This is a genomic window from Mesorhizobium sp. B3-1-7, assembly GCF_006439385.1.
GTDB lineage: Bacteria > Pseudomonadota > Alphaproteobacteria > Rhizobiales > Rhizobiaceae > Mesorhizobium.
The window spans coordinates 1-53791 of record NZ_VFTL01000043.1 but is presented as its reverse complement, the minus strand read 5'-3'; the positions used below and the strand labels follow the sequence as shown (position 1 = coordinate 53791).

Annotated in this window: 44 protein-coding genes; 30 read left to right on the top strand and 14 right to left on the bottom strand. The window is 64.6% G+C overall.

Going from position 1 to position 53791, the window contains the following annotated elements; translation table 11 throughout:
- Nucleotides 1–5 precede the first annotated feature (5 nt).
- The 3 genes from FJ417_RS28400 to FJ417_RS28390 are packed head-to-tail and all read left to right on the top strand — an operon-like array spanning nucleotide 6 to nucleotide 2097.
- Nucleotides 6–812, top strand: coding sequence for an ABC transporter ATP-binding protein (locus tag FJ417_RS28400; RefSeq protein ID WP_246687573.1), 807 nt, complete (start codon nucleotides 6–8; stop codon nucleotides 810–812).
- Nucleotides 809–1594 carry an ATP-binding cassette domain-containing protein gene (locus FJ417_RS28395; RefSeq protein ID WP_140785727.1) on the top strand — a complete coding sequence of 262 codons (786 nt, stop codon included), beginning with the start codon at nucleotides 809–811 and terminating at the stop codon, nucleotides 1592–1594. Before FJ417_RS28400 ends, FJ417_RS28395 begins: the two co-directional genes overlap by 4 nt.
- A complete protein-coding gene (locus FJ417_RS28390; RefSeq protein WP_140785726.1) occupies nucleotides 1591–2097 on the top strand; it encodes an L-2-amino-thiazoline-4-carboxylic acid hydrolase in 507 nt (168 codons plus the stop codon). The genes FJ417_RS28395 and FJ417_RS28390 overlap by 4 nt, the downstream gene beginning before the upstream one ends.
- Before the next feature lie 112 nt (nucleotides 2098–2209).
- Here the strand turns inward: FJ417_RS28390 and FJ417_RS28385 are convergent, their stop codons facing one another.
- The 9 genes from FJ417_RS28385 to FJ417_RS28350 form a co-directional block, all read right to left on the bottom strand.
- Complete coding sequence (locus FJ417_RS28385) at nucleotides 2210–2998, bottom strand: DeoR/GlpR family DNA-binding transcription regulator (RefSeq protein WP_246687572.1); 789 nt, start codon at nucleotides 2996–2998, stop codon at nucleotides 2210–2212.
- Between the two features lie 65 nt (nucleotides 2999–3063).
- Nucleotides 3064–4362 carry an FAD-binding oxidoreductase gene (locus FJ417_RS28380; protein WP_140785725.1) on the bottom strand — a complete coding sequence of 433 codons (1299 nt, stop codon included), beginning with the start codon at nucleotides 4360–4362 and terminating at the stop codon, nucleotides 3064–3066.
- Between the two features lie 2 nt (nucleotides 4363–4364).
- Complete coding sequence (locus tag FJ417_RS28375) at nucleotides 4365–5735, bottom strand: glutamine synthetase family protein (protein ID WP_140785724.1); 1371 nt, start codon at nucleotides 5733–5735, stop codon at nucleotides 4365–4367.
- A 74-nt stretch (nucleotides 5736–5809) separates the two neighbouring features.
- Nucleotides 5810–5959, bottom strand: a complete 150-nt coding sequence (locus tag FJ417_RS33270; protein ID WP_181183322.1) for a hypothetical protein — start codon at nucleotides 5957–5959, stop codon at nucleotides 5810–5812.
- A gap of 159 nt (nucleotides 5960–6118) precedes the next feature.
- Nucleotides 6119–6880: a glucose 1-dehydrogenase gene (locus FJ417_RS28370; RefSeq protein WP_140785723.1), complete on the bottom strand. Its 762-nt coding sequence runs from the start codon at nucleotides 6878–6880 to the stop codon at nucleotides 6119–6121.
- Nucleotides 6881–6891: 11 nt separating this feature from the next.
- Nucleotides 6892–7704, bottom strand: coding sequence for an ABC transporter permease (locus FJ417_RS28365; RefSeq protein ID WP_140785722.1), 813 nt, complete (start codon nucleotides 7702–7704; stop codon nucleotides 6892–6894).
- Nucleotides 7704–8597, bottom strand: a complete 894-nt coding sequence (locus FJ417_RS28360) for an ABC transporter permease (protein ID WP_181175545.1) — start codon at nucleotides 8595–8597, stop codon at nucleotides 7704–7706. The genes FJ417_RS28365 and FJ417_RS28360 overlap by 1 nt, the downstream gene beginning before the upstream one ends.
- A 47-nt stretch (nucleotides 8598–8644) precedes the next feature.
- On the bottom strand, nucleotides 8645–9808 hold the full coding sequence (locus FJ417_RS28355; protein WP_140785721.1) for a spermidine/putrescine ABC transporter substrate-binding protein: 1164 nt from the start codon (nucleotides 9806–9808) through the stop codon (nucleotides 8645–8647).
- On the bottom strand, nucleotides 9789–10925 hold the full coding sequence (locus tag FJ417_RS28350; RefSeq protein ID WP_140785720.1) for an ABC transporter ATP-binding protein: 1137 nt from the start codon (nucleotides 10923–10925) through the stop codon (nucleotides 9789–9791). Before FJ417_RS28350 ends, FJ417_RS28355 begins: the two co-directional genes overlap by 20 nt.
- A gap of 118 nt (nucleotides 10926–11043) precedes the next feature.
- Here FJ417_RS28350 and FJ417_RS28345 point away from each other — a divergent pair, with 118 nt between their 5' ends.
- From FJ417_RS28345 to FJ417_RS28335, 3 genes are all read left to right on the top strand, one after another.
- Nucleotides 11044–11856: a LuxR C-terminal-related transcriptional regulator gene (locus tag FJ417_RS28345; protein WP_140785719.1), complete on the top strand. Its 813-nt coding sequence runs from the start codon at nucleotides 11044–11046 to the stop codon at nucleotides 11854–11856.
- 129 nt (nucleotides 11857–11985) lie between these two features.
- Nucleotides 11986–12684, top strand: a complete 699-nt coding sequence (locus FJ417_RS28340; RefSeq protein ID WP_140644663.1) for a GntR family transcriptional regulator — start codon at nucleotides 11986–11988, stop codon at nucleotides 12682–12684.
- A 229-nt stretch (nucleotides 12685–12913) separates the two neighbouring features.
- Entirely contained in the window at nucleotides 12914–14269 is a 1356-nt protein-coding gene (locus FJ417_RS28335) for a glutamine synthetase family protein (protein WP_140785718.1), read from the top strand.
- A 180-nt stretch (nucleotides 14270–14449) separates the two neighbouring features.
- Here FJ417_RS28335 and FJ417_RS28330 read toward each other — a convergent pair whose 3' ends face one another.
- On the bottom strand, nucleotides 14450–15667 hold the full coding sequence (locus tag FJ417_RS28330; RefSeq protein ID WP_140785717.1) for an FAD-dependent oxidoreductase: 1218 nt from the start codon (nucleotides 15665–15667) through the stop codon (nucleotides 14450–14452).
- A gap of 8 nt (nucleotides 15668–15675) precedes the next feature.
- Nucleotides 15676–16440 (bottom strand): aldolase/citrate lyase family protein, encoded by a 765-nt coding sequence (locus tag FJ417_RS28325; protein WP_140785716.1) that lies wholly within the window; start codon nucleotides 16438–16440, stop codon nucleotides 15676–15678.
- Nucleotides 16441–16550: 110 nt separating this feature from the next.
- Between FJ417_RS28325 and FJ417_RS28320 the strand changes: the two genes are divergently transcribed.
- The 18 genes from FJ417_RS28320 (at nucleotide 16551) to FJ417_RS28235 (ending at nucleotide 36373) form a co-directional block, all read left to right on the top strand.
- Nucleotides 16551–17441 (top strand): 2-hydroxy-3-oxopropionate reductase, encoded by an 891-nt coding sequence (locus tag FJ417_RS28320; protein ID WP_140785715.1) that lies wholly within the window; start codon nucleotides 16551–16553, stop codon nucleotides 17439–17441.
- Complete coding sequence (locus tag FJ417_RS28315; RefSeq protein ID WP_246687571.1) at nucleotides 17441–18256, top strand: shikimate dehydrogenase; 816 nt, start codon at nucleotides 17441–17443, stop codon at nucleotides 18254–18256. Before FJ417_RS28320 ends, FJ417_RS28315 begins: the two co-directional genes overlap by 1 nt.
- Complete coding sequence (locus tag FJ417_RS28310; protein ID WP_140785714.1) at nucleotides 18249–19055, top strand: SDR family oxidoreductase; 807 nt, start codon at nucleotides 18249–18251, stop codon at nucleotides 19053–19055. Before FJ417_RS28315 ends, FJ417_RS28310 begins: the two co-directional genes overlap by 8 nt.
- 10 nt (nucleotides 19056–19065) lie before the next feature.
- Nucleotides 19066–19413 (top strand): RidA family protein, encoded by a 348-nt coding sequence (locus tag FJ417_RS28305; protein ID WP_140696701.1) that lies wholly within the window; start codon nucleotides 19066–19068, stop codon nucleotides 19411–19413.
- Between the two features lie 152 nt (nucleotides 19414–19565).
- Nucleotides 19566–20354 (top strand): FadR/GntR family transcriptional regulator, encoded by a 789-nt coding sequence (locus tag FJ417_RS28300; protein WP_140654353.1) that lies wholly within the window; start codon nucleotides 19566–19568, stop codon nucleotides 20352–20354.
- A 295-nt stretch (nucleotides 20355–20649) separates the two neighbouring features.
- Entirely contained in the window at nucleotides 20650–21360 is a 711-nt protein-coding gene (locus FJ417_RS28295; RefSeq protein ID WP_140654351.1) for an SDR family oxidoreductase, read from the top strand.
- A gap of 11 nt (nucleotides 21361–21371) precedes the next feature.
- On the top strand, nucleotides 21372–22121 hold the full coding sequence (locus FJ417_RS28290; RefSeq protein WP_140654349.1) for an SDR family oxidoreductase: 750 nt from the start codon (nucleotides 21372–21374) through the stop codon (nucleotides 22119–22121).
- Between the two features lie 77 nt (nucleotides 22122–22198).
- The gene (locus tag FJ417_RS28285; protein WP_140654347.1) at nucleotides 22199–23146 is read left to right on the top strand and encodes a LysR substrate-binding domain-containing protein; all 948 of its coding nucleotides are present in this window, start codon (nucleotides 22199–22201) and stop codon (nucleotides 23144–23146) included.
- A gap of 88 nt (nucleotides 23147–23234) precedes the next feature.
- A complete protein-coding gene (locus FJ417_RS28280; protein ID WP_140654345.1) occupies nucleotides 23235–24269 on the top strand; it encodes an amino acid ABC transporter substrate-binding protein in 1035 nt (344 codons plus the stop codon).
- 102 nt (nucleotides 24270–24371) lie between these two features.
- Nucleotides 24372–25535: an ABC transporter permease subunit gene (locus tag FJ417_RS28275; RefSeq protein ID WP_140785713.1), complete on the top strand. Its 1164-nt coding sequence runs from the start codon at nucleotides 24372–24374 to the stop codon at nucleotides 25533–25535.
- Between the two features lie 3 nt (nucleotides 25536–25538).
- Nucleotides 25539–26618 (top strand): amino acid ABC transporter permease, encoded by a 1080-nt coding sequence (locus tag FJ417_RS28270; RefSeq protein ID WP_140785712.1) that lies wholly within the window; start codon nucleotides 25539–25541, stop codon nucleotides 26616–26618.
- A 13-nt stretch (nucleotides 26619–26631) separates the two neighbouring features.
- On the top strand, nucleotides 26632–27387 hold the full coding sequence (locus FJ417_RS28265; RefSeq protein ID WP_140709475.1) for an amino acid ABC transporter ATP-binding protein: 756 nt from the start codon (nucleotides 26632–26634) through the stop codon (nucleotides 27385–27387).
- 52 nt (nucleotides 27388–27439) lie between these two features.
- Nucleotides 27440–28843 carry an FAD-binding oxidoreductase gene (locus FJ417_RS28260; RefSeq protein ID WP_140709473.1) on the top strand — a complete coding sequence of 468 codons (1404 nt, stop codon included), beginning with the start codon at nucleotides 27440–27442 and terminating at the stop codon, nucleotides 28841–28843.
- A 120-nt stretch (nucleotides 28844–28963) separates the two neighbouring features.
- Nucleotides 28964–30634, top strand: a complete 1671-nt coding sequence (locus tag FJ417_RS28255; RefSeq protein WP_140785711.1) for a thiamine pyrophosphate-binding protein — start codon at nucleotides 28964–28966, stop codon at nucleotides 30632–30634.
- Nucleotides 30631–32727, top strand: a complete 2097-nt coding sequence (locus FJ417_RS28250) for a hydantoinase/oxoprolinase family protein (RefSeq protein WP_140785710.1) — start codon at nucleotides 30631–30633, stop codon at nucleotides 32725–32727. The genes FJ417_RS28255 and FJ417_RS28250 overlap by 4 nt, the downstream gene beginning before the upstream one ends.
- 11 nt (nucleotides 32728–32738) lie before the next feature.
- Nucleotides 32739–34355: a hydantoinase B/oxoprolinase family protein gene (locus FJ417_RS28245; protein ID WP_140785730.1), complete on the top strand. Its 1617-nt coding sequence runs from the start codon at nucleotides 32739–32741 to the stop codon at nucleotides 34353–34355.
- On the top strand, nucleotides 34355–35557 hold the full coding sequence (locus tag FJ417_RS28240; protein ID WP_140785709.1) for a pyridoxal phosphate-dependent aminotransferase: 1203 nt from the start codon (nucleotides 34355–34357) through the stop codon (nucleotides 35555–35557). Before FJ417_RS28245 ends, FJ417_RS28240 begins: the two co-directional genes overlap by 1 nt.
- Before the next feature lie 3 nt (nucleotides 35558–35560).
- Nucleotides 35561–36373, top strand: a complete 813-nt coding sequence (locus FJ417_RS28235) for an NAD(P)-dependent oxidoreductase (protein ID WP_140785708.1) — start codon at nucleotides 35561–35563, stop codon at nucleotides 36371–36373.
- Nucleotides 36374–37043: 670 nt separating this feature from the next.
- Here the strand turns inward: FJ417_RS28235 and FJ417_RS28230 are convergent.
- Complete coding sequence (locus FJ417_RS28230; RefSeq protein WP_246672379.1) at nucleotides 37044–37580, bottom strand: invasion associated locus B family protein; 537 nt, start codon at nucleotides 37578–37580, stop codon at nucleotides 37044–37046.
- Nucleotides 37581–37866: 286 nt separating this feature from the next.
- Between FJ417_RS28230 and FJ417_RS28225 the strand changes: the two genes are divergently transcribed.
- The 5 genes from FJ417_RS28225 to FJ417_RS28205 all read left to right on the top strand — a co-directional run bounded on the left by FJ417_RS28225 (nucleotide 37867) and on the right by FJ417_RS28205 (nucleotide 51523).
- Nucleotides 37867–49299 (top strand): hypothetical protein, encoded by an 11433-nt coding sequence (locus tag FJ417_RS28225; RefSeq protein ID WP_140785707.1) that lies wholly within the window; start codon nucleotides 37867–37869, stop codon nucleotides 49297–49299.
- A gap of 155 nt (nucleotides 49300–49454) precedes the next feature.
- Nucleotides 49455–49955, top strand: a complete 501-nt coding sequence (locus FJ417_RS28220; RefSeq protein WP_140644684.1) for a tail fiber protein — start codon at nucleotides 49455–49457, stop codon at nucleotides 49953–49955.
- A gap of 42 nt (nucleotides 49956–49997) precedes the next feature.
- Nucleotides 49998–50471, top strand: a complete 474-nt coding sequence (locus FJ417_RS28215; protein ID WP_246672381.1) for a tail fiber protein — start codon at nucleotides 49998–50000, stop codon at nucleotides 50469–50471.
- A gap of 10 nt (nucleotides 50472–50481) precedes the next feature.
- Nucleotides 50482–51003, top strand: a complete 522-nt coding sequence (locus tag FJ417_RS28210; protein ID WP_140644686.1) for a tail fiber protein — start codon at nucleotides 50482–50484, stop codon at nucleotides 51001–51003.
- A gap of 7 nt (nucleotides 51004–51010) precedes the next feature.
- Nucleotides 51011–51523: a GNAT family N-acetyltransferase gene (locus FJ417_RS28205; RefSeq protein ID WP_140785706.1), complete on the top strand. Its 513-nt coding sequence runs from the start codon at nucleotides 51011–51013 to the stop codon at nucleotides 51521–51523.
- Nucleotides 51524–51535: 12 nt separating this feature from the next.
- Here FJ417_RS28205 and FJ417_RS28200 read toward each other — a convergent pair whose 3' ends face one another.
- Together FJ417_RS28200 and FJ417_RS28195 are read right to left on the bottom strand one after the other, a co-directional pair.
- Complete coding sequence (locus tag FJ417_RS28200; protein WP_140785705.1) at nucleotides 51536–52114, bottom strand: 2OG-Fe(II) oxygenase; 579 nt, start codon at nucleotides 52112–52114, stop codon at nucleotides 51536–51538.
- A 12-nt stretch (nucleotides 52115–52126) separates the two neighbouring features.
- Nucleotides 52127–52402 carry a hypothetical protein gene (locus FJ417_RS28195; RefSeq protein WP_140644689.1) on the bottom strand — a complete coding sequence of 92 codons (276 nt, stop codon included), beginning with the start codon at nucleotides 52400–52402 and terminating at the stop codon, nucleotides 52127–52129.
- Between the two features lie 154 nt (nucleotides 52403–52556).
- Here FJ417_RS28195 and FJ417_RS28190 point away from each other — a divergent pair, with 154 nt between their 5' ends.
- Nucleotides 52557–53357, top strand: a complete 801-nt coding sequence (locus tag FJ417_RS28190; protein WP_140785704.1) for a SapC family protein — start codon at nucleotides 52557–52559, stop codon at nucleotides 53355–53357.
- Nucleotides 53358–53791: the final 434 nt, after the last annotated feature.

Genomic DNA, 53791 nt, shown 5'->3' with positions numbered 1-53791 from the left:
GTTCGATTGAGTGGCAGAAACCTCGATCGTCCCGTTCCTTCGCGCCCCCCTCTGTCCTGCCGGACATCTCCCCCACAAGGGGGGAGATCAGCAGTTCCGTCGCCGGCTCTCCTTTTGCAACGCCGGCCATTGGCGAAAGCAGACGCGACAGTTCAATCTCCCCCCTTGTGGGGGAGATGTCCGGCAGGACAGAGGGGGGCGCGACAGAACGCGACCTATCCACGATTGGCGAAAACCAGGCACGCCGCCTCGGCCGCGACATCGGTTTTGTCTTCCAGGACCCTTCCTCCAGCCTCGACCCGGTTATGACGGTCGGCAGACAAATCGCCGAAGTCGCCCACACCCACCTTAACCTGAACTGGTCGCAGGCCCTCGCAAGGGCCAAAACCCTCCTCGAACGCGTCCGCCTGCCCGACCCTGGCGCCACCCTCCACGCCTACCCTCACCAGCTCTCCGGCGGCCAGAAGCAGCGCGTGGCCATCGCCGCGGCAATTGCCGCCGGCCCCAGACTGTTGATCGCCGACGAAGCGACCAGCGCGCTCGACACCATCGTCCAGGCCGAGATTGCCGCCCTGATCCGCAGGCTGGTGACCGAGGACGGCATGACGCTGCTTTTCATCAGCCACGACATCGCGCTCGCCGCCTCGCTTGCCGATCGTATCGCGGTACTGCGCCACGGCGAACTGATCGAGCTCGGCGAGACGGACCAGATCATCAATGCGCCGCGCCATGCCTATACGCGGTCCCTGCTCGATGCCCATCTCGGCCTCGACGCCAAGCCCTTGCTCGGCCGGCAAGGCGCCTCGGCATGACCGTGCTTGCCGTCTCCAGTCTCGCCAAGCGCTACCATCGTGGCGGCAGGCCTTTCGCGGCGATCGACGACGTGTCCTTCGAGATCGAGGCGGCCGAAACCCTGGCGCTGGCAGGTCCCTCCGGCAGCGGCAAATCGACGATCGCCAGGCTGGTGCTGCGTCTGATCGAGCCCGATGCCGGCCGCATCAAGTTCGAAGGCGTGGACTTCCTCGCTCTGTCGGGCGCCGCGCTGCGCGCGCGCCGCGCCCGCCTGCAAATGGTGTTCCAGGATCCGCTCGCCGCCTTCAATCCGCGCGCCACGGTGGCGCGCGTGCTGGACGATCCCCTGCGCGTTCACAACATCGCCTCGCGCGCGGAGCGCCCGCGCCGGATCGCGGCGCTGCTGGAACGTGTCGGCCTCGACGCCAGCCTCGCCAGCCGCGCCATCCACGAGATTTCCGGCGGCCAGCGCCAGCGCGTGGCGATCGCCCGCGCCATCGCCACGCGGCCGTCGCTGATCGTCCTCGATGAGGCGGTGTCGGCGCTCGACGTATCGGTGCGCGGGCAGATCCTGGAATTGCTGCTCGACCTGCAACGGCAGGAACGGATCGCCTATCTGTTCATTTCCCATGACCTCGGCGTCATCCGTGCCGTGGCGCACCGCGTCATCATCCTCGATGCCGGCAGGGTCGCCGAGAGCGGCGATGCCCGCGCCGTCATCGCCAACCCGCAATCGGCGATCGGCAAGGCGCTGGTGGCGGCGACGCCGAAGCTTGTAAGAACCAATCAGGACTCACCATGACCGATCCCGAATCCGCCAGAGCCGAAAAGTTGTCGGGCGAGCTCGACTCCGCCTTCCGCAACCGCGCCGACCTCTACCGCCTCTTCCTCGAAGAGTTGACCGCCGAGCTCGGCGCCGAGAAGGCCGAGGCGGTGATGATCCGCAGCATCGAGAAGCGCGGCCGGGAGGTCGCGGCGGCGGCCTTCGCCGGCTTCGGCCCCAATGACGCGCCGGCGATCGGCGAAGCGTTTCTCGCCGTCAGCCCGGATGGCGGGCGCATGTATCCCACCGATGTCGAGCGAGGGCAGGACCACATTGCCTTCAAGGTGAAGCGCTGCCCGCTGAAGGATGCCTGGGTCGAGGCCGGCGTCGGCGAGGAGAAACTCGCCACGCTCTGCCGCATCGCCGGCGCCTTCGACCGCGGCCTGTTCGAGGCGACCGGCGTGCGCTTCGCCAATGTCACCTGGACACCGGGCCACGGCTCCGGCTGCTGCCACATCGCGCTGACCAATCGAGACGCTTAGCCACGAAATTAAAGCATGTCTCCCGAAAGTGGGAACCGGTTTCGGGACAAAGACATGCGTAAAATCAAAGCCCTAAAGCGCACGGAGCGGATCTGAAAGATCGCGACGCGCTTTAGCTCTCGGCAAAGACGTGCAGCTCGCCGCCTGCCTCGTCGATCGCGGCGCGCAGTGCCGCCGTCGGCTCGCTGTCGGTGACGACGTCGGAAATCTCGCTCAGCGCGCAGACGCGTTCGAGGCCGCTGCGGCCGAACTTGTCGTTGGTGACGACCAGCATCGTCGACAGCGATCTTCCCATCATCGCGCGCTTCACCGCCGCGGCGCCCGAAATCATGTCGCTCGGGCCTTCGGCATTCAGCGCCGAGGCGCCGATGATGGCGACGTCGGCATTGTAGCGCCGCACGAATTCGACCGTATCCTCGCCGAGCACGGCGGCCTCGCGGCTGTCATAGGTGCCTGGGCAAAGGATGACGCGAAAGGTCGGATTGGCGCCGGCCACCGAGGCGGCGCCGATGGAGTTGGTGATGATTGTCAGGTCCCTGCCAAGCTGCGACAGGCTGCGCGCGACCTCGTAGGTGGTCGATCCGCCATCGATCATCACGATGCGGCCTCGCTCGATCAGTCCGGCGGCGCCGCGTCCGACGCGAGCCCGCTCCTCGACCATGGTAAGGCCGCGTTCGGCGATCACCGGTTCCGAAGTCACCAGCGAAATGGTGGCGCCGCCGTAGGTGCGGTTGATGAGCCCCGCCTCGCCGAGCTCGATCAGGTCGCGGCGGATGGTCTCGCCGGCGACGCCGATCCGGCGCGCAAGCTTCGAGATGCGGATCGAGGCCGAGCGCCGCACCTCCGACAGGATCAGCTCATGGCGCTCCTTCTTCGTCAGCCGGCCCGGCTCGATATTCATCGCTCTTCCCTCTCAAGGCCCCCGGCGCGGAGACATTAGCCACGCCGGGGACAGGAAAGCCAGCGTCAGTGTCTGAGCCGATCGCGCATGGCGTACCACAGCATGCCGAGCACATAGAGCGGGCCGCGCAACGCCGTGCCGCCCGGGAACGGCAGCGGCGTCAGCGTCGAGAACAGGTCGAGCCGCGAGGCATCGCCCGTGATCGCTTCCGCCAGAAGCTTGCCCGACAGCGTCGACAGGATGACGCCCTTGCCGGAATAGCCATGCGCGAAATAGACCTCGCCATAATGCCCGACATGCGGCAGGCGCGACGTCGTCACCGACACCAGCCCGCCCCAGGCATGGTCGATGCGGCAGCCCTGGAGCTGCGGAAAGGTCTTTTCCATATGCGGCCGCACGAAGCCGGCGATGTCGGCCGGCGGCGACGGCGTGTAGCGCTCGCCACCGCCGAACAGCAGGCGGCCATCGGCCGACATGCGGTAGTAGTTGACGACGAACAGCGTATCCGAGACGGCGACATTCGCCGGGATGACATTGCGCTCGCCCAAGGGCTCGGTGGCGACGATGTAATTGCCGACCGGCATGATGCGGCTGTTGACGCGCGGCTCCAATCCTTTCAGCAACGCATCGCCGGCCAGCACCATATGCCTGGCGCGGACTGAACCCTTGTCGGTGAACACCCGGATGGACGGCTCCCGCTCCAGCCGGACGGCAACCGAGTTCTCATGGATGACGACACCGGCGGCGGAAGCGGCGCGGGCGAGCCCCAGCGTGTAGTTCAGCGGATGCATATGGCCGCCGAGCCTTTCGTAGACCGCGCCCTGATAGGGCGTATCCACCATCTGACGCGCCTGCGAAGCCGACAGGATCTCGACATCGGTGAACTTCATCACCTTGGCAAGGCATTCGGCCTCTTGCTCGAAGTCGCGCACATCCGAAGCGCTGACGGCGCCGACCAGATGGCCGGTCTGGCGCAGATCGCAGTCGATGCCGTGACGCTCGATGATGTCGAGCACCAGCCCGCGCGCCTCGAAGGCGAGGTCGAACAGCGCCTTTGCCCGTTCCGGCCCAAAGCTCTTGACCAGGCCCCTGGCGCCCTTGCGCAGGCCCGGGATCATCTGGCCGCCATTGCGGCCCGAGGCGCCCCAGCCGATCTTGCCGCCTTCGAGCAGCACCACTTTAAGACCACGCTCGGCCGCATGCAGCGCCGCCGAAAGGCCGGTGCAGCCACCGCCGACCACAACCAGATCGGCCTCGACATCGCCGGCAAGTGCTGGATGGTCCGGCGCCGGATTGGCGGTGGCGACATAATAGGATTTGCCGATATCGAGACCGGAATTGAAACCTGTCGAACGCGAAGCCATGGTCACACCTTGAGCAGCAGATGGTCGCGTTCCCAGGACGTCACGACGCTCTGGAACAGGTCGAGCTCGACGCTCTTCACGCGCAGATAGGTCTGGAAGAAATCCTCGCCGAGCAACGCCCGCACGGGCTCGCAGGCGGCGAAGCGGTCGAGCGCTTCCTCCATCGTCTTTGGCAGTGTGCTCTTGCTTTTATAGGCATTGCCGAAGGCTTCCGGCGAGCGCGCCAGCTTCTCCTCGATACCGAGATAGCCGGCGATCAGCGAGCCGGCCATGGCAAGGTAGGGATTGGCGTCCGCCCCCGGCAGCCGGTTTTCGATGCGGCGCGCGGCGCGCCCGCCCATCGGCACGCGCAGGCCGCAGGAGCGGTTGTCGTGCGACCATTCGATGTTGGCGGGAGCGCTGTGGTTCGGTCGGATGCGCCGGTAGGAGTTCACGTTGGGCGCGAACAGCGGCATGATTTCGGGGATGTATTTCTGCAGGCCGCCGATGAACTGCGCGAACATCCCGGTGTCCTCGCCGTCTTCGCCGGCAAACAAGGGCTCGCCCGCTTCATCGACGATCGACATGTGCAGATGCATCGAGCTGCCGGCCTGCGCGGCGATCGGCTTGGCCATGAAGGTGGCGTGCATGCCATTCGCCTGCGCCGCCTGGCGCGCCAGGCGTTTGAACAACAGCACCTTGTCGGCAAGCACCAGCGGATCGCCATGCAGGAGATTGATCTCGAGCTGCGCGGTGCCGGATTCGTGGATCAGCGTGTCGAGCGGCAGACCTGTGACGGCGGCATGTTCGTAGATCCGTCGCGTCACCGCTTCGAACTCCTCCATCGCCTGCATGTCGTAAGGGTGCTGCACGCTTTCCGGCCGACCGTTGCGCCCGGTCGGCGCGGTGATCGGGCGATCCGGATCGGGGTTCGGCGCCGTGAGATAGAATTCGAGCTCCGGCGCCATCACCGCGCGCCAGCCACGCCGGCGGTAAAGGTCGAGCACGGCCCTCAGCACATGGCGCGGCGAGGCCATCCACGGCCGGTCGTCCATATGGAAGGTGTCGGCAAAGACATAGGCCTTTCCGGCGCTGCCGGGCGCGACGCACAGCGTGGAAGTGTCCGGCACCATGCGCATGTCGGGGTCCGAATAGGCAAAGCCCTCGTCGATGGAGCCGGAATAGCGGCCGTCGATGGCGACCAGGAAGGCGCTGCTCGGCAGATAGAGCGCGCGGTCCTCGAGCGATTTGAGGAATTTCGCGACCGGCAAGGTCTTGCCGCGCAGCACGCCGTTGACGTCGGGCACGAAGCATTCGACTTCGTTGATCGCGTGCGTCTTCAGCCAGCCTTGCGTGTCCGCGCCCGGGAATGAGGTGTTCAGATTGTCAGGCATTGGTCATGTCCGTACGAAGGAGAGATCGCTTCGGCGGGCATGTCCGTTCCGGGTGGGGCGTTATCTGAGCTGCGTTATCCGAGAACGGACGCCCGCCTGATGACCGGCCGAAAGGCCGGGTCCAGCGCGCCCTGCACGCCTTCGGTCCAGCCGTCGCGAACGACATGCGAGCCGACCTTGGTCTCCTCCGCGCGCTGCAGGTTCTCGTGACGGCAGCAGCGCATGATCAGCGATACCCCGTACGCGCAAACGAGATACCGCAGGCAAAAATCGGATGCCTTTCGCGGTATTGATGTTTTGCTTGCATGACGGGTCTCACTAAAGGTGGAATTATGGTTTGACCGATCATCGCCGCCGGCGCAAGTCCGCTTTGCTGGACCAGATCAGCCGATGCTCTCGCCGCCATCGACGACCAGCGCCTGCCCGGTCATGAAAGACGAGCGGTCGGAGACGAGGAACAGGATCGCTTCGGCGATCTCCTCCGCGTTCGCCCAGCGCCCCATCGGGATCTTGGTGCGGACATAGTTTTCGATCGCGTCGCGGCCGCCCATCTGGGCGATGAACGGCTCATTGAACGGCGTGTCGACCCAGCCCGGGCAGAGCGCGTTGATGCGCACATTGTGCCTGGCGTAGTCGAGCGACATCTGCCTGGTCATCGCCACCACGGCGTGCTTTGATGTGGCATAGGCGATCATCTCGCGGTCGTAGAAGACACCGGAATTGGACGCCGTGTTGAGGATGACGCCGCCACCTTGGGCAATCATCGCCGGCATGACGGTCTTCGCCGCCAGGAATTGCGCCCGCACATTGATGCGCCATGAGGCGTCCATGCCGTCGGTGCCGACTTCCGTCAGCGTGCCGCCGACCTGGATGCCGGCATGGCTGTGCAGGATATCGATCCGGCCGTGCTTGCCGAGCGTTCCCTGGATGAGCTCTTCGACGGCCGTGTCGTTGCCGACATCGGTGGCGACAGCCTCGGCGCGGCCGCCGGCGTCGCGGATGCCGGAGGCGGTGGCTTCGCCCGCCGCCGGATCGCGGTCCGCGATCACCACGAGCGCCCCTTCCCTGGCCATGATCGTCGCCCCGGCGCGCCCGATGCCCGACCCCGCGCCCGTCACCACGGCGATACGGTCTTTCAGGATCATGGATTGCTCTTTCAAGGCGATGGCTTTCGACGGCCGAGCTGCCATTGCGCAAGCAGCACGAGCAGGACGGATGCGCAGAGCACGATCGTCGCGATGGCATTGATCTCCGGCGTCACGCCGCGCCGGATCGAGGCGAAGACATAGATCGGCAGCGTGGTCTGCGCGCCGGCGACGAAGAAGGCGATGATGAAGTCGTCGAAGGAGAAGGTGAAGGCGAGCAGGAAGCCGGCGATCACCGCCGGCATGATCTGCGGGAGCACGATCGATCGGAACGTCGTCAGCGGCGTGGCATAGAGATCGCTCGAGGCCTCGACCAGATTGCGGTCGAGGCTGCTGAGCCGCGTGCCGACGATCATCGTCACCAGCGCCATCGAGAACAATCCGTGCGCGGCGATGATCGAGCCGTAGCCGAGCGAGAGCCGCGGCGGCTGGTCGGTCGGCCACAGCGAAGCGAGGAACGGATTGAGGACGGCGAAGAGTTGCACCAGCGCCACCAGCGTCGAGATGCCGATGACGACGCCCGGAACGACGATCGCGGCGCCCAGCAGCGCGTCGAACAGCGCCCGCGTCCGCGCGCCGACGCTCTGCAGCCCGAGCGCCGCGGCCGTGCCGCAGAAGGCCGCGAGCAGCGCGCTCGTCGTGGCGATGAACAGGCTGTTCTTCAGCGCTTCGACCAGGAAGGGATTGGACAGCGCCTTGCCGTACCATTGCACCGAGAAGCCGGTGAACTCGCTGGCATGATGCCCGGCATTGAAGGAGAACAGCACGACCAGCGCGATCGGCAGATAGAGGAAGGCAAAGACGGCAAAGACGAAGGCGCGCATCAGATCAGGTCCACCCGGCGTGCGCCCGAGAGCCGGGTCGAGATGCGATTGGCGACGATCAGCACCACGACCGAGACCAGCACCAGCGTGATGGCGATAGCCGATCCGAACGGCCAGTTGCGCGATTGCAGGAAGAGATCGACCAGCGCGTTGCCGATGAAGAACACCTTGCCGCCGCCGAGCAGCGTCGGGATCAGGTACTCACCGAGCAGCAGGATCATCACCAGCGAGAAGCCGGTCATGACGCCGGGCAGCGACAGCCTCAGCGTCACACCGAGGAAGGTCGACAGCGGCGTCGCACCCAGATCGGCGGAAGCCTCCAGCAGCCGGCGGTCGAGCCGCTCCAGGCTGACATAGATCGGCAGGATCATCAGCGGCAGGTAGCCGTAGACGATGCCGAGCAGAACCGCGCCCGGCGTGTTGATCAGCCGCAGGTCCTCGATGCCGACATAGGCGAGCAGGGCCGGGATGCCGCGCCCACCGAGGATGTACATCCAGGCATAGGTGCGCATCAGAAGGCTGGTCCAGAACGGGATGACGATCAGCGCGAGCAGGATCAATCGCCAGCGATCCGGTGCCCGCAACGCCAGATAATAGGCGACGGGATAGGCGACGAGCAGGCAAGCGAGCGCTCCGGCGGGGGCCAGCACCATCGTGTTCCAGAACGCGGTCGCCCGCGCAGGCAGATTGGCGTATTGCGCGAAAGTCAGCGCTGCCTGGTAGCCGCCTTCGGGCGCTCGCTCGCCGACGCTGAAGATGGCGATGGCGACGAAGGGCAGCACCAGGAAGACGACCAGCCAGAGCGCCGCCGGAGCAAGCAGCAGCGCCGTCATGAGGTTTTTGCGAAAGAGACTGCCGCGCATCGATAAAGCCGGTTGGGAGCCGGCGGACATTCGTCCGCCGGTCACATTGTCTGGTTCGGGTTTGTGGCCGTTCCCGCTCAAGCCGACTTGAAGCGCGCCATCAGCTCGGCGCGGCCCGGATCGGTGAGCGTCGCGGCGGCGCCGAACTCCAGTGGCTTCAACAGGTCGGCGGCCGGATAGAGGATCGGATTGTCCAGCACTTCCTTCGGCAGCAGCGCGTTGACGCGCGCGTCGGTCGAGGGCGCGCCATTGGCCAGATGCTCCTTCACCGCGACCTTCGGGTTCATCAGGTAGTTGAGCAGCGCGTAGCCGGCCGGCTTGTTCGGCGCATCCTTCGGAATCGCGTAGAAATCGGTCCAGATCTCGCCGCCTTCCTTGCCGAGCACATAGGCGATTTCGGGGATGTCGCGATGGAGCTGCGCCCCGTCATTGGTCCAGCACATCGTCATCCAGGCATCGCCGGCGCGCATTCCCGGCTGATAGTCGCTCGACACCGCGAACAGATGCGGCTTGACCTTGAGCAGCAGTTCCTCCGCCTTGGCGAGCTCGTCCTGCTTCAGCGAATTGAAGGAATAGCCGTAATATTTCAGCGCATTGCCGATCGTGGTCAGCTGATAGTCGTGCACCATCGTGCGGCCGTCGCCTTCGGCCATCGCCGTGTCCCAGAATTCCTTCCAGCTCGACATCGGCTTGGTGAGCTTCTTGGTGTTCACGGCAAAACCGGTCGTGCCCCAGTTCTTCGGCACAGCGTAGGTCGTCCCGTCGATCGTGCCCTCGGCGGTGAAGCGTGCATCTTCCGACTTGCCATCGAAATTGCCGAGCTTGGCCATGTCGAGGGCTTCGATGATGCCGAGCTTCTTGTAGGTCGAGATGGTGTAGTTGGTCGGCACGAACAGGCTCCAGCCCGAGCCGCCGGCCTGCAGCTTGGCCAGCATCTCCTCATTGGAGCCGAAGACGTTGACCTCGACGGCGACGCCCGTATCGGCCTTGAAATTCTCGAAGGTCTGCGGGTCGTGGTAGTTCGGCCAGGTGGCGATCGACATGCGGTCGCCGAGGTTCTCAGCGGCAAAGGCTGGCGTCGGCATGATGCCGAGCTCGCGCGCCATCACCGCGGTCGCGACGCCGAGGCCGGTGAGGCCGAGGAAATCGCGCCGGCTGATCGAGCCGCGCTTCAGGCGCATCAACTGGTCGACGAATTTATCGGGGCTTATCGGCAGTCCGTCACGATAGGATTTTGGCATGTTGGTCTTCCCTCTGGTTGGTCCCGTTGTTCTTGGGTCCCGGAAACGCCAGCGGCGTTCCGGCGGCAAAGCCGATGGCGACGGGTTCGCCCGGCTTGAAGAGATTGCCCTGGCCGATCACGTGATCGGCCTTGGCGAGCAGCGATCCGATACCCTGGACCTCGATCGCGTATTCCGCCGTCGAACCCAGGAAGATGCGGTTGCGGACGATGCCTTTCAGGCTGCCGCCTCCGGGCGCTGAGAGGCTGAGCGATTCCGGCCGCAGGCTGACGGATACGGCCTCGCCGCGGCTGAGCGGCACCCGCTTGCGCGCCGAAATCACAGTGCCGTCGGCGAGCGTGACATCGACGAAATCGCCGGAGAGCCCGGCCACCTTGCCGCTGACGAGATTGGTCTTGCCGACGAAATCCGCCACGAACAGGTCGGCCGGCTCGTCATAGATTTCGCTTGGCTGTCCGATCTGGACGACGCGGCCGCCATTCATGACGCAGACGAAGTCGCTCATCGACAGCGCTTCCTCCTGGTCGTGGGTGACCAGCACGAAAGTGATGCCGATCTCGCGCTGCAGGTTCTGCAGCTCGATCTGCATGTCGGTGCGCAGCTTCTTGTCGAGCGCCGCCAACGGCTCGTCGAGGAGCAGCACCGCCGGCTTGTTGACCAGGGCGCGGGCGAGTGCCACGCGCTGCTGCTGGCCGCCGGAAAGCTCGTGGATCTTGCGGCGTCCGTAGCCGGCGAGCTGCACCATGGCCAGCGCCTCGCCGGCCCTCCAGGAGATATCGCGCGACGACAGCCTGGGTCTCGCCTGGCGCAGCCCGTAGGAGATGTTCTCCTCGACATCGAGATGCGGGAACAGCGCATATTGCTGGAACACCATGTTGACCGGCCGCCGGTAGGGCGGCGTGCCGGCCATGTCGCGGCCGCGGATCAGCACCTGGCCTTCGCTCGGCTGCTCGAAGCCGCCGATCATGCGAAGGCAGGTCGTCTTGCCGCAGCCTGAGGGGCCGAGCAGCGCGACGAAGGCGGAAGGCGGGATGGCAAGGTCGATGCCGCTGACCGCGGTGACCGCGCCGTAGCGCTTGGTGACCGCGCGAAATTCGATATCGGGCACTGCAGTCAAGCCACGGGCTCCAGCGACAGCGTGAGGCAATGCCCTGACGCTAGCAGAGGCAATGCCGCCTAGTATATACCTCGCAGGTGGTATATTTAGCTGATTTTATCGTTTGGAGGGGTATGAATTGGCCGCTTCCCGCAGTGACGACTACAACGCCTTGGCCACCGTCATCGCCGCGTCGCGCGAGACCGGCGGCGACCATTTCGGCAAGGCTATCGTCGGCTGGCTGCGCGGGCACGTCCGTTTCGACCACTGCGTGATCTTCGGCTATCGCGGCGCCGCGAGGCCGCCGCTCCTGTTCGAGACCTTCTCGCCGACGGAAAGCCACATCTTCGTCGCGCTCTATCAGGAAGGACCCTATCTGCTCGACCCCTTCCATCACGCCGCCGTCGAGCGCAAGGAAGGCTTTTGGCGCATGCGCGAGCTTGCGCCCGACCGCTTCTATGCCAGCGAATATTACCGGTCCTATTACAGCCAGACCCGCCTTGCCGAGGAAGTCGGCTTCTTCGTGCCGCTGGCCGGCAAGGACGCGCTGGTGGTGTCGCTGATGCGGCTGCGCGCTACCGGGCCGTTCGGAACGGCGGATGCCAGGCTGCTGCGTGACATGGCGCCGGCGGTGATCGGCTTCTGCAGGCAGCGCTGGCCGTCCCTGCCTACCGAAGAGGTCGCGACCCAGCCCTCCGGCGAAACCATCGCAACAGCCAACGAACTCGATCGCGCGCATATCTGGAAGAGCCTGTCGCTGACCTCACGCGAAAAGCAGGTCGTCGACCTTGTGCTCCAGGGCCACTCCACGGAATCGATCGCCAGGACGCTGCGCATCGTGCCGGGGACGGTGAAGGTCCACCGCCGCAACATCTACCGCAAGCTCAAGATCAAGTCGCAGGCGGGTCTCTTCGCGCGCTTCGTCGAGATCATCGACGCGCGGATCGGATAGCAACGCCGGCCGCCCTTGCGGCGGTTCGCGTTGAGCGTCTATCGTGCGGCCGAAACGGCCGGTCAGCGATCCCGGCGGCGGATCAGCTGACGAAACAGATCTCAGGACGGATGAAGTAACGCATCGCCAATGGCCGACAAATCGCAATTCGGACTGACCGCTGTCGATACCGTTCCCCTGCATGAGAAAGTCTATCTGGAACTCGTGCGCGCCTTGATGTCGGGGCAACTCCAGCCTGGCCAGAAGCTGACCTCGCGCAAGCTCGCCAAGGAGCTCGGCACCAGCGACATGCCGGTGCGCAGCGCCTTCATGCGGCTGCAGGCGCTGAGAGCCCTGAGCCCGATGCCGAACGGCAGCGTCGAGGTGCCGCTGATTTCGGCCGACCGCTTCCAGCAACTGACCGCCGTGCGCACGATCCTGGAAGGCACGGCCACCGAGCTCGCGACGAAACTCATCAACGGCAACAATCTGCGCGCGATCCGGCGCCACTGCGCCGAGCTTACTGAAGCCGCCCGCGGCGGCGGGATCGATAACTATCTGCGCAAGAACTATGACTTCAAATTCTCGATCTACCGCCATTGCGGCAACGAGCAGATGCTCTTCCTGATCGAGACGGTATGGATGCAGGTCGGCCCCTTCCTGCGAAACCTGCACATCGGCTTCGAGGATGACCTGGCCGGCATTCTCGGCATCGACTATCACGAGGAGGTCGTGGCGGCGATCGAGGCCGGCGACGGCGAAAGGGCGCGCGCCGCGATCGTGCGCGATATCGCCGAGGGCGCGGCCCACATCCTCGGCCAGGTGAAATTTCCGGAACTGCGCCACTGACGGGCAAGCCGGTCTCGAATCCGGCTTGGCTTTCGTCGATCGGGTCGCTATGTTGCGATCGCAGATCGCACAATTTGGACCCGAAATGCCGCCTGATATCCCAGCTAGTGACTTGAAAAAATGAAGGAAAACCACCCGGCAGCAGCCGTGTTGGCCTTCACGAACTCACAAGCTGAAAATTGGATATCGTAGCCGACAGGGCTACAGCACCTAGAAAAGGGGCTGGAAATTGAGCGATGCGATTGCGGACGTTTTGAAGTGGCTGGACGGCAGGAAGGACATCCAGAGCCTGCGGGCGGCGGTGTGCGACCTGAACGGCATCATGCGCGGCAAGCGCATTCCGGTCGAGCAGGCGCGCAAAGCGCTCGAAGGCAAGCTGCGCATGCCCTACTCGGCCATCGGGCTCGACATATGGGGCGAGGACATCGAAGGCAACGCCCAGGTGTTCTCGACCGGCGACGCCGACGGGCTTTGCCATTGGACGGGGCGCGGCATACTGCCCGTCAACTGGACCGCGCACCCGACGGCGCTGTTGCCGGTCTGGCTGGCGGACGACAGCGGCGCCCCCTACCTCGGCGATCCGCGCCGCGCGCTGGCACGCATCCTCGACCGCTACGCCGCCCTCGGCCTGACGCCCGTCACCGCGACCGAACTCGAATTCTACCTTGTCGATCCAACCTCGCAGCGGCCTGTCGGACCGGTTTCGCCGGTAACCGGGCGGCGTCTCGATTCCGACGCGGCGCTTTCGATCGACGAGGTCGACGATTTCGAAGCCTTCATCCACGATATCTACGAAGCCTGCCGCATGCAGGACATTCCGGTCGACACCGCGATCGCCGAGAACGGCGTCGGCCAGTTCGAGATCAATCTCAACCACGTGCCCGACGCCCTGCGCGCCGCGGACGACGCCGTGCTCTTCAAGCGCACCGTCAAGGGCATTGCCCGCAAACATGGCTTCGCCGCCTGCTTCATGGCCAAGCCCTATGGCGAACGCGCCGGAAACGGCTTCCATGTCCATTTCAGCGTCCTCGACAAGGACGGCCGCAACATCTTCGATGACGGCTCGGATCAGGGCTCCGACACCATGCGCCATGCGGTTGGCGGCCTGCTTGCCGCGATGGCTCAAAGCACGCTGGTGTTCGCGCCGCATTTCAATTCCTACCGCCGGCTGCGGCCGCGTTCCTATGCGCCGACCGCCGTCGCCTGGGGTTATGAAAACCGCATGGTGGCGATACGCATTCCGGGCGGCCCGTCGGCGGCGCGGCGCATCGAGCATCGCGTCTCCGGCGCCGACGCCAATCCCTATCTGGTGCTGGCGGCGATCCTCGGCGCGGCGTTGATCGGCATCGAGCGCCAGCTCTCGCCCGGCGAGCCGACCGGCGGCGAGGGCCAGGGGCTGACACTCGCCAAGCTGCCGCCCGATTGGGCCTCGGCGATCGCCGCCTTCGAAGCTGGCCCGCGCGTTGCCGAGATCTTCCCGGATGTGCTGCGCGACGCCTTCATCGCCTGCAAGCGCCAGGAGCTGAACACTTTCGCGCTCAACGTCAGCGACTTCGAGATCGAAACCTATCTCGAAAGTGTTTGAGATGCGCGGGTCACTGCCGCAATCCTGAACTACCGGGCCAGGCGTCTGGCCGCGCGGATTATCTGATGGCGTCCCGCTGTAACGACCTTGCATTGGCAGCGAACGCCTCGCTCAGGCGTGCTGCAATTCGTTCCCTGTCTGTCTGCCCGTAGATTTGCGATATCCGGCAATCTGATGGTTCTAGATCACCGCTTCCTCGAGGAACGGTTCGTTGCGCGCGATCCTTTCGTAGCAGAATGGCGAAAGGTCCAGCGTCTGGAACGCGCCGTGGACGATCAGCTCCGACACCGCACGGCCGACCGCCGGCGACTGCTGCAGGCCGTGCCCCGAAAAGCCGTTGGCGAACATGAAGTTCTTCACTTGCGGGTGGAAGCCGACAATGCCGTTGTGGTCGAGCATGTTGTATTCGTAATGGCCGGTCCAGCTCGTCTGCACCTTCAGCGCGTCGAAGGCCGGGATGCGGTGCCAGAGCGCCGGCCAGATACGGTCGTCGAACTCCTCGAAATGCATTTCGAAGTCGTCGTAGTCGGCCGGCCCGTCGCCCTGCGGCGTGTTGCCGGTGAGGAAAAGCTCGCCCTCCGGCCGCACGAAAGTGCCTGAAAGGTCGATGACATTGGGCATGCGGCCCGGGATCGCATTGGCGCTGGCAAACACGAAGCTGTAGCGCTTGTAGGGCGCGACCGGAATGGACAGCCCGGCCATGGCGGCGACCTGCTGGGCTCGCGGACCTGCCGCGTTGACCAGCGTTCCGCAAGCGACCGTCTCGCCCGTCGAGAGCCGCACCGAGACGACCCGCCCGTCAACGACGTCCAGCGCCGTCACGGCATTGTCGATATATTCGACACCGCCGCCGCGAGCGGCGCGGCGAAAGCCGTTCAACATGCCCATGGAGTCGAACCAGCCCTCTTCGCGAGCGCCCCACGAACCGCCGCCGAGATCGTCGACATTCAGCCATGGAAAACGTTCCTTCAAGGCGCCCGGTTCGAGGAAGACGGTATGGGCGCCGAGGCTGCGCTGCAGCTCGACCCGTTCGCGCGCCGCCTCCACACCCTCGGGCGAGCAGCAATAGAGATACCCGTGCTCCTTGAAGCCGAGATCGGGCGCCGGCTCGTTCGTGTAGAACGGGGCCATCCGCTCCTGGAAACCACGGATGATCTCGATGCCGAACTGGCTGATCTTCACATTGATCGGATTGGAATATTGCTGGCGGATCGCGCTGGTGGAAAGCGCGGTCGAGGAGAATTCGTAGCTTGAGTCGCGCTCGACCACGAGGATCGAAGCGCCGCTGCCCAGCGCCTGGCTCAGCCAATAGGCCGTCGACGAGCCGACGACCGCGCCGCCGACGATGACGATGTCATAGGCGTTGCGCGACGGTGCTTTGTAAGGGGGGATTGCCATGATTATGCCTACCGATTGAACGAGGCGACCAGGGCGTCCGAACCCCGCGCCAGCAAGCCGAGATCGGAACCGACCGCCACCATGGTGAAGCCGTCGGCGAGGTAGCGGTCCGCATCGGCCTTCACGGGAGCCAGGATGCCGCTGGCCTTGCCTGCCGAGGCGGCGGCCTTGCGTACCGACGATATCGCCTCCTGCACAGGCCCGGCGCCAGGATTGCCCATCGCGCCCATATTGGTGGAGAGGTCGCCCGGCCCGACGAACAGAACGTCCACACCGTCCACCGCCGCGATTTCGGCGGCGTTCGCCACACCGGCCTCGTCCTCGATCTGCACGGCAAGCAATTGCTGCTCGCGCGCCTTGGCGTGGTAGCCGGCGATGCGACCGAAAGCATTGGCGCGGTGGCCGACCGAGAAACCGCGGAAGCCGCCCGGCGCATAGGTCATCGCCGCGACGATTGCGCGCGCCTGCTCGGCCGTGCGCACATTCGGGATCATCAGGCTGCGGGCGCCGACATCCAGCGCCTGTTTCATCAGATTGGGATCGTCGGATGGCAGGCGCACCACGGCTTCGCAAGGAAACGCCGCCACGACCTGCAGCTGCGCCATGATGCTGCGCAGGTCGTTCGGGCTGTGCTCGCCGTCGATCAGCAGCCAGCCCGCCCCGGAGCCCGCGACGACTTCGGTGGTGAGCGCCGAGGCCAGGGAGCACCAGATGCCGATATGAGCCCGGCCGGCCTGTACGGCCGCCTTCAGCGAATTAATGCGCTCCTGCATGTGCGATCGGTCTCCAGTCGTGAAGAAGGTGCATTGAAATTTGTATGATGTCCTATATCATATGCCTAGCTTGAGCTGCAAGGCGCTCCGGCGCCGCATGGGAGTTGCGTATGAAAATCGGCTTCATCGGACTTGGCGTCATGGGCGCGCCGATGGCTCGGCATCTCGCCGATGCCGGGCATGAGATCATCACCGTCCTCAACCGCTCTCCCCTGCCGGAGGCCCTCGACGCATCGGTGGTTGCCTCTCCCGCCGAGGTGGCGCGGGCGTCCGAGTTCGTCATCACCATGTTGCCCGACACGCCCGACGTCGAGCGCGTCCTGTTCGGGCAGAACGGCGTGCTGGAAGGAATTTCGGCCGGCAAGCTGGTCATCGACATGAGCTCGATCAGTCCGATCGCCACGGCCGGCTTCGCCGCGAAGATAAGGCAGGCAGGCGCAGGCTATCTCGATGCGCCGGTCTCCGGCGGTGAGGTCGGCGCCAAGGCGGCCAGCCTCACCATCATGGTCGGCGGGCCGGCCGCCGAGTTCGAGCGCGCGCTGCCGATCTTCGAGAAGCTCGGCAAGAACATCACCTTGATCGGGCAAAACAACGGCGCCGGCCAGACCTGCAAGATTGCCAACCAGATCATAGTCGCGCTCAACATCGAGGCCGTCGCCGAGGCGCTGGTCTTCGCCAGCAAGGCCGGTTGCGATCCGGCCAAGGTGCGCGGCGCGCTGATGGGTGGCTTCGCCTCGTCACGGGTCCTGGAGGTACATGGCGAACGGATGATCGCCCGCAGCTTCGCGCCGGGTTTTCGTATCCGGCTGCATCAGAAGGATCTCAATCTTGCGCTGGAAAGCGCCCGCGCGCTCGGCGTGGCCTTGCCGGGAACGGCAGCAGCGCAGCAGCTGATGAATGCCTGTTCGGCCCGGGCGGGCGGCGCGGAGGCCGACCATTCTTCACTCGTTCGAGCCCTCGAAATCCTCAGTCATCACGAACTCTCAAACGGAAAGGAATAATGATGCGCGGAACCGGCAAGGCCGATGTTTTCGTCATGCTGGCCCATCCCGTAGGCCATGCGAAAAGCCCCGGCATCTTCAACGATATCTTCGAGCAGAAGGGGCTCGACAGCCTGATGGTGCCGCTGAGTTGCCGCCCGGAGGATTTCGACACGTTCTGGGCCGGCATCACGGCAGCCGAGAACATCCGGGGCGTGATCATCTCGGTGCCGTACAAGGTTCCGGTCTTCCACAAATGCGCCGCCGCCCATGATCGCGCTTCGCGCGTGCAGAGCGCGAATTCCGTCCGGCGGCAGGCGGACGGCACCTGGTATGCCGACAATTTCGACGGCGTCGGCTTCATCGAAGGACTGAAGGCCGGCGGACACCGGATCACCGGCAAGCGCATCCTCCAGGTCGGCGCCGGCGGCGCGGGCGCCTCGCTGACTTACTGCCTTGCCGAAGAAGGCGCGGCGGAAATCCGTCTGGCCGACATCGACAAGGAGCGCGCGCAAAAGCTCGCTTCGCTGGTCGGCAAGACTTTTCCCAACTGCCGCATCGAGGTCGGAGGACCCGATCCGTCCGGCATGGATATGGCGATCAACGCCACGCCGTCCGGGCTGAAGGCCACCGACCCGCTGCCGATGGACGTCAGCAAGCTGACGCCGGAGATGACGGTCGTTGACATCATCATGGAGCCGGCCGAGACGGCGCTGCTCAAGGCGGCAAAGGAGATCGGCTGCCGCATCCAGCCGGGACGCCCGATGATGGATTTCCAGGTCGAGGCCATGGCCGAATTCTTCGACATCGAGCGCAAGGATCGCCGCAATGGCTGACGCACCGACCGCCGTCGTCATCGGCGGCACGTCCGGCATAGGCCGCGCGATCGCCGAGCGCTTCGCCGGGGCCGGCTATCAGGTTGTCGTCGCCGGCCGCGATGCCGTCCGAGGCAAGGAAGCCGCCGACGCTTGCGAGAGTGCCGGCGCGCCGCGCGCTCTTTTCGTACAAACCGATGTCGCCGATCCCGCCTCGGTCGAAGGCTTGGCGCGAGACGTCAGCAATGCGTTCGGCACGCCACAGGTCGTGGTCAACTGCGCCGGTATCCTGCAAAGCGGCAAGCACGTTCTCGACCAGGATCTCGACGAAGACGAGCGGATGTGGCGCATCAACTATCGCGGCACGCTGCTCGGCTGCCAGGTGTTCGGCCGGTTGATGTCGGCTGCCGGGCGCGGCGCGATCCTCAATGTCGGCTCACTTGCCTCTTTCGCGCCACTGTCGCTGCCGGCCTACACGCCGGGCAAGCATGCTGTCCTGGCGCTGACGCAAATGCTGGCCGCCGAGCTCGGCCCGCATGGTGTTCGCGTCAATGCCGTGGCGCCCGGCTACACGCTGTCGGACGGGCTGAAGGCAAAGATCGCCAAGGGCGAGCGCAACCCGCAAGCCATCCAGGCTACGACTGCGCTGCGCCGCTTCGTCGAGCCGCGCGACGTCGCCGAGGCTGCCTTGTTCCTCTGCTCCGACCGCGCCGCGTCGATCACCGGCGTCACGCTTCCGGTCGATGCCGGCTGGCTCGTGCAGGCGCCATACGCGCAGTACCTGCAAGGCAACCCCATCCGGCAGGCACCGGCAATCTGAGAGAGAACAAGTGAGCGACATTCAGCGCTTCGACTTCGACACCCGCATCCATCACGGCGTCATCCACAACGGGACGCTCTACCTCACCGGCCAGGTCGCCCGGCCCGGCCAATCGGCGGCCGACCAGATGCGCGAGGTGCTCGGCAAGATCGACGCACTGCTTGCCAAGGCAGGCACGGACAAGACGCGCATCCTCCACGTCCAGATGTGGCTGGACGACGTGCGCGATTTCGACGAGGTCAACACGGTCTGGGACGCCTGGATGCCGAAGGAGCACGCGCCCGCGCGATCCTCCGGCGAAGGCCGGATGGCCAAGCCCGGCATGCTGGTCGAACTGATCGTCACCGCGGCGGTTTGAATGGTCCTGCCGGTTCGGGCATCATCCCCGAATCTGGGTCGAGCGTTTCAGCGTTTCACGGAAACGCCGAACCGCTCTATCTCTTTGTTTCTACGCAATTCCCGACGGAAAACCGCTACACACTTTTCCTGGAATTGCTCTAGGGGAGACTGATGACGAAGCGCAAGCCGCTGTCCACCGTCGTGGCGGAGAGCCTGTCCGAAAAGATCCGCTCCGGATCGCTGCTTCCCGGCGCTCAACTGCCGACAGAGGCGGAACTTTGCGCCGAATACGACGTCAGTCGCACCGTCGTGCGCGAGGCGGTGGCGCGGCTGCGCTCAGAGGGCATGGTTGTGCCGCAACAGGGGCGCGGCATGTTCGTCAGCGAAACGCCCGCGCCGCGCAATTTCTCGATTCCGGAGGAGGCGCTGCGGACATTGCCGGAGACCATCGCGTTGCTTGAGCTCAGATTGAGCGTCGAAGTGGAATCCGCCGGGCTCTGCGCGGAACGGCGGACCGACAAGGAGGCAAGCGACATCCGCGCCATGATGGATGAGATCGACGCCCGGCATGCGGACCCCGCCGCCGTCCAGATCCACTACGACTATGATTTCCACCTCGCCATCGCCAAGTCTGCGCGCAATGAATTCATCCATGGCTTCTTGAGCTATCTCGGGCCGATGATCGTGCCGCGATTCCAGCTCGGCTACGTGGTCGAGCCCGCGCTCAAGGACAGCTACTACGCGCGCATCCACAGCGAGCACAAAGCGATCGTCGATGCCATCGAAAGGCAGGACGCAAGCAAGGCCCGCCAGGCGATGCGCAAGCATCTGCAGAACAGCCTGGGACGTGTGCGCGCGCTGGCGAAAGCTTCGGGCATCGAGGCCACCGAAGCAGAACAGAAAGCCGCCGCCGCCTCGCTTTTCACCGACCTGAGAAAGCCCTTGCCGACAGCCGGATAGTTTGGCCGGCTTCGATGTCGTTCGCCCCCGCCGCCGCGCGCCAAGCCAGTCGTTCGCGAAAGCCGTGTTTTTTCTCGGTTTGCGGCCAATGGCCCGCTCCCGCGCGCTGAAAACGTTGTTTTCCTTGGGCTGTCTGCATTTTCCGCCGCACCGGAAGGTTGGAATATTCCGGTCGGCAGCAAGGCTTTCGAAAGTTTATCTTTCCTTTTTGCTGGTTTTCTTGGTTTCGCGGCGTCGGCCCGCGCCGCACACTGAAAACCAGGCAAATGGGGAAGCCGCAAATGGGGAAGCCCAAGTGACGACAGCCTTCATCACCGGAGCGACGAGCGGCATGGGACGGGCGATGGCGATCGCGCTGAGCGACGCCGGCTACGACGTCTATGCGGCCGGCCGCAGCCAGGCGGCGCTGAAAGACCTGCAGGCCGAGCGCCCGGGCATCGTCCCCATCGCCGTCGACGTCACCGATCGTGAGGCGCTGGAAGCGGTGCTGGCGGATCTCACCATCGATGTGCTGATCAACAATGCCGGCATCATGCCGCCGCTCGGCAATTTCGCCGACATGAAGATCGCCGACATCGACACCACGCTGGAGGTGAACCTCAGCGCGGCGATCCTGCTCACCCGCCTCGTCGTGCCGCAGATGCGCGAGCGGCAGTCGGGCCACATATTGTTCACCGGCTCCGTCGCGGGCCACGCCGCATTCTCCAACATTGCCGTCTATGCGGCCACCAAGGCTGCGATCTCCGGCTTTGCCGCCGCGCTGCGCGCCGACCTCTCCCCGTCCGGCGTGCGCGTCACCGAGATCGTCGCCGGCCGTGTCGAGACGCAGCTCTACCAGGACATCCTCGACGCCAAGGCGCGCGCCGCCATGTACGCCAGCAAGGTGGTGCAGCCCGACGACGTGGCCCGGATGGTCGTCGCGGTGCTCGCGCTGCCGGCATGGGCCGACGTCACCCGTTTCGACATCATGCCGACCTGGCCGACCTCGCCCAGCGGCACCAAGTAGGGAAAACTGCAATGAAGGATCTTTCCGTTCTGATCGTTGGTGGCGGCGCCGGCCTCGGCGCGCTCCTGGCCAAGATGGCTGTCGAGGCCGGGGCGGCAAAGATCGGCATCATCGACATCAACCAGCAGGCCGCGGAGGGCGCGCTCGAACCGGCGAAGGCTAAGGGCCTGCCGACCGCGGCGGCGACTGGCGACATCCAGGTCGGTCCGCAATGCCACGCCGCCTTCGACGCCATCGTGGCCAAGCTCGGGCGCGTCGACACGCTGATCAACTGCGCCGCCATCTATCCGCGTCGGCCGCTGCTCGAGATCACCGACGCCGAGTGGGACGCCTCAAACGGCATCAACATCAAGGGCACCTACCATATGATGGTGGCGGCAGTCCGCCATATGCAGGCGCAAGAGCCGAAGGATCATGTGCGCGGGCGGATCGTGAACCTGACCTCGGTCGACGCCTTCAAGGCGCATCCGCAGAACGCCCACTATGCTGCAACGAAGGCAGCCGTCGTCAGCCTGACGCGGTCCTTCGCGCACTATGCCGCCAAGGACGGCATCCTGGTGAACTCCGTGGCGCCGGCCGGCATGGCCACCGAGAAGGCCAAGGCACTCGGCTTCCTCGAGGAACTGGCCAAGGCAAGTCCGCTCGGCCGTGGCGCCGAGCCCACCGAGATCGCCGAATGGGTACTGATGACCGGCGGCCCGAAGAACACCTACATGACCGGAGAAAACGTAATCGTTTCAGGCGGTTACATCTACGCATAGCGTCCCGGCGGCCTGGCGCCGCTGGACATATGGCAGTGCATGATCGACGGAGCTCGAACGAAGGAGGCGGAATTACCATGACCGGCAAGCTTCGCCTTCCTTCGCTGAATGCGCTTCGCGTCTTCCACGCCGTCGCGCAGCACAAGAGCTTCCGGCAGGCGGCCGACGAGCTCCTGGTCACGCCGCAGGCGGTCGGGCAGCAGATCAAGCTGCTGGAAGACACGCTTCAGGTGACGCTGTTCGAGCGCAGGGGCCGGTCCATCGAATTGACCGAGTCGGCGATCCTGCTCTCGCACTACGTCAAGGCGGGCTTCGACGAGTTCTCCGAAGGCGTGCGCCGCGTCACCAAGTCGAACTACCGCGACCGCATCAACCTCAATGCGAGCCCGTATTTCGCGACGCATTACCTGCTGCCAAGGCTTTCGCTGTTCCGCGAGATGCTGCCGGGAGCGGACCTGCGCCTGACCACGATGGTCGACCTGCCCGACTTCGGCCGCGACGATATCGATATGACGGTACAGTGGGGCTACGGCAACTGGCCCGACTACGAGGTCACGCTGCTGGTGCCTGACCCGAAGATTATCTGCTGCACGCCGGCGATCGGCGAGAAGATCAAGTCGGCCCACGACCTGACGCGTTTCACGCTGCTCGACACGGTCAAGTCGAAGCGCCTGTGGCCGGACATATTGCGGCACCTCGGCGTGGAGCTGACCGACGGCGACCGCAGCATCAGCTTCGACGACGCGGCGACGATGCGCCGTGCGACCTTGCAGGGCATCGGCGTCGGCCTCGTCTCCGTCATCGACGCCGAGGAGGATTTTCGCTCCGGCGCGCTGGTCGCGCCGATCGGCCGCGACGCCATCGCCGATATGAAGCCGGAAGAAGTCCCGGGCTTCTACCTCGTCGTCCCGCGTGGGCATCTGCGTGTGAAGGCTGTGGCCGCGCTCCATCGATGGCTAGCCCAGGAGGATTGGCGCAGCGACCTCAAGATCTCCTTGCCGAAACCGACCCCGCTTTCCGACTGACAAGCGGCTTAGAGACCGAGCTCCGAAAGGCATCCTACGGGCTCCAACAACAAGAAACGGAACAACCTCAACAGTGGAGACAATCAAAATGAAAATGATCAAATGGGGGGCCGCCGCTATGGCCCTGGGCCTCGTTCATCTGGCCGCACCCGCTGAAGCCGCCGGCGGCAAGACGCTCGAAACCGTCAAGGCGCGCGGCGTGCTCAACTGCACCGGCCATGACGGCTCCTATCTCGGCTTTGCCGAGGTGGACGATAAGGGCAACTGGAAGGGCATGGACATCGACCTCTGCAAGGCGGTGGCCACGGCCGTGTTCGGCGATCCGGCGAAGCTGAAGATCGTTCCGATCAGCTGGGCGCAGCGCTGGCCGTCGCTCCAGTCGGGCGACGTCGACATCATCATCAAGGCCTCGGGCGGCACGCTCAGCCGCGACACCGAGCTCGGCCTGCAATTCTCCATGTCCTATTACCTCGGAACCACCAAGGTGATGGCGCATAAGGAGCTGAACCTGAAGTCGCTCAAGGACGCCAATGGTGGCACGATCTGCATCCCCGCCGGCACCTCGCAGGAGCAGCAGGTCGCCGCCTACGCCCAGAAGCTCGGCATCAAGCTCGAGCCGGTGCTGATCGAAAAGACCGAAGAGCTGGAACAAGCCTATTTCTCCGGCCGCTGCGATCTCTATGCGCAGTGGGGTCCGACGCTGGCCATCGCCCGCATCGCCAAGAGCAAGGTCGAAGATCATGTGATCCTGCCCGACGTGCTCGCGGTCGAGCCCGAGGTGATGATCATGCGCCAAGGCGACGACAACTGGGTGGACATCGCCAACTGGACGCTGAGCACCCTGATCTTCGCCGAGCAGGAAGGCATCACCTCCAAGAATGTCGACGAGATCAAGGCCAAGCCGACCTCGCCGCAGGTGGCGAAATTCCTCGGCGTCACGCCGGGCATGGGCAAGGGTCTCGGGCTTTCCGACGACTGGGCCTACAACGTCATCAAGAAGGTCGGCAATTACGGCGAGATCTTCGATCGCGATCTCGGCAAGGATTCGCCCTACAAGATGGATCGCGAGCTGACCAACCTGTGGAACAATGGCGGCGTCCTGTTCCCGCTGGTGATCGATTGATCCCCTTGGTGATCGACTGATCCGCGTCTGAAGTTATCCTGCTCTGGGCTCCGCTTGGCTTGCGCCGGGCGGAGCCGGCAGCAATTCGAGAAAGATAGGTCGATGGTCAGCCTGCTGAGAAATCAGAAGGTCCGCAACGCGCTGTTGCAGGTTCTCTATGTCGGCGCGCTTACGGCGCTTGTGCTCGCCGGCGTGGTCATCGCCCGGCGCAACCTTGCCGAGCAAGGGATCACCTCCGGCTTCGACTTCCTCTACAAGTCAACGGGCTGGGACGTGAACTTCTCGCTGCTGCCCGCCACGGCCAACGATCCCTATTGGTGGTTCTTCCTCATCGGCATCATCAACACGCTGTTCCTCGGCACCGTCGGGCTGATGCTGGCGACGCTGGTCGGAACGATCGTCGGCCTGGCACGAACGTCCTCGAACGAATTGGCGCGGCTGCTTGGCCGCACCTATGTCGATATTTTCCGCAACATCCCGCTGATCCTCCAGGTCTTCTTCTGGTACGCCGTCATCACGCACCTGCCGACGCCGCGCGCCGCGCATGAGGCATTCGGCATGCTGCTGACCAGCCGCGGCCTCTACTTGCCGATCCCCAATGTCGGGGCCATCGCGTTTGCGGCGGCGATACTTGCCGTGATCGCGGCAATCGCGCTTCCCGTCTGGCTGGGCAGGACGTCGCGCCTTAGCCGACCATTCGGCGAGCGGCTCGGCATTCAACTGGCCGCGGCGGCGACGGCGCTGGCCGCCGCCGCCGTCATCCTGGCGCTCGGTCGCTTGCCGGACCTGCCACTTCTCGACTTCCCCGCCTTGCAAGGCCTGAATCTCAAGGGAGGCCTGCGTATTCCGCCGGAGTTTTCCGCGCTGGCGATCGCCATCGCCATCTATGGCGGTTCCTACATCGCCGAGATCGTGCGCGGCGGCTTCAAGGCGGTGGGCAAAGGCCAGATGGAAGCGGCGCTTTCGCTGGGCTTGAGCCCCTGGCGCGTGTTCACGCTTGTGCGGTTGCCGCTGGCGCTGCGCGCCATGCTGCCGATCCTCGCCAACCAGTATGTCTGGCTGATGAAGGCGACGACCATGGGCATCGCCGTCGGCTTCACCGATTTCTTCATGATCGTGGCGCTGACCATCAACCATTCCGGCCAGACGCTGGAAACCATCGGCATCCTGATGGCGGGTTTCCTCGCCATCAACCTCAGCCTTGCCGCCATCTTCAACCGCATCAACAAAGCCATTGCCCTGAAGGGCAATCAACTGAGGGCGTGAGAGATGGAGATGGTCGTTGTCGCTCCCCCTGCCCCGGGAAAGGTCGAAGACCTGAAGCGCCGCTTCTTCGCGACGCCGCTCCAGGCGCTGCTGTCGCTGATCTCGCTGGCGATCCTGGCTTTCGTCGTCTGGAAGCTGCTCAACTGGGCGGTCTTCTCGGCCGTTTTCACGACGAGCGGCGGACCGGAGGCCTGCCAGGCGGCGGCCGGCGCCTGCTGGTCGGTCATCGCGGCAAGGTGGCGCATCATCCTCTTCGGCCTCTATCCCTTCGAGGAGCAATGGCGCTCCGCACTTGCCTGTGTGGCCGTCGTGGTGATGACGGTGCTGAGCTGCATCCCGGCCTTCTGGACGGGCCGCCGCATCGCGTTCGTCTGGGGAGCAGGCACGGCCCTCTATTATATGCTGATGAAGGGCGGCGTGCTTGGACTGCCTTATGTCGGCGAGGAAGCCTGGGGCGGCCTGGCGCTGACCCTCTTCATCTTCGTCACCACCTGCCTGATCGGCTTCCCGCTGGCGATCTGCCTAGCTCTGCTGCGGCGCTCGGAGCTTCCCTGGATATCGCGGACCACCGCGCTCATCATCGACGGGGTCCGATCGCTGCCGCTGATCTCGATCCTGTTCACCTTCGCCATCGTCCTGCCCTTCGCGCTGCCGCAATGGCTGGTGGGCGACAAGCTCTATCGGGTCATCCTCGGCTCCGCCCTGTTCTTCTCGGCCTACCAGGCCGAGATCGTGCGGGGCGGCATGCAAGGGGTGCCGGCGGGACAGGAAGAAGCCGCCATGGCTCTCGGCATGAGCTACTGGCAGCGCATCGGCCGCATCCTTCTGCCGCAGGCTATGCGCAACGCGCTGCCGGCGACGATCAACCAGTTCGTGATCTCGTTCAAGGAAACCTCGCTGGTGGTCATCGTCGGCTTCTTCGAGATCCTGGCCTCCGGCAACGCCGCCTACGGCACCGGCGAATGGCGCTTCGCCTATGTCGAGGTCTACGCCTTTATCGCCTTCATCTACTTCGTCTTCGTCTTCAGCCTGTCCCGCTACGGCGCCTTCCTCGAGCGCCGCATGTCGGTCGGCGAACGGTGAGGAGGCGGTAGACATGAATCCGGGCAAAGCTTCCGGACCGGCGGTCCGCATCGAAAACCTCGACAAACACTACGGGACATTCCATGCGCTGCGGAAGGTGAACCTGTCCGTCGGGCGGGGCGAAAGGATCGTCGTCTGCGGTCCTTCCGGCTCCGGCAAGTCCACCATGATCCGCTGCATCAACCGGCTCGAGCAGCACGATGGCGGCCGCATCACTGTGCTCGGTACCGAGCTCAACGACGATGTCGCCAACATCGACGGGATCAGGCGCGAAGTCGGCATGGTGTTCCAGCACTTCAACCTGTTCCCGCATATGACGGTGCTGGAGAACTGCATGATCGCGCCGATGATCGTGCGCAAGCTGCCGCGCGCGGAAGCGGAGACAACTGCCCGGCGCTATCTTGAGAAGGTCCGCATCCCCGAGCAGGCGATGAAGTTTCCCGGCCAGCTCTCCGGCGGCCAGCAGCAGCGTGTGGCGATTGCGCGGGCGCTTTGCATGCAGCCGCAGATCATGCTTTTCGACGAGCCGACCTCGGCGCTCGATCCGGAAATGATATCGGAGGTGCTGGACGTGATGGTGACGCTCGCCTCCGACGGCATGACGATGATCTGCGTCACGCATGAGATGGGCTTTGCGCGGCGTGTCGCCGACCGGGTGGTCTTCATGGACGGCGGAGAGATCGTCGAGGAGGCGCCGCCGGAGGAGTTCTTCACCTCTTGCCGGAACGAGCGCACGCGACAATTCCTGTCGCAGGTCCTGGGTCATTGAGCCGTACGGCCTTACTGTCTATACGCGGCTCATCCACATCTCAGGTACCCAGATGGCTGATCTCGTTATCGCATTGCAGGCAATCCTCGGGCCGAAAGGCTGGCTTTCCGGTGGTGATGCCGAGCCCTACCACCGCGATTGGCTCAACCGCTATGGCGTAGCGCCTCTTGGGATTGCCAGGCCTGCCAGCGCCGCGGAGGTGGCGGCAGTCGTAAACATATGCAGGGAGGCAGGCGTGGCGGTGATCCCGCAAGGCGGGAACACCGGCCTGTGCGGCGGCGCCGTCGCCGATCGGGCGAACGCGGCGATCGTCTCGCTCTCACGCATGACGGCGATCGGCGAACCGGAGCCGGAGAGCGGATCGATCATCGTCGACGCGGGCGTCGTGCTTGCCGCGCTGCATGAGGCGCTGGAACCGCATGGCCTGATGTTTCCGATGCATCTCGGGGCCGAAGGCAGCGCCAGGATCGGCGGCCTGATCGGCACCAATGCCGGCGGCAGCCAGGCGTTTCGCTTCGGCATGATGCAGGATCTGGTGCTCGGCCTCGAGGTCGTGATGCCGGACGGCACGGTGTGGGACGGTCTTCGCGCCGTGCAGAAGGACAATGCCGGCTATCAGCTGCGCAAGCTGTTCTGCGGTTCGGAAGGCACGCTCGGCATCGTGACGCGCGCCGTGCTTCGGCTCTATCCCACGCCAAAGCAGCAGGCGAGCGCGCTCTTGGTGATGTCCGACTTCGCCGCCGCCGTGTCCTTCGGCGCCTTCCTGCGCGGCGAGGCCGGAGAATTCCTGGCCGGCCTCGAGTTCTTTTCGGATGTCGGCCTGACGCTCGCGCTCAAGCATCTGCCGGATCTTGCCTATCAGCTGGAGACGAGGGGCGACGTCTATCTGCTCGTCGAAGTGGCGTCGGGCTCGACGCGCGTCCCTCTCGACGAGATCCTGGCTTCGGCGCTGGAATGGGGCATGGAGCAAGGCCTGGTCGTGGATGGCGCGCTGGCCAATTCGGGCGCGCAACGGGCGCAGTTCTGGCGGCTGCGCGAGGAGCAGCCGGAGGGCCAGCGGCTGGAGGGCGAGCAGCTCAAGCACGACATCTCCGTGCCGCCGGGCGCGATCGCGCGCTTCATCGAGGCCGGCGCGAAACTATGCCACGACATTCTTCCCGGCGTGCGGATCAACCCGTTCGGCCATCTCGGCGACGGCAACATCCACTACAATCTGTCGCCGCCGGAAGGCCGCGCCGATTTCGACGGCAAGGCTGGGGCATTCGCCGAGGCGCTGGCTGCCTTAGCCACCGACATGGGCGGCAGCTTTGCCGCCGAGCATGGGCTCGGCCGCGCCAAGATCGCCATGGCCGACCGTAACCGCGGCTCCACCGAGCGTAGCCTGATGGCGCGGCTCAAACGCGCATTCGATCCGCAGGCTACGATGAACCCCGGTGTTCTGGTGCGGATTCCATAGCAAAGAAAAACTTTCGTATGGATCGCATTTCTTGATTTCGCGCCGGCCCGCCGCGGTGCAGGTATAGTTGCAAGGGCAGGCCCGGTCCGCTTGCCGCCAGCTTTAAGAGGATGTCGAAGCATGGTCCGCAATGGCGGTCGCCTTCTTGTCGAGTGCCTCATTGCCTTGGGTGCCGCCAAGAGCTTTGGCGTTCCCGGCGAGAGCTATCTGGCCGTCCTCGACGCGCTGCACGATACCCATGGCAAGCTCGACTACGTGCTTTGCCGCAACGAAGGCGGCGCGGCCTTCATGGCTTCCGCCTATGGCAAGCTGACGGGCACACCGGGCATCTGCTTCGTGACGCGTGGCCCCGGCGTGACCAATGCCAGCATCGGCGTCCACACCGCCATGCAGGACTCCTCGCCCATGATCCTCTTCGTCGGCCAGGTCGGCACCGACATGAAAGGCCGCGAAGCCTTCCAGGAGATCGATTACCGGGCGGTCTACGGGACCGTCGCAAAATGGGCGGTCGAGATCGACGACGTTGCGCGACTTCCCGAGATCGTAGCGCGCGCCTGGACCACCGCCTTGACCGGCCGGCCCGGCCCCGTCGTCGTCGCGCTGCCCGAAGACATGCTGACGACCATGACCGAGGCCGCGCCGCTCAGCGGCCCTGCTTCGATTTTCGAAGCCGCTCCGTCGCGGGATGCCGTCGCGGCGGCGCTTGAGATGCTGGCTGCGGCAGAGAAGCCGGTGCTGCTCATGGGTGGCGCCAACTGGACGACCGATGGACGCGCCGCGCTCCAGGCCTTCGCCGAGGCTTCAGACATCCCTGTGGTTGCCGCGTTCCGCTACCAGGACCAGTTCGACAACCATTCGCCGGTGTTCGTCGGCGAAGCCGGCGTCGGCATGGTGGCGCATGTCAAGACGCTGATCCGCGATGCGGACGTGATCCTGGCCGTCAATGTCCGCTTCGGCGAGATGACGACGGACGGCTACACGCTGCTCGACGTTCCGGTGCCGCGCCAGAAGCTGATCCATGCGCACGGCTCCGACCGCGAGATCGGCAAGATCTATGTGCCCGCGATCGGCATCCACGCCGGCCCGAACACTTTCGCCAAGGCCCTGACACCGGTGAAGGGTGGCTGGGCCGACTGGCGCGCGGCGGCGCGCAAGGCCTATGAAGGCGCCTTCGCGGCACCCGTACAGCCCGGCCCGGTCGACATGGTCGCGGTCAGCGCCTGGCTGCGCGAGACCTTGCCGGCCGACGTCATCCTCACCAACGGCGCCGGCAATTTCACCGTATGGCCGAACAAGTTCTTCAAGTTCGGACCGCAGGCGCGGCTGCTCGCGCCGCAATCCGGCGCCATGGGCTACGGCCTGCCGGCGGCAGTCGCCGCGAAGGTCGCCTATCCGGACCGTACTGTCGTCTGCTTTGCCGGCGACGGCGACTTTCAGATGAATTGCCAGGAGCTCGGCACCGCCATGCAGGCCGGCGCGCAGCCGATCGTGCTCATCATCAACAACGGCATTTACGGTACGATCCGCGCGCATCAGGAACGCAACTATCCGGCCCGCGTCTCCGGCACCTCGCTGGAAAACCCGGACTTCGTGGCGCTGGCAAAGGCCTATGGTTTTCACGCCGAGCGCGTCGAATCGACCGGGGATTTCGCCGCCGCCTTCGATCGGGCGCTCGCCTCGACAACGGGCGCGGTCCTCGACATCGCCATCTCGCCCGAAGCGCTCACGCCCCGGCAAACCCTTTCCCAGATGCGCGACGCCGCGCTTGCTTCGCAGAAGGCCAAGGCATGACCTCCAGATCAGACGACATCCGTCTCGGCGCCGACATTGGCGGCACCTTCACCGACATCGCGCTCGATGTCAGGGGAACGATGTTTTCGACCAAGGTGCTGACCAATTATGCGGCGCCCGAGCAGGCGATCCTCGACGGTATCGACGTGGTGATCCGCGATGCCGGAATTTCTGCAGCCGAGATCGGCATCATCATCCACGGCACGACGCTCGCCACCAACGCGCTGATCGAGCGGCGCGGCGCCCGGACAGCGCTGATCACGACCGAAGGTTTTCGCGACGTGATCGAGATGCGGACGGAGAACCGCTTCGAGCAGTATGACTTGAACCTGCAACTGCCGACGCCGCTGATCCCGCGCGAGGACCGCTTCACGGTCAGGGGCCGCATCGGCGCCGAGGGGCAGGAGCTGCAGCCGCTCGACGAGGCCGCGCTCGAGGAGATCGCCGACCGGGTCGCTGCCGGCAATTTCGGTTCGGTGGCGATCGGCTTCATCCACGCCTACGCCAACCCCGACCACGAGCGCCGAGCGCGCCAGATCCTCGCTCGCAAACTCACCATCCCGATTTCGATCAGCGCCGAGGTCTCGCCGCAGATGCGCGAGTTCGAGCGCTTCAACACGGTCTGCGCCAACGCCTATGTACGGCCGCAGATGGCTGACTACCTCGCCCGCCTGCAGACGCGGCTGAAGGACATGGGCGCCGACTGCCCGGTCTTCATGATCCATTCGGGCGGCGGCCTGATCTCGGTCGAAACCGCTTCGGAATTCCCGGTTCGCCTGGTCGAATCCGGTCCTGCGGGAGGCGCCATTTTCGCCGCCGACATCGCCCGGTGCTTCGGGCTCGAAAAGGTCGTCTCCTATGACATGGGCGGCACCACCGCCAAGATCTGCCTGATCGAGGATTTTGCGCCGCGCACGGCGCGGACCTTCGAAGTGGCCCGCACCTACCGCTTTTCGAAGGGCTCGGGCATGCCGATCTCCATCCCGGTGATCGAGATGATCGAGATCGGCGCCGGCGGCGGCTCGATCGCCTGGGTCGACGCCATGGGCCGCATCCAGACCGGACCGGAAAGCGCCGGCTCTGAACCCGGCCCCGCCTGCTACGGCCGCGGCGGCAAGCGTCCGGCGATCACCGACGCCGACCTCGTGCTCGGCAAGCTCGACCCCGACAATTTCGCCGGCGGCGCGATCAAGCTCGACACCGCCGCGTCCGAGCAGGCGATCCTGCGCGATGTCGGCGAGCGCCTGTCGCTGAATGCCATCGCGACCGCCTTCGGCATCTGCGAGGTGGTGGACGAGAACATGGCGAATGCCGCCCGCGTCCACGCCGTCGAAAACGGCAAGAACATATCCGACAATCTGATGATCGCCTTTGGTGGCGCAGCACCCCTCCACGCCGCAAGGCTTTGCGAAAAGCTTGGGATCGACCAATGCATCGTGCCGCGCGGCGCCGGCGTCGGGTCGGCGATCGGCTTCCTCAAGGCGCCGTTCGGCTACGAAGCCTTGGCGTCGAAGCTGACGCGCCTGTCGCGCTTCAAGCCGGCCGAAGTCAACGCACTCCTCGCCGACCTCAAAGCCTCCGCCGAGGGTTTCGTGCGCACCGGTGCCAGCGGAAAAATCGTCTGCGAGATCACCGCCTTCATGCGCTATGCCGGTCAGGGCTGGGAAATCCCCGTGCCGCTGGCGGACGAACCGTTCGGCGACGATGCCGTGGCCAGACTCAAGGAGCTGTTCGAGGCGAACTACCAGCGCTTCTTCGGCCGCGCCATCGAAGGCCTTGACGGCTTGGAGATCGAGATCGTCACCTGGTCGGTCAAGGCGACGGATGTTCGACCCGCCGTTGCGAGGCACGAGCTGACCAAAGGCAAAAAGACGAACGAGCCGACAACGACGCGCGAGGTCTTTGACCCTGTCAGCGGCGCCTCGCGAACCTATGGTATCGTCGAGCGCGACAGGCTCTGCGCCGGCGATCGCGTGGTCGGTCCAGCAGTCATTGTGGAGCGCGAGACGTCCACCGTCGTCACCACCAGCTTCGACGCCGTCATCCAGAGCGAAGGCGCAATACTCCTGATCCGCAAAGGCAGCCAGGCATGAGCGACCCAGGCATGAGCGATATTGGCGAAATCCGCATGCAGGTCATGTGGAACCGGTTGATCTCGGTGGTCGAGGAGCAGGCGCTCACTTTGCTGCGCACTGCCTTCTCGACCTCCGTGCGCGAATCCGGCGACCTGTCGGCCGGCGTGTTCGATCCGCGCGGCCAGATGCTGGCGCAGGCGGTGACCGGCACGCCCGGCCACGTCAACACCATGGCCGAGGCGGTGCTGCATTTCATGCACGCAATCCCGCGCGAGGAGATGTTCGAAGGCGACACCTATGTCACCAACGACCCTTGGCTCGGCACCGGCCACCTGCACGACATCACCATGGTGTCGCCGTCCTTCCTCAACGGCGAGCTCGTGGCCTTCTTCGCCTGCACCGCGCATGTCGTCGATGTCGGCGGCCGCGGCTTCGGCGCCGACGGCAAGTCGGTCTATGAGGAAGGCATCCAAATCCCGATCATGAAGTTCGCGGAAAAGGGCAAAGTCAATCTCGATCTCGTCCGCATCCTGCGCGCCAATGTCCGCGAGCCCAATCAGGTCGTCGGCGATTTCTATTCCTTGGCCGCCTGCAACGAGGTCGGCCACCGGCGCCTGGTCGACATGATGAAGGAGATCGGCCTGGCATCGCTCGGCGGGCTCGGCGACTTCATCTTCTCGCGCACCCGCGACGCGATGCTCGAGCGCATCGAGGTGCTTCCGAAGGGAAGCTGGTCGAACGAGCTGGTGACCGACGGCTATGACGAGCCGGTCAAGCTTGCAGCCACGGTCTCGGTCCGCGACGACCATGTCGAAGTCGATTTCACCGGCACCGATCCGATGAGCCGCTGGGGCATCAACTGCCCGATCATCTACAGCAAGGCCTATGCCTGCTATGCGCTGAAATGCATGGTGGCGCCCGACATTCCCAACAATGCCGCTTCGCTCGCCTTTTTCACCGTGTCGTCGCCGGTCAACATCCTGAACGCGGTGCGGCCGGCGCCGGTGGCGCTCAGGCATATTTTCGGCCACATGGTTCCCGATCTGGTGCTCGGCGCCTTCTCCAAGGCGTTGCCCGGAAAAATCCTTGCCGAAGGCGCCGGCGCGCTCTGGAACATCCATATTTCGGCGCGCCCCGTTGCCGGCGCGTCCGGCCGGCGCGCCGAGGTGCTGATGTTCAACTCCGGCGGCATGGGCGCCCGCCCCGAGCTCGACGGCTTGTCGGCCACGGCCTTTCCGTCCGGCGTGCACACCATGCCGATCGAGGCGACCGAGCATACCGGGCCGATCGTCATCTGGCGCAAGGAGCTGCGGCCCAACTCCGGCGGCGACGGCGAATTCCGCGGCGGCTTGGGGCAGGTTATCGAGATCGCAGCGACCGATGGCCATGAATTCGACTTCTCGGCCATGTTCGACCGCGTCAATCATCCGGCCCACGGACGCAACGGCGGCAAGCCGGGCGTCGCTGGTGTCGTCAAGCTCGACGACGGCACGAAGATGCGCCCGAAAGGCTGGCAGCATGTGCCGGCAGGGCGCCGGCTGATCCTCGAACTGCCGGGCGGCGGCGGCTATGGCGATCCGGCCAAACGCAATGCGGCCGCGCGAGCCAATGACCGGTCCAAGGGTTACATCACGGAGAACGACTGATGAGCTATGTTGCCTCGCGCCTGTCTGCGGTGAAGCCTTCGGCTTCGATGGCGGCTTCGCAGGCCGCCAAGGCGCTGCGCGCCAAGGGCGTCGACGTGATCGATCTCGGCCTGGGCGAGCCCGACTTTCCGACACCGCATCACATCGTCGATGCCGCTCATTTCGCCGCCAAGGCCGGCCAGACACTCTACACGGCCGCCGCCGGCACGGTCGAAGTGCGCGAAGCCATAGCCGGCAAATTCCGCCGCGAGAACGGGCTGGACTACACCGCCGATGATATCGTCGTCGCCAACGGTGCCAAGCAGATCATCTTCAACGCGCTTATGGCGACGCTCGAGACCGGCGACGAGGCGATCCTGCCGGCGCCGTATTTCGTCTCCTACCCGGAAATGGTGAAGCTGCTCGGCGGCACGCCGGTCGTTGTCGAATGCCCGGAGACCACCGGCTTCCGGCTGACGCCGGCGCTCTTGGAAAAGGCGATCACGCCAAGGACGAAGTGGCTCTTCCTCAACATGCCGGGCAACCCGTCCGGCGCGGTTTATTCGCAATCCGATCTGAAGGCGCTGGCCGCTGTGCTGGCGAAGCATCCGCAGGTGCTCATCCTTTCCGACGAGATCTACGAGCACATCCTGTTCGACGGACGCGAGTTCGTTTCTTTCGGCAAGGCCTGCCCCGAGCTCAAGGAGCGCACGCTGATCGTCAACGGCGTTTCGAAATCCTATGCGATGACCGGCTGGCGCGTCGGCTACGCGGCCGGACCCGCGCCGCTTCTCAAGGCGATGTCGACCATCCAGAGCCAGTCCTGCACCTCGGTTTGCTCGATCGCGCAAGCAGCGACTGTCGCCGCGCTCAACGGCCCGCAGCATGAAGTCGCCCGCTTCCGCCAGGCTTTCGAGGCGCGCCGCGACCTAGTCGTCGACGGCATCCGGAAGATCAACGGCCTGACGCTGTCGCCGCCGGAAGGCGCTTTCTACGCCTATATCGGCTGCGTCAGCCTGATCGGCCGCAAGACGCCCAAGGGCGTCGTGCTGGAGGACGACGCGGCCGTCTCGAATTATCTTCTCAACGAAGGCCGGGTGGCGTCGGTGCCTGGCGTCGCCTATGGACTGTCACCCTATTTCCGCATCTCGACCGCGACCAGCGAAGAGGTGCTGACCGAGGCGATCGCGCGGATCAACGCCGCCGTCGCGCAAGTGGAGTAAGTGATGCCGCATTACGAACGTATCCTGATCACCGGCGCCGCCGGCCGGCTCGGCTCGCAGCTGCGCAAGGGGCTGGCGCCGTTGGCCAAGACGATCCGCCTGGCGGGGCGCGAACCCTTCGGCGACCTTGCGACGCACGAGGAGGAAGCTGTCTTCGACCTCGCCGACATGGAAGCCACGATCGCCGCGACCAAGGATTGCGACGCGATCGTCCATTTCGGCGGCGCGCCGCTCGAATGCGAATGGCAGACCATTCTCGATTCCAGCATCCGCGGCTCCTACCACATCTATGAAGGCGCCCGTAAACACGGCGTGAAGCGCATCATCTATGCCTCATCGGTGCATGCCATCGGCTATCACGAGATCGACGCGCATATCGGCGTCGACGCGCCGGTGCGCCCGGATAGCCTCTACGGCGTGTCGAAGAATTTCGTTGAAAGCCTCAGCCGGCTCTACTGGGACAAGTTCGGCATCGAGACGGTATGCCTGCGCATCTTTTCGTCCTTCCCCGAACCGGCCGACCGGCGCATGCTGTGGTCATATCTCTCCTTCGCCGATTGCGTGCGCCTGGTCGAAGCGTCGCTGACCGCGCCGCGCGTCGGCCACACGATCTCCTTCGGCATTTCCAACAACAAGCTGAAGATGGTCGACAACAGCGGCGCGGACCACCTTGGGTTCATCCCGCAGGACAGCGCCGAGCCATTTCGCGCCGCGGTCGAGGCCAAAACCCCTGTTCCCGATCCGAACAAGCCGTCGGTGAAATATCTCGGCGGCTGGTTCTGCGAGCTTGGCCATCCCGACGACAAGCCCGCCTGACGATCCCGTCCGCCAAGAACTGCGCCACGAAAGCAAAACGCCGGCAACTCGTTGAGTTGCCGGCGTTTTGCAATCGAAGCTGGTAGCGAGGCCAGGATTTGGCTTCTCTGTCCCGGGGGCGTCGGCTTTGCCCTTATTGCAGGCCCCTGAGAGTTCAAATCGACCGGCCCTCACAGCCGAATAACAAAACGGCCCGCGTTGAGCGGGCCGTTTTGAGTTTGGTTGTGGGGACTGGATTCAAGCGCGCCGGCGATCCTTAAGGAAGATCCTTTCAACAAACGAATTCCGTGACAGCGCTGTATGGCAACCTGCCCAGAGCGCGCCCCCCATAGTGAGTTCACGAGGTAGCGGTCCTCTGCTATCATAAGTATCCGCGCCTGGCTCCGCACCGTTGTCCCGCGACTCCCATTAACTCAATCCGATTGCCAAACGGATCGGACACGTACGTCCGGTAAAAACCATCAATCGGCTCGTCGTCTTTGCACGCAAACCCCGCCGTGTTGAGACGCGCGCGAAGCTTTGGAGCTCGTCAACCACAAACGCCGGGTGCACCTTGTTGGCAGGGCAAAAGGCGGCCTCCACACCAGATGCACACGGGCGCGGCCAGCCTCGAACCAGCAGCCGCCCCCCGACCGGCTTCGAGCTCGCAACCGGGCAATTTTGCGCCGCCTTACTTGGTCGCTTCGAGCTTGTCGACCGCCGCGCCGAACCCCTTGAGCGAAACCGGAATGGTCACCGGTTTGCGCGTTACGGATTCCATGCCGACGTTCAACGTCGCTCCGGATCGCATCGCCTTGAGCAGATCCGGCGCCAGCGGCGTCGCGGCATAGGCGCCGTTCTGGTCACTGGTCTGGATAGCGATCGTGACCTTCTTGCCGCTGTCGATCTGGTAGGAAGTTCCCGATGGCAGGAACAGGCCATGCGGCAGGGCCAAAAGCATGGCAAAGCCTGGGGTACCCTGCTGGCGGCGCACCGTCACAGTCAGAACCCGCTGGCCGGTCTTGGCTTCGGTGAGATTCTGCGAAACTTGGCATTGCAGTTCGGTGCCCGTTGATCCCGACGAGCAATTGACCACCCAGGGATTGGCGTCCGCGGGTTTCGTCTCTGCCGGCTTGGTATCTTCGGCCATGGCAAGGCCGGTCGCCAGCAAAAGCGCGCCGAGGCCGACGGGCAGGTATCTTTGCCTTCCAAGTACATTAAATCTCACTAATATACTCCAATTGTCACATCTCTCGGTTTATAGCCGGCTTAATTGAGTCCGAGTCGTTGGACGCAAAGTCAATGTTGCCCTACTGCAACAGGACTCTAATTTCTGTGTTAATACCGTATCGCAACCGTGAATTGCCGTGCAATACTATGCAATACATTAGCTATCCGCTATCCCAGTGGAAGAGCATGGCGGCAGCCGGGACGGGTAGATGCGCTCGCGCACAGGGCTGATTGAACGTCGGGGGAAGACCGCTGAGCGCCAAATGCGGCGACGCGGCGGAGCATTGGCTGCATCCCGCCGCTCAGGCATTTTGCTGCGCACCTCCGCGCTGACCACTGTCGCTCTCGCATTGTCGGGCCTGGCCGCGCATGCCGAGGATGCCGGGCTATGGCAGCCGCAGGTCCGTGCCATCATCGGCGCCAACAGCAACAGTGGCTATTCGGCGCTCGAAGGCTTCCTGCCGATCAAGCAGAACCTCGAATCGGTCCTCTTCCTCGACGTCCGCTCGAAATATGATTTCGACAACGGCTTCGGCCAGGATGTCGGCCTCGGCGTGCGCCGCATCGTCAATCCGGATCTGATGGTCGGCGGCTACGCCTATCTCAACATCCAGAACGACGACAGCCACCAGTTCGTCGCCACCACGCTCGGCCTCGAGGCGATCACCTCGAAATATGACGCGCATGTCAATGTCTACCTGCCGATCAGCAAGGACCGCGGCTCGACCGGTATCGATTCGACGCTGTCGCTCGTCGGCAACCAGCTGCTCGAACAGATTTCGACGATCGACCATCGCACCTATGCGGCCTGGGGCATCGAGGGCGAGGTCGGCGTCCAGGCGCCGATCGACCTGCCGGAAAACCAGTCGCTGCGCTTCGACGTCGGCGCCTACCATTTTGCCGACCCCAACGGCGACGACCATTCGATCACCGGGGCCAAGGCGGGGATCGAGTACACCTTCGGCGACGTCGTCGGCAAAGGCACGTCGCTGACCTTCACCGGTGAGGTGCGCAACGATAACCGCGACGACACCCAGTTCGCCGGCAGCGTCCGGCTGACGGTGCCGTTCAACGTGTCGGGCAAGGGCAGTTCCGTCGATGACGATCCCGATCTCGTCTCCACGGTCAGCCCGGGCCTGCGCAAGCGTCTCAATGAGCGCGTGCGCGGCGACATCGGCGTCAGGCTGGAGAACCAGGACAGGGTCAACGGCACGACGACGCGGGTGGCCATCAACGCTGCCACCAATGCGGCCTTCGGCAATTTCTTCTTCGCCGACGGCGGCAATTCGCTCGGCCTCGGCACCATCGGCGATCCGACCACGCTGGATGATGCCGTCACCAAGGCCGGCGGCAACGGCTTCATCGTCGCGCTCGGCGGCAGCGGCAACATCACCACCGGCGGTGTCAATCTCACCGCCGGCCAGACCGTCATTGGCGGCGGCGGCAGCGTCCAGGCGAAGCTCGCCGACGGCAGCGTCGGCACATACAATTTCGGCGGCAGCAACGGCACCATCCAAGGCACCAACGCCGCCAGCCCCGTGATCACTCTGGCGAGCAACAACACGCTGAGCAACATCACCATCACCGGCGGCGGCGACGGCATCTTCGGCAACAATGCCGCAGGCACGAAGCTGACCGATGTCACCGTCAGCGGCGCCGGCGGCAACGGCGCCGACTTCACCGGTAATTCCACCAGCGTCAGCGCGTCCAATTTCACCGCGACCGGCAACGGCCTCGACGGCCTGCACATCGAGGATAACGGCACCTACAACCTCACCGGCACGACGACGCTCAACGGCAATTCCGATGACGGCCTCGATATAACCGGACAGGGCACCTACACCTTCGCCACCGTCAATGCCCAGAACAACACCGACCGCGGCATAACGGTGCAGGGCACGTCGAGCGGCGGCAGCTTCACCACCACCGGCGGCACGATCTCCGGCAATGGCGGCACCGCCGTCTTCATCGATCCAATCACCGCCCATGTCGTGCTTGATTCCATCACCCAGAGCGGCGGCGTGTCGGGCGTCATCCTCGACCAGGTGTCGGGCAGCTTCACCGTCAATGGCGCGACGAATATTTCGAACACCACCGGCCCGGCCGTCGCGATCACCAACTCGCCGGCATCGATCCGCTTCGGTGACATCGCCATCACCAATCCCGGCGCCGACGGCATGTCGTTCAGCGGCGTCAACGCCGCTGTGGTCGCCGGCAACATCGTCATTTCCGGGCTCGGAGCCGGCACCGGCCTGGACTTCTCCGGAAGCCAGACCAATTTCACCGCGCAGTCGCTCAATCTTACCGGTACCGGCGCGGCCGGCTCCACCGGCATCGACCTCACCTCGCCCAGCGCCGGCGGTGCGGTCATCACCATCACCAATGGCGGTATCATTGCCAATGTCGACACCGGCGTTCGCCTCGGCATTGCCGGTACGCCGGCCGATTCGGCTAATGCCAATTTCACCTTCGGCGGCGGTTCGATCGCCGGCATCACCGCCTCGCTCGACGCGCGCGGCCTCAATCAGACGCTCGGCACCTATGCCTTCGGTTCGACCACCTTCAGCGGGCCGCAGCTTTTCGACACGCAGAATGTGATCTTTGTCGGCGCTGCCGCGACAGGAACAGGCGACGGCTCCTCGCTTCTCGATCTGGCCTCGATCGCGACGGCCGATGCCAACACCGACGGCACCGCCATCTTCGTGCTGGTCAACGACGCCAGCAACACGCCGATCGATGCCGGCGGCGGCTTCACGCTGAGCGCCGGCCAGACGCTCGCTTCCTTCGGCAATGGCCGCAGCTTCTCGCTCGGCGGCGTCCCGATCAACGTCACCGGCGACAATGTCCAGCACGACCAGGTTGTCTCGGATGTCAACGGCGCCGCGACGCTTACCAGCACCGGCGCCGGCGACGTTGTAACGCTGGCCAACAACAGCTCGCTGCTCGATTTCAATATTTCGGGTGGCAGCGCCAATGGCATCCATGGCAGCGGCGTCACCGGCGTTACGCTGACCGGCATGTCGGTCAGCGGCGCCGGCCTTGCCGGTGTGCTGTTCGACGGCACCGGTAGCGCCACTGCCACCGACCTGACCTCGACCGGCAATACTGGTGTGGGCCTGTCCCTGCAGGGGGCCGGCACCTACAATTTCAACGGCACCACGACGCTAAACAGCAACGGCGCCGATGGCTTGTCGATCACCGGCGATGGAACCTATAATTTCCAGACGCTCAATTCGCAGAACAATGCCGGCAGCGGCGTCGATGCAAGCTCCACCGGCACCGGCAAACTGACGACGACCGGCGGGACGATTTCCGGCAATTCCGGCCAAGGGTTCAGTGCCTCGCAGATCGGGCTGGACGTCACGCTGACCAGCCTCACCCATACTGCCGGCGGCACCGGGATAGCTCTCTCGAACGTTACCGGCAGCTTCGATATCACCGGCACGACGACGATCTCTGGCGTGCCGAACGGGATTGTCATTCAGAACAGTTCGGCAACGGTGGGCTTCGGCGGAAAGGTCACCGTCACCGCCCTCACTGGCTCGGGCATCATTCTCGATACCACTTCCGGCGCCGTCACTTTCGGCGACGTCGCCATCGACCAGCCGGGCCAGAACGCGATCGATGTTTTCGGCACCAACGGCACGATCGCCTTCGGCAACATAGACATCACCAACCTCCCGACCGGCAAGACCGGCCTAGATCTGTCCGGCAGTTCCTCGACCTTCACCGCCACGACGCTCGACATCGCGGGCGCCGGCACCTCGACCGGCATCGACCTCTCCGGCACCACCGGCGGCTCTGTCACCATCGGCAGCGGGATCATAACGGCCGGCACCGGCGTGCAGATGGGCACGCATGGTGCTGCCGGCACCACCGCCAACACCACCTTCTCCTTCGGTGCCGCCGGTGGCGCCTCGATCACCGGCACGGTCGCCTCGCTCGACATGCGCGGCCTGATGGCCGGCAGCGGCACCTATGCCTTCAACGGCACGGCGCTCGTCGGGCCGCAACTGTTCGATGCTGCCAACATCATCTTCGTCGGCGCGGCCGACACCGGCACCGGCAGCGGCGCGGACGTCAGCGATCTTATCAACGCGGCTGCCGCCGACGACCTGACCACCGACGCGAACACAGTCTTCGTGCTCATCAACGACGACACTGGAAACATCAACACCGATGCGGACGGCTTCACGCTTGCCGATGGTCAGCAGCTCGTCTCGTTCGCGAATAGCAACACGGTCTCTCTCGGCGGGCCGCCGGCCAATGTCACCGGCACCAATGTCGTTGCCTCCGGCACACAGGCCGATCCGTTCGGCAATGGCGCCGCCACGCTCAACAATTCGGCCGGCGGCACCATCGACCTCGCCAATGGCAACCGCGTCGCCGATCTCAGCATCAGCAACTCCGGCTCCGGCTCGGCGATCAACGGATCGGATGTAAACGCGGCAACCATCACTGGCGTGACGATCACCAGCGCCGTCACCGGCATCGATCTGACCGGCGCATCGGGCGCTATCAACGTCACCAACACCACGATGGGCGGCGTCAGCGGCACCGGCCTCCTGGCTAGCAATTTCAGCGGCACCGGCACCTTCAACAATTTCGACATCACCGGCGCCGGCACCGGCGTCAGCGTCACCGGCGGTTCCACCGGCGCGCTCACCTTCGACAATGCGAGCTCGATCGCCGGCACGTCCGGTGTGGCCTTCAACATCGACACGGCAACTTCCACCGTTACCTATAACGGCACGATCAACCAGACGAGCGCGGCAAGCGCGGTCAAGATCAACGCCATGACCGGTGGCAGCGCCACCTTCGGCGGCAAGATCACAGCCAGCACCGGCGCGGCCAACGCCATCGATCTCACCGGCAATGCCGGCGGCACGATCAATTTCAACGGCGGGCTCGACCTCACCACCGACGGCGGCTTCGCCTTCAGCGCCATCAATGGCGGCACGCTCAACGTCACCGGCACCAACACCATCGCCACGGGCGGCGGCGTCACCGAAAAGGGTATCCAGCTCGGCGGCGCCAGCGGCCTCACCATCGGCGCCGGCGGGGTGACCTTCGACAGCGTCACCGTCGACGGCTCCGGCGGTACTGTGCCGACCGGTATCGTCATCGAGAACACCAGCGGTGGCAACGTCACCTTTGGCGGCGTCGACATCAGCCGCGTCAATGGCGACGCCATCCGCCTCACCAATGTCGCCAGCGGCACCTATACCTTCAACGGCACGACCACGATCGCAACCGTCGTCGGCAATGGCCCGGGTTTCGTCGTTCAGGGCAGCGCTGCCACAGTCAACGTCGGCAACCTCTTCACCACCGGCGTTTCCGGCGACGACGTCAACCTGACCAACAACACCGGCACCATCTCCATCGGCGGCACCATCACCAATTCCGGCACCGGCAACGGCGTCGTGGTGTCCGGCGGCAGCGCGGCGATCACCGTTTCGGCCAACATTTCCAGCTCGGCAAGCGCGCCGGGCACGGCGATCAAGGTCGACGGCACCACCGGCGGCTCTGTCGCGTTCACGGGTAACGTCACCTCGACCGGCACCGGCAATATCTTCGCCATCGGCACGACGACGGCGCCGACGGGCGGGGCGATCACCTTCGCCGCCGGCAAGACGCTGACCGCCACCGGTGGCGGCGGCGCGGTGATCGGTGGGCTTGCCGGCAACGCGACCTTCAACGACTCGGCACTGTTGTCGATCACCAATGCAACCGGCGACGGCCTTTCGGTCTCGAACGTGGCAAGCGGCGCTGCTGTCGGCTTCGCCAGCGTCACAATCTCCGGCGCGGGCGGCAACGGCATCGAGATCGCCAACAATGCCGGCCAGGTGACGTTCTCGGGCGCCACCAGCGTGACGATGGGCTCGGCCCCCAACACGGCCGGCATCGATTTCACCGGCACCAATGCCAACGTCACCTTCGGCGCCACGACGGTCAGCAACATCGGCGCCAACCAGACCGGCATCGACTTCAGCGGCTCGTCCACCGCTGCCAATTTCAGCCTCGCCGCCACCATCACAGGCCTCGGCGACCTCACCTCGCGCGGCATCGATCTGTCCTCGACGACCGGCAACAAGGTCATCACCTTCTCCCAGGGGTCCTCGATCGCCAATGTCGGCATCGGCGTCGACCTTTCGTCCGGTCAGACCACCGCCACCTCGGCCAACGCTACTTTCACCTTCGGCGACGGCGATTCGACCGATGGGCTGGAATCCTCGATCTCCGCGGCCACCAACGGCTACACCGTCAACACGGTCGGCCTCGATCCGACGCTCGGCGACTACGATTTCGACGACGTGGCCTTCACCGGCAGCGCCAACCTGGCCTCGGCGCCGGGCGCGGTCACGCTGGTTTCGCAGTCGGGCGGCTTCATCAATGCCGGCACGACCGGCAATCTCAGCATGGGCGTCAGCACCATTTCGCTTGCCGCCGCCGATGCGCTGACCGGCGCCCAGAACTTCGCCTTCGTCGGTCCGATCGATGTCGGCGCCAGCGCCTTCACGCTCGATTCGGGCCAGACGATCACCGGCTTCGGCAATGGCAACGTCGTCTCGATCGGTACCATCCAGCCGGTGAACGTCCACGGCAACCTCGGAGCCACCGGCGGCAACATCACCGGCGACGAGGCCGTGGTCACCGGCACCGGCGACTTCATGCACCTGCTCGGCGACAACGCCGTCCGCCACACCGCCTTCGATTTCAGCGGCGCCAGCGGCTCCGCTTTCCTGATCGACCAGAGCGCGCCGGGCTTCAGCAATGCCAGCGGCATCATCATCGAAGGCGTCACCATCAGCAATGTGGCGGCGGGCCAGACGGCCATCAAGGTCGCGGGATTGACTGGCAATCTCTCGGTCATCAACAACGACATCGACGTTTTAGGCACGCTGCTCGACGTGAACGGCGGCTCCGGCACCATCCAGGTGTCGCGCGGCATCCTGACGAACAGCGCGACGCCCGGCACGCTGATCGGCGGCGGCATCAACATCGCCAACCGCACCGGCGGCGCGGTGACCTTCACCGACCAGGTGACGATCACCGGCGGCAACGGCGTGTCGATCTCGGGCGGCACCGCCGCCGGCGCCGTCAATTTCAATGGCGGCCTCGACATCACCACCTCGGCCGATACCGGCCTCGATTTCTCGGGCCTGAACCTGCTCACGGTCGCCAATGCGGGCTCGACGACGATCAACGCGACCGGCCAGACGGCGCTGTCGCTGCAGGGCGCGATCGGCGCTGGCGGCGTCCATTTCAACAGCGTCACCTCGACCAATGCGGCCGCCCAGGGCGTGCTGATCAGCGGCGCCAGCGGCGGCAATGTCGATCTCGACGCCGTCAACGTCGCCGGTTCAGGCGGCGCCGGCATCGAGGTTCTCAATTCGAGCGGCACTTACATCTTCGGCAATACCACGATCGACAATTCGGCCTCGGCCGGCCGTGGCGTGAACATCGAGAACGCCGCCAGCGCCACCACCATCACCTTCGACGGCACGCTGGGCATCACCACATCCACGGGCAGCGGCTTCCGCGTCGCAAGCAGCGCCCCGCCGGCCGCCACCACGGTCAATGTGACGGGTGCCGGCACGCGCAGCGTCAGTACCTCGAACGGAACCGCCGTCGACATCACTTCGGCCACCCTCGGCGGCGGCTTCACCTCGGTCAACGCCAGTTTCTCGGGCGCGGCCAACGGCATCAACCTGCAGCAGGTGGCGGGCTCGCTCGATCTCGGCAACGGCACGCTGACCAACACCGGCTCCGGCGCCGCCTTCAATGTCGGCTCGGCCACCGACCAGAGCGGCGGGAATGCGACGATCTCTTATGCCGGCAATATCGCCTCCAACGGCAACGGCGCGGCGGTCTCGGTCCAGGAACTGACCGGCGGTTCGGTGACGCTGTCGGGCAATCTGACGGACGGTTCCGCCACCAATGGCGGCCACATCGTCGTTGCCAACATCAACAACGGCACGGCGGCCACCATCACCTTCTCCGGCGCCAGCAAGCAGATCAGCTCCGGCACCAACGACGCGGTCAGCCTGACCGGCAACACCAACGGCACGGTCAACTTCACCAATGGCGGGCTGGCGATCACCGCCACAAGCGGCGCCGGCTTCACGGCCACGGGCGGCGGGACGGTCAATGTCGGCACCGGCGGTAGCGCCAACACCATCGCCACGACCTCGGGAACCGCGCTGAACCTCAGCGGCGTGACGGTGGGCGCCACATCGCTGAATTTTTCGACCGTCTCGGCCAACGGCGCCGCGAGCGGCGTTTCGCTTGCCAACATAGCCTCGTCGGGCGGCGGCACGATCGCGCTCGGCACGGTCAACCTGCAGGGCATCACGTCGCGTGGTGTCGATGTATCCGCCACGTTGGGCGCGGCGCTGTCCTTCAACGACCTCGATATCGGCTTGAACAACAGCGCCGCCGTGGCCTTCGATCTCAACGGCGCAACGATCAATGCCGCCGTTACCGCCAACGATTTCGACGTCACCAATGCGGCCGCGGCCGGGACCTCGATCGGCGTCGATCTGCGCGGCGCCACCGGCGGCCAGACCGTGCGTCTCGGCGACACCGACCCGAACGGCGCGAGTTCGAGCATCGCCGGTGTCAACACTGGCGTCTTCCTCAGTTCGGCGAGCAACCTCAACTTCATCTATGGCGACGGCGAGCAGGCGATTGACCAAGCCTCGACCATCAGCGCCAATGTCGGCATCGACGCCTCCAGCGCGCCGGTCTCCGGCACCTACGACTTCCAGGATGTCAACTTCGCGGCCAGCCCCGGCCTCGGCTTCGGGGTCGGCAGGATCTACTTCGTCGGCACCAGCGCCACGGGCGACGGCAGCGGCAAGGACCAGAACAATCTCGCGACGCTGACCACGGCGGAAGCGGCGGCGGTTTCAACCGACATCATCGTGCTGGTCAATGACGGCGGCGTTATAACGGCGGCGGGCAGCAACGGCAACGACACGCTGGCGCTCGCAACCAGCGAACAAGTGCGCGGCTTCGGCAACGGCAACATCGATCTGGCGCTGACGGTGCCGTCGACGATCCAGCTGGCCAGCAACAACATCTCGATTGTAGACCAGACGCCAAACGGCGCGGCGACGCTGACGAGCGCGGATGGCAGCAGCATCGTCACCCTGGCCGGCAACGGCAACATCATCGACGGCTTTACGATAAATGGCAACGACGGCACAGGCGCCAATGCCGCGATCGGCATCAGCGGCTCCGGCACGGCGAACGCCACGATCAGCAACATGACGATCAGGAACGTCACGGCCACCGATATCGACTTCGGCACCGGCGCTGCCGGCACCACGACGCTGACCAATCTCTCCCTCTTGTCTACCGGGGCTGGCGGCACTGCCATCAAGTTTGGCGCAGCCTCCGGAACGGTCACCGGCACCAATGTCGACACGACAGGCGGCAGCGGCGTGTCCGTCGTCGGTGGCAGTGCGGCCTTCACCTTCGACAGCGCGAGCTCGATCGCCAACGTCGCCGGCACCGCCGTGAGCATAACCAACCGCACCGGCGGCGGCTTCGGCTTTGCCGGCACGGTTACGTCGACCATTGGCGGCAGCGGCATCGTCATCTCCGGCGCGACCGGCGTAAATACGGTCAACTTCAGCGGCGCGGTCAATTTCAACGCGGCGGGCACAGGTGTGTCGATCAACAATGGCGGCCTGGCCTCGGCCGTCAGTTTCGCCAACCTCTCCCTCACGACGGGCAGCGCCAACACGGCCTTTACGGCGACCAACGGCGGCACGGTCAATGTCACCACCGGCTCGATCAGCACGACTGCCGCCCAAGCGGTCAACCTCAACGGCATCGCGGCCGGCATCAATTTCACCTCGACCACCTCCGGCGGCGGCACCAACAACGTCGCGCTTACCAATGTCACCGGCACGGTGAACCTGGGCACCGGTTCGCTGACCGGCGCGTCGGGCGTCGCCTTCCTGGGCTCCGGCGGCACGGCAACCGTCACCTATGGCGGCTCGATCACCAAGACCAGCGACGGCCGCACGATCGATATCCAGAACCGCACTGGCGGCACGGTGACACTCAGCGGCGCGGTTTCCTCGACCGGCTCGAGCGACGGCGTTTTCCTCAACGCCAACACCGGCTCGACCATCAGCTTCACCGGCGCCCTGACCATCGACACCTCGAGCAGCAACTCGATCGGCTTCAACGCGACCGGCGGCGGCACGGTCAGCGCGACCGCCTCCGGCAGCACCATCAATTCGGGCCAGGCGACCGCGCTCAATGTCGTCAGCACGACGATTGGCGCCTCCGGCCTGAAGTTCCAGAGCATCTCCTCGAGCGGCGGCACTGCCGCCGGCATAGTGCTCGACGGCACCGGCTCTAGCGGCGGGCTGACCGTAACCGGCACCGGCTCGGCCGGCTCGGGCGGCACGATTTCCAGCAAGACCGGCGCCGATATCCTGACCGGCACAGACGCCGGCGGTCAGACCGTGAGCGGAAGTGCCGGCACCGGCATCTTCCTGAGGAATACCTCCGGAGTATCGTTCGCCAACATGCAGCTGAACGACTTCTCGAACTTCGCCGTCTACGGCAACACCGTCACCAACTTCACGATGACCGGCATGACCATCAACGGCGTCAACGGCAACAACAATGCCGGCGACCGCGAAGAAGGCTCGATCCGCTTCGACAACCTGCTCGGCACCTCTTCGATCACCAACTCCAGCATATCGGGCGGCTACAACCAGAACGTCGACCTCTACAACACCAGCGGCACGCTGACCCGGCTGACCATGGACAACATCCAGTTCGGCCTGATCGATGCGACGGGAGGCAACGACAATGTTCGCGGACAGGTCTACAACAGCGCGACCGCCAACTACACGCTGACCAACAGCACCTTCGCCGGCACGCGCGCCGACTTCATCGCGTTCCTTGCCAACAACAATTCCACCATGGATGCCGTGGTGCGCAGCAACACGTTCCACAACGGCCAGGCGATCATCCCCGGCGGCGGCACGGCGGTCGATATCCGCAGCGGCTCGGGCGGCCTTGCCTCCGCTGCGACGACCACCTTCGATATCTCGCACAACGTTCTGACCGACGGTGGCGCCAATGCCTTCGATACCGTCGGCATCTTCGTCGCCAAGGGTCAGGACAACGGCACCATGGCCGGCACGATCGCCAGCAACCAGATCGGCCCGGCCAAGGTGAACTCCAATTCGGATGGCATTTTCGTGCGCGTGGCCGGCGCTGGCACGATGACGACCCTGATCCAAAACAACACCATCACCGGCGTCGGCAACAACGGCATCCATCTCCAGAACAACGATGGCAGCGCCACGTTGAATGCCACGATCTACGGCAACAGCGTGACGTCGCCAACGAGCTCATTCCCGTTTGCCGCGCTGCTGGTCGACAATGGCGCCACAGCCACCGACACCAGCACGACCAATGTCGTCATCGGTTCGGGCACCGGCGGCGCGGGCAGCAAGAACACGCTGACCCACTCACCCAACTATGCGGTCGATGTTTCGTTGAGCAATTTCAACGCCAGCACGCACCTCAACCTGTCGCGGAATGGTTCGGGCCAGAGCACGGCGCTCGGCGTCATCCAGGATGACAACACCGGCGTGCAAACGGTCGATACGACGGGTGGCAGCGGGACCATCACCTTCGTCAACAGCTTGCCGACGCTTCCGCCGGTAGTGGCGCCCTAAGTCTTGCCTTGCATGTGCCTTGGTGGTGGCATTTTCGCCGCTGGGCGTAACTTTAGTAAAAGTGAAGTTAAAAGATTTTTTTATTACACGCCTTATTGCCGTTGCGTAATGTAATCGCATTGCGCTAATGTATGCTTACAGCAAGGAGGGGTGCGATGGCGGAACCATTTCTTTCCGAAATCAGAATCATGTCTTTTGCCTTCCCTCCGAAAGGCTGGGCGCTTTGCAATGGGCAATTGCTCCCGATCAACCAGAACCAGCCGCTGTTCTCGTTGCTGGGCACCACTTTCGGCGGCGACGGCCGGGTGAATTTCGCCCTGCCCGACTATCGCGGGCGCGTCCCCATCCATGTCGGCGGCAGTCATGTGCTGGGCGAACGGGGCGGCGAGCAGGCGCACACGCTTTCGATCTCGGAACTGCCGGTCCATAGCCATGCCGAGATGGCCACCACGGCCAATGCCGATGTGCCGGCTCCCGCCGGCAACCTGCTGGCAACGGTCGCCAACGTCTATACGCCGCCAGCGAACCCCACTACGACGATGGACCCCGGTACGCTGGCCTTGGTCGGCGGCAGCCAGGCGCATATCAATATGCAGCCGTTCCTGACACTGAGCTTCTGCATCGCCCTGCAGGGCATTTTCCCGTCGCCGACCTGAGGAAACGCAATTATGGCACAACCCTATGTTGGCGAAGTGAGAATGTTTGCCGGCAATTTCAATCCTGCCGGCTGGATGTTCTGCGAAGGACAGCTCTTGCCGATCTCGGAGTATGAAACCCTGTTCAACCTGATCGGCACCACTTATGGCGGCGACGGCGAGAGCACCTTCGCATTGCCCGACCTGAGGGGCCGGCTGCCGCTGCATCAGGGCGACAGTTTCATCCTTGCCGAGACCGGGGGCGTGGAGGAAGTCACGCTGACGACCCAACAGATCCCCTCACACACGCACCCGTTTGTCGCCTCGTTGAACAACGCAGCGGCGAATACGCCCACCGGCAATGTGACCGGGCAGGTTGGCGCCTCGCAGATCTACCGTGAAGCGCCGGCGACGACGCCGATGTCCCCGCAGACCGCCGGGCAGACCGGCGGCGGTCTGCCGCATACCAACTTCCAGCCGTATCTTTGCATCAATTTCATCATCTCGCTGTTCGGTATCTTCCCGTCGCCGACTTGAAGAGGACGTCATGGCCGATCCGTTCGTCGCCGAAATCCGCATCTTTCCGTTCAACTTCGCGCCCAAGGGCTGGGCATGGTGCGACGGTCAACTGCTGCCAATATCGCAGAACACCGCGCTGTTCTCATTGCTCGGCACGACCTATGGCGGCAATGGCAAGTCCAACTTTGGCTTGCCCGATTTGCAGGGCCGCGCGCCGATGCATCCGGGGCAGGGACCGGGGCTGTCGCTGCACGATCTCGGTGAGCAGGGCGGATCGGAGACGGTGCAGTTGCTGATATCGGAGATGCCGCAGCACGGGCACACGCTGATGGGGAATATCAATCCAGCCAATCTGGCGGCTCCAAGTGCGACACGATCCTATGCGCGCACGAATCCAGGGCAATCTTACTCGGCGACAGCCACGTTGACGCCGCTCAACGATCAGGCGGTGCGACCGGTCGGCGGCGACCAGCCGCACAACAACATGCAACCCTATCTCACCTGCTATTTCTGCATCGCGCTTCAGGGCGTCTTCCCACCACGCCCCTGATTTGCCGATGAACCATTTTCGCGGGGCGGCCGGCTGGATGCGCGCGGCGGGTGCTGGGCTCACATTCCGCGGGTCAACGGATGCCGATCTGCCGTTTCTGTTGCACCTCTATGCCTCGACCCGCCTCGAAGAGCTGGCCGTGACATCCTGGGCCGAGGCGCAGAAGGCCGCGTTCCTCGACACGCAGTTCCAGGCGCAGCACGCGCATTACCGCAAATACTACCCCGATGCCGACTGGTTGGTGGTCACGCGTGCCGGCAGCGATATCGGACGGCTCTATATCGAGCGCTGGCCAGGCGAGCACCGCATCATCGACATCGCCTTCCTGCCGGCGTTTCGCGGCAAGGGCTTCGGCTCGGCCCTGCTCAGCGATCTCATCGACGAAGCCGCAGCCATCGGCAAAGCGGTCTCGATCCATGTCGAGAAGCACAACCCGGCCATGCGGCTTTACCTGCGGCTGGGCTTCACCGTGGCCGAAGACAAGGGCGTTTACGACCTGATGCTGCGTCCGGCCCCGTGAGCGCCGCAACCATCACGCACCGCGATACCAGGAGACGATGGTGAAGCGTTCGTTGCGCGTAACCGGCGTCACTTCGTGCGTCGTTTCCGAGCGAAACGCGACCACCGACCCCGGCAATGCCAGCATCGCGACGCGCAGCTCCGGACCGCTGTAAGGTCCGTGCAGGACCAGCGAACCGCCGGAATAGTCCTCCGGCGAAGGCTCGTCGGACTGGCCGTTAAGAAAGATCACCATCGAAATCTTCCGGAAGCGCGACTCGTCGCGAATGATCGGCGTGTTGCCGTCCTGGTGCGGCACGAAGAAATCGCCCTCTTGGTAGTGGAGGAACTGCGGTTTCTCAAACGCGCCCAGCGCGATTGCGAAATGCCGTTCGAGCACCGTTTTTTGCTGCTCCAGCAGACGCTTTATCAGCGCCTGCGCGGCAAGCGAAACTTCGGCACGTCTGGTCTGACGCACCTGCGACCATTGCGGCTTCTGATCGGAACGGCCGAGCAGGCCGGCAGCCTCGCCGGTGGCTGCGCGAATTTCCGAGCACAACGCGCGACAGGTCGCTTTGTCCAGCACTTTGGGGATTGTGACATAGTCGACCACGCCCGGCCGATCTCAGTTGAAGACCGCTTCGTAGATATAGCCCGCCTGGTCGCCGGAGATGGGCACGATGAAGATGTCATGCGTGATCTCGCTGCCGACAAAGCGATAGGTCGCCTGGGGCAAAAGCATTTCGCGCGGCCCTTTGAACAGCGCCGAGAAGCCGCCGCCGGCGCGCGGACTGTTGGCGACGCGTTTTACTGAAGCGAGCTCCAGCGCGACCATCTGCCCGCCTGCCTCGACGACGAATGTCTGCCCGACCGCCTGCTCGAATTGCGTAGCCGATGCCATTCCCGTCCACCTTCAATCACTACCGGTTGCCGCCAATACCGGCGGTCCGCGCCATGCTGTTCATAGCGTGCCGGGAAGCCGTTGCGCCAGCCCTTGTGCTGGCCTAAACCCTTTATAGCTGCGCTATTGCATGGCTTTTTGGAGGAGGCTGAACATGGCTGAAGCGAAGACCGAGAAGGCGCCGGTGCTAGCCGGCTCCGGCAATGCGCTGCCGCTGTTTTATAGCAATCCCGAAGCGCTCAACCCGATACGCCATGGCTCGCTCGGGCTGATCGCGCGCGCCGATTTCGGCTTTGCCCGCGCGGCGCATTCCATCCCCGTGGCGGCCTCAGAAATGCCGGGCGCCATGCGCTCCTATCCGATCGTCTTCATAGGCCCGGCCAAGGCGCCGGTGATCATCACTGGCCTGCGCCAGAACGAGAACCTGTTCGTCGATCACGACGGCCGCTGGACCGAACCCCACTACATCCCGGCCTATGTGCGGCGCTATCCCTTCATCCTGGCGGATGAGTCGGCGACAACGGGCCGGCTGACACTCTGCATCGACCGAGCCAGCGACCGCGTCGTCGATCAACTCGCCGCTCCCTTCCGAGACGATGGCGGCAAGCTCGCTTTGTTCTTCAACGGCACCGAGCCGACCGAAGCGACCAAGCAGGCGCTCGCCTTTTGCAGCCAGTTCCAGAACGATTTCAACGCCACCCGCGCCATGGTTGAGAAGATCGACGCGCACGGCCTGTTCGCGGCGCGGCAGAGCAAGGTGACGCTGGAAGGCGGCGAGACCCTGAATCTCACCGATTTCCAAATCATCGACGAGGTTGCGCTGAACAAGCTTGGCGACGAGGCTTTCCTCGACCTCCGCAGATCCGGCGCGCTGGCGATGATCTATTGCCACCTCGCCTCCTCCAACAGCTGGTCGTCGCTGGTCCACCAGGCGTCGATGCGCAAGCGGGCTTAGAAAATGAGCGGCGACAATTTGATCGTGTGACGGTACGCCGATGATCGCTGATCGGCTACGCTTGCCCGATGCTTTGGGACAGCCAGACGAGGATTCTTGTCGAACTCTTGACGGATCACGACGCCACAGAACTCACAAAGGCGAGGCATTCGCCGTCGACATCGAAGTCGTTGGTTGAGGGCTAGTAAATGGCATTTCGGTGTCTTGGCACCGGCAGGAAAGTACGTTGGCGTTATCGCTTACTTACAGCCGGGACAGATCCAGCGCTCGATGACAACAGCGCGCAAATACCTCGTTTGTCAGCGGCAAGCAGGAATGTGCCTCACAACGAGTGCCGAATCGGTGACTACGTGCCAGTCCAACGCAAAACGGCCCGCGTTGAGCGGGCCGTTTTGCGTTTGGTTGCGGGGACAGGATTTGAACCTGTGACCTTC

Excerpts from the sequence above, each read along its gene's own strand:
- FJ417_RS28285 (WP_140654347.1), top strand. The coding sequence starts at position 22,199 with ATGACCGGCAAGCTTCGCCTTCCTTCGCTGAATGCGCTTCGCGTCTTC.
- FJ417_RS28315 (WP_246687571.1), top strand. The coding sequence starts at position 17,441 with ATGATGCGCGGAACCGGCAAGGCCGATGTTTTCGTCATGCTGGCCCAT.
- FJ417_RS28275 (WP_140785713.1), top strand. The coding sequence starts at position 24,372 with ATGGTCAGCCTGCTGAGAAATCAGAAGGTCCGCAACGCGCTGTTGCAG.
- FJ417_RS28290 (WP_140654349.1), top strand. The coding sequence starts at position 21,372 with ATGAAGGATCTTTCCGTTCTGATCGTTGGTGGCGGCGCCGGCCTCGGC.
- FJ417_RS28240 (WP_140785709.1), top strand. The coding sequence starts at position 34,355 with ATGAGCTATGTTGCCTCGCGCCTGTCTGCGGTGAAGCCTTCGGCTTCG.
- FJ417_RS28205 (WP_140785706.1), top strand. The coding sequence starts at position 51,011 with ATGAACCATTTTCGCGGGGCGGCCGGCTGGATGCGCGCGGCGGGTGCT.
- FJ417_RS28190 (WP_140785704.1), top strand. The coding sequence starts at position 52,557 with ATGGCTGAAGCGAAGACCGAGAAGGCGCCGGTGCTAGCCGGCTCCGGC.
- FJ417_RS28320 (WP_140785715.1), top strand. The coding sequence starts at position 16,551 with ATGAAAATCGGCTTCATCGGACTTGGCGTCATGGGCGCGCCGATGGCT.
- FJ417_RS28340 (WP_140644663.1), top strand. The coding sequence starts at position 11,986 with ATGGCCGACAAATCGCAATTCGGACTGACCGCTGTCGATACCGTTCCC.
- FJ417_RS28380 (WP_140785725.1), bottom strand. The coding sequence starts at position 4,362 with ATGGCTTCGCGTTCGACAGGTTTCAATTCCGGTCTCGATATCGGCAAA.
- FJ417_RS33270 (WP_181183322.1), bottom strand. The coding sequence starts at position 5,959 with ATGCGCTGCTGCCGTCACGAGAACCTGCAGCGCGCGGAGGAGACCAAG.
- FJ417_RS28215 (WP_246672381.1), top strand. The coding sequence starts at position 49,998 with ATGTTTGCCGGCAATTTCAATCCTGCCGGCTGGATGTTCTGCGAAGGA.
- FJ417_RS28395 (WP_140785727.1), top strand. The coding sequence starts at position 809 with ATGACCGTGCTTGCCGTCTCCAGTCTCGCCAAGCGCTACCATCGTGGC.
- FJ417_RS28360 (WP_181175545.1), bottom strand. The coding sequence starts at position 8,597 with ATGTCCGCCGGCTCCCAACCGGCTTTATCGATGCGCGGCAGTCTCTTT.
- FJ417_RS28325 (WP_140785716.1), bottom strand. The coding sequence starts at position 16,440 with ATGCAGGAGCGCATTAATTCGCTGAAGGCGGCCGTACAGGCCGGCCGG.
- FJ417_RS28280 (WP_140654345.1), top strand. The coding sequence starts at position 23,235 with ATGAAAATGATCAAATGGGGGGCCGCCGCTATGGCCCTGGGCCTCGTT.
- FJ417_RS28330 (WP_140785717.1), bottom strand. The coding sequence starts at position 15,667 with ATGGCAATCCCCCCTTACAAAGCACCGTCGCGCAACGCCTATGACATC.
- FJ417_RS28365 (WP_140785722.1), bottom strand. The coding sequence starts at position 7,704 with ATGCGCGCCTTCGTCTTTGCCGTCTTTGCCTTCCTCTATCTGCCGATC.
- FJ417_RS28210 (WP_140644686.1), top strand. The coding sequence starts at position 50,482 with ATGGCCGATCCGTTCGTCGCCGAAATCCGCATCTTTCCGTTCAACTTC.
- FJ417_RS28370 (WP_140785723.1), bottom strand. The coding sequence starts at position 6,880 with ATGATCCTGAAAGACCGTATCGCCGTGGTGACGGGCGCGGGGTCGGGC.
- FJ417_RS28355 (WP_140785721.1), bottom strand. The coding sequence starts at position 9,808 with ATGCCAAAATCCTATCGTGACGGACTGCCGATAAGCCCCGATAAATTC.
- FJ417_RS28220 (WP_140644684.1), top strand. The coding sequence starts at position 49,455 with ATGGCGGAACCATTTCTTTCCGAAATCAGAATCATGTCTTTTGCCTTC.
- FJ417_RS28245 (WP_140785730.1), top strand. The coding sequence starts at position 32,739 with ATGAGCGATATTGGCGAAATCCGCATGCAGGTCATGTGGAACCGGTTG.
- FJ417_RS28260 (WP_140709473.1), top strand. The coding sequence starts at position 27,440 with ATGGCTGATCTCGTTATCGCATTGCAGGCAATCCTCGGGCCGAAAGGC.
- FJ417_RS28265 (WP_140709475.1), top strand. The coding sequence starts at position 26,632 with ATGAATCCGGGCAAAGCTTCCGGACCGGCGGTCCGCATCGAAAACCTC.
- FJ417_RS28310 (WP_140785714.1), top strand. The coding sequence starts at position 18,249 with ATGGCTGACGCACCGACCGCCGTCGTCATCGGCGGCACGTCCGGCATA.
- FJ417_RS28255 (WP_140785711.1), top strand. The coding sequence starts at position 28,964 with ATGGTCCGCAATGGCGGTCGCCTTCTTGTCGAGTGCCTCATTGCCTTG.
- FJ417_RS28250 (WP_140785710.1), top strand. The coding sequence starts at position 30,631 with ATGACCTCCAGATCAGACGACATCCGTCTCGGCGCCGACATTGGCGGC.
- FJ417_RS28390 (WP_140785726.1), top strand. The coding sequence starts at position 1,591 with ATGACCGATCCCGAATCCGCCAGAGCCGAAAAGTTGTCGGGCGAGCTC.
- FJ417_RS28300 (WP_140654353.1), top strand. The coding sequence starts at position 19,566 with ATGACGAAGCGCAAGCCGCTGTCCACCGTCGTGGCGGAGAGCCTGTCC.
- FJ417_RS28375 (WP_140785724.1), bottom strand. The coding sequence starts at position 5,735 with ATGCCTGACAATCTGAACACCTCATTCCCGGGCGCGGACACGCAAGGC.
- FJ417_RS28270 (WP_140785712.1), top strand. The coding sequence starts at position 25,539 with ATGGAGATGGTCGTTGTCGCTCCCCCTGCCCCGGGAAAGGTCGAAGAC.
- FJ417_RS28195 (WP_140644689.1), bottom strand. The coding sequence starts at position 52,402 with ATGGCATCGGCTACGCAATTCGAGCAGGCGGTCGGGCAGACATTCGTC.
- FJ417_RS28385 (WP_246687572.1), bottom strand. The coding sequence starts at position 2,998 with ATGAATATCGAGCCGGGCCGGCTGACGAAGAAGGAGCGCCATGAGCTG.
- FJ417_RS28235 (WP_140785708.1), top strand. The coding sequence starts at position 35,561 with ATGCCGCATTACGAACGTATCCTGATCACCGGCGCCGCCGGCCGGCTC.